This window comes from Methyloversatilis discipulorum (assembly GCF_000527135.1).
GTDB lineage: Bacteria > Pseudomonadota > Gammaproteobacteria > Burkholderiales > Rhodocyclaceae > Methyloversatilis > Methyloversatilis discipulorum.
Genome location: NZ_AZUP01000001.1, coordinates 1,582,848 through 1,637,738, shown reverse-complemented (window position 1 = coordinate 1,637,738; position 54,891 = coordinate 1,582,848). Strand labels below are relative to the sequence as shown.

Here is a 54,891-nt window from a genome sequence, read left to right as displayed (position 1 = left end):
GCCGGCGGGGTAGGGATCGATCCGTGTTTCGAAAAACTTCAGCAAGACGCTCTCCGCGCAGGGGCCCTCGGGCTGCGGCCCCGGACCTTACAGGACAAGTACGCGGTCCGGCAGTTCGTTCTTCTTTGTGCCAGCGCCCGGAAAGTGCGGCGCCAGCGTCGCGGTGATCGCCTGCACGCAGTGCAGCGCGCCGTCGTAGAACTCGCCGCGACGGAAGCGAGCTTCCAGTTCGGTGCACAAAGCCGCCCAGTGCGCGTCCGGCACGCGGGCGCGGACGCCGCGATCGACCACGATTTCGATGTCGTGGTCGGCCATCAGCAGATAGATGAGCACGCCGCTGTTGTGTTCGGTGTCCCACACGCGCAGCGCCGAGAACACCTCGATCGCACGTTCGCGCCCGCTCTGGCCGCGCAGCACGGCCAGCGGGTGCAGGGCGTTCTCGACGACGAAGCGCAGTTCGCCGGCGTGGCGTACTTCGCTTGCCTCGATCGCCAGCTCGATCGCCTCCAGCGTGCGCGCCGGCAAGGCGCGGCGCAGCGCCCAGGGCAGGGCGAACAGATGTCTGAAGAAACGTCCGATCATGTCACCACCGTCCCGAGGCGCCGCCGCCACCGAATCCACCACCACCGCCGCCAAAGCCGCCGCCGCCACCGTGGCCGAAGCCCCCGCCGCCACCGAATCCGCCGATGCCGCGACCGCCGCCGAACAGCGTGATAACCAGCGCGACGATGCCGGCGACGACGGCGATCGGCAGCAGCCCGACCACGATCCAGGCGATGAAGCCGACCACGCCGCCGGTCGCCAGCGCGCCCGGCAGCCGGCCCAGCATGGCGCGCAGCACGCCGCCGAGGCCGAGTGCGACGATGAAAAGCATGGGCGCGTACTGTTCGATGCCGCCTTCACCGCCTGCCGCGGCGCGCGACGGTTCGGGCAGCGGTTCGCCGTCGATGACGCCGATCATGCGATCCACGCCGGCGCGGATGCCGCCGGCGAAATCGCCCTGGCGGAAGTAGGGCACGATCACGTCGGACACGATGCGTTTGGCCGTGATGTCTGTCAGCGCTCCTTCCAGCCCGTAGCCGACCTCGATGCGCAGTGCGCGGTCGTCCTTGGCCACCAGCAGCAGGGCGCCGTCGTCGACGCCCTTGCGCCCCAGCTTCCAGGTTTCGGCCACGCGCAGCGCGTATTGCTCGACCGTCTCCGGCGCCGTGGTGGGCACCACCAGCACCGCAATCTGGCTGCCCTTGCGCTGTTCGAAGTCCTGCAGCGTGCGCTCCAGCGCGGCGATGTCGGCACCGCTCAGCGTCGCCGTCTGGTCGCTGACGCGGGCGACCGGCGGCACCGCGAGCTGCGCGAAGACGCTGGTCGCGACGAGGAACAGCGCGCCGAGGCCGGCGCGCAGGGCACGCATCCAGTTCATTTATTTACTGTGCCGGCTTGGGTGCGGCGCCGCCGAAATCGACCTTGGGCGCGCGCGAGATCTCGGCCTCGTTGTCGACCGTGAAGCCCGGCTTCACCTGATGGCCGAACATCATCGCGGTCAGGTTGCTCGGGAAGGAGCGCACCGTCACGTTGTATTCCTGCACTGCCTTGATGTAGCGGTTGCGGGCGACGGCGATGCGGTTCTCGGTGCCTTCGAGCTGCGCCTGCAGATCGCGGAAATTGGCGTCCGACTTCAGGTCCGGGTAGTTCTCGGTCACCACCAGCAGGCGCGACAGTGCGCCCGACAGCTCGCCCTGGGCGGCCTGGAATCGTTCGAAGGCCTGCGGATCGTTCAGCAGTTCCGGCGTCGCCTGGATGGCGCCGACGCGCGAGCGCGCTTCGGTCACGCGGGTGAGCACTTCCTTCTCCTGCTCGGCGAAACCCTTGACCGTATTGACCAGATTGGGAATCAGGTCGGCGCGGCGCTGGTACTGGTTCAGCACCTCGGCCCAGGCGGCCTTGACCTGTTCGTCACCCGACTGCAGCGTGTTGTAGCCGCAGCCGGACAGCAGCGTGACGGTGAGAAGAGCGAACAACGACATCCACAACTTGCGCATTTCCTGCCTCCAGTGACCGGTTAGACCCGGTCGAACATGGGGGCGGTCGCCCCCGGATGCAAGAAGGATACAGGCGGGATGTGACGCTGCGGCCGTCCGGCCGCAGCGAACGGATCAATCCACCGCGGTCAGCGCAGTCTGGCTGAAGCCGGCGTCTACATAGGTGACTTCGCCGGTCACGCCGCTGGCAAGGTCGGACAGCAGGAAGGCGGCGACGTTGCCCACTTCCTGGATGGTCACGTTGCGGCGCAGCGGCGCGTTCTTTTCGTTGTACGCCAGCAGCTTGCCGAAATTGCCGATGCCGGAGGCGGCCAGCGTCTTGATCGGGCCGGCCGACACCGCGTTGGCACGGATGCCCTGCGGGCCGAGGCTGGCGGCGAGGTAGCGCACCGACGCCTCCAGGCTGGCCTTGGCCAGACCCATCACGTTGTAGTTGGGCAGTGCGCGCACGGCACCGAGGTAGGACAGCGTCAGCACCGCGCCATTGCGGCCCTGCATCATCGGGCGCGCGGCCTTGGCCAGCGCCGGGAAGCTGTAGGCGCTCACCTCGTGTGCGATGCGGAAGGCTTCGCGCGACAGGCCGTCGAGGAAGTCGCCGTCCAGCGCTTCGCCGGGCGCGAAAGCGATGGAGTGCACCAGACCATCCAGCCCGTCCCACTTCTTCGCCAGTTCGTCGAACAGGCCGGTGATCTGTGCGTCGTCGCTGACGTCACAGGGCAGCACGATGTCGGAGCCGAATTCAGCGGCCATCTTGGCCACGCGGTCGACGAAGCGGTCGCTCACATAGGTGAAGGCCAGTTCCGCGCCTTCGCGGTGACAGGCCTGGGCGATGCCGTAGGCGATCGAACGGTTGGACAGCAGTCCGGTGATCAGAATTTTCTTGCCGGCGAGAAAGCCCATGTGCGTCTCCAGAATTCCGGCATCCGGCCGGTTGGGGGAGGGCGGATTATAGGGGAAGCCGGCCCGGTCGCCACGCAGCCGCATGGTCCTGCGCCGCGCGTGGCACCATCGAGCTTTGCACAGCCCCGCCACACCGTGTCCTCACCCTCCGACCCGCACGCCGGGCAAGCCGATGCAGACCGCTGGCAACTGTGGTTCGACGGCTGCGCGCTGCCCAATCCGGGCCGTCTCGGTCTGGGTGCGCTCATCGTCGCGCCCGACGGCCGGCGTATCGAGCTGTCGCAGCCGGGCAGCCGCCACGGCTGTAGCAACGAAGCCGAACTGGAGGCGCTGCGCCTGGCGCTCGACCTCGCCTACGCCGAAGGCGCCCGTCAAGTGCTGGTCACCGGCGACAGCGATTTCGTCGTGCGTCACCTGACGGGCGAGCAGCAGACCTCGGTTGACGCGCTGCGCATCCGGCTGCAGGACATCGACGCCGTGCTGGCGCGCTTCGACGCGGTCGAATTCAGATGGGTGCCGCGCCACCGCAACCGCGACGCCGACCGGCTGTCGCGCGCCGCGCTGGGCCTGCCGGACAAGCCGGCACCGGTGCCCGGTCGCGGGCGGCGGCGCCGAAGCGCGTCGCCCGCCTAGGCGGGGCTGTCCTGCGCGCCCAGCTGTGCGGTTACGTGATCGACGAAGGCGCGCAGCCGTGCCAGAGGGCGCAGATCCCGGTGATAGCCGATGAAGACCTCACGGCCCGGCGGCGCCTCACCGAGGTCGATGCGGCGCAGCGGTGACATCCGGTCGCCGAGCAGACAGGGCAGCACCGCCACACCGGCACCGGCAGCGCACTGCGTGGCCTGTGCTTCCCGGCTGTTGCTGGCGAAACCGACGCGGGCGCGGGGCAGCCGCTCACGCAGCCGTCGATGCCGATCTGCTGGCGCACAAGCCGGCGGCCTTGTCGATGGCGGACGCGGCGGCGCTGCCGCTGGTCTTCATCACGGCATGGGAGGGACTGGTCGACCGGGCCAGCGTGAAGGCGGGCGACACGGTGCTGATCCATGGCGGCGCGGGCGGCGTCGGCCATGTCGCGGTGCAGATCGCCGTCGCCCGCGGCGCGCGCGTCCATGCGACGGTATCGGCCGGCGACATGGCATCGACGGCGCGACTGGGTGCGACGCCGATCGACTATCGCCACAGTGCGGTCGCCGACTACGTCGCCGAGCACACCGCAGGCGAGGGCTTCGACATCGTGTACGACACGGTGGGCGGCGCGACGCTGGATGCCTCGTTCGCGGCGGTGCGCACCTATGGCGGGCATGTCGTCAGCTGTCTGGGCTGGGGCACGCACGCGCTGGCGCCGCTGTCCTTCCGCGCCGCCAGCTATTCGGGTGTGTTCACGCTGCTGCCGCTGCTGACCGGCAAGGGGCGCGCCAACCACGGCGCCATCCTCGCCGAAGCGGCGCGCATGGCCGAGGCCGGTGCGCTGCGCGTACGGCGTGACGACCGCCGTTTCACGCTCGACGACGTCGAAGCCGCGCATGCGCGGCTGCGCTCGGGCGAGGCGCGCGGCAGGATCGTGATCGAGATCGAGTGAGACGGCGCCCGCCGATCGCCGGCCGGGAACGGGCTTAGCCGATGAAGAACATCGCGATGCAGCAGCCCATCCCGAGCACCCACAGCAGAGAACGTAGGTTCGCGCGATCGGCCAGATAGGCGCCGATGTAGGCGAGACGCGCGGCGATGAAGGCCACCGCCAGCGCATCGATCGTGCCCTGCGCGGCCTGCATGCGCTCGGCGACCAGCACGCCGGCGATGAACAGGGGCAGCGCTTCGAAACTGTTCATCTGCGCCGCGTGCGCCCGCGCCGGCAGGCCCTGCAGATTGGCCAGCCACTGCCGCGGGTAGTGGTTGTCGAATCCGCCCTCGCGCCGCGGCTTGCCGAAGCCCTTCTGCTTGGCGATCCAGGCGCAGACGATGGGCAGCAGGCAGGCGATCAGGATGCAAAGTTCGGCGGTGGTCATGGTGGTTCGGTGATCCGTGTGCGGTGAGCCGGCCCGGGGGCGGCCGTGCGGGGCCTGCATTGTCGCGCAGTCATGCCGATGCCGCGATAGCGGGTGCCCGGCGCCCGCGGCGGCGTGGCTGTAGGCGGTTTCCGACAGCATGCACGGCCCGGGAACCTGCTTCGGGGTGGTCCGCTCTATGGAACGCTTCGTGCGCTCACGAAGTCGTGTCCGGTCTTCGACGCTGACGGTCGGACGTGCAGGGAGGATAGACAACAACACCGGCACCGCCGGATTCCAATCCATCTATCCACAGGAGCGTCAGTCCCATGATGAAGAAGCTTGCAGTCTCCGCCGCGCTCGCGGCACTCGCCGCAGCACCGCTGTCCGCATCCGCCAACACCCCGGTTTCGCCGATCGGCCCCACCGTCACCGTGCTGACCGCGACCCCCACGCTGGTCGGCGCTGGCGTCGGGGTCGCCGCACTGGGCACCGGCTCGCTCAGTTTCGACGCCTCGGGCAATGCGGTCGGTCTGTTCCCGATCACCGGCGGTTTCCTCGACCCGGATCTGTCCAATGCGCAGATCGAGCACGTCGGCAGCGGGCTGCGTCTGTCGCGCGGCGGCGTCGACGTCGATCTCGAAAACTTCCTGATCGACACCACGCTGGCGCAGGACACCATCTTCGGTCAGGTGACCGTGGGCAGCACGGTGCTGAACGACGTTCCGCTGTTCACGCTGAGCGGCCTCAACCTCTTCCTGTCCGACACCGCCGGTGCGGCGTTGAACAGCTTCCTCGGCATTCCCAACCTCGCCGGCGCCCAGCTCGGCTTCGCGCTGACCAGCCCGGTCGCCGCCGTGCCCGAGCCCGAGACCTACGCGATGATGATCGCCGGCCTCGGCGCCATCGCGGTGATGGCGCGTCGCCGCCGGCAGGCACTGAAGATCTGACGCACGCTTGCTCAGCGAAGGAAGGGCCGCGCAATGCGGCCCTTCCTTCGGGGCGCCTCCTTGCTGCGTCCTCTGGCGTTTCCGCCGCCTGCATGCGCGGCCCCGCCCATGAACCGCAATCCGGATGCCGGCACGGCGAATCGAAGGACTGTGCCGATCTCCCGATGCACACAGTTGTCGCCGCGCTGCGCGCCGCGTTCGTCCCGCACGACGTGAAGCGCCGCAGCGCAGTTCCGCCGTCCCGCGCGGATTTCACCTATACCCCGCCCAGCCCGCCGGCATACCGATAAGCCGATCGGCCTAGCCATCGCGCGCAATGGAGTCATTGCATAGTCATCCGTGCTTTTGAGAATCGTTTAGCGGCATAGCCGACGCCAACCGCATTCCCCAAAAACAGATTCCTGGAGCACTCATGTCAACGTTGAAACTCACCGTGTCGGCGCTGGTCTCGGCCGGCCTGCTGACGCTGGGCGGGCCCGCCCATGCGCTGTCCAGCTTCGGCCTCGCCGTCCTCCCCGATACCCAGTTCTACTCGCGCTACGCGACGCCTGCCGAAGGTAGCCAGTTCTCGAACCGCTACGGCAGCGAACCGTATATGGCGCAGACCCAGTGGCTAGCCCAGCATGCGCGCGCGCTGGGCATTCCGTTCATCGTGCACCTCGGCGACGTGGTCGACCAGCAGGACAAGCCGGCGCAGTGGGGCGTGGCCGACACCGCGATGAAGGTGCTGGAGCAGGCCGGCCTGCCGTATTCCATCCTCGCCGGCAACCACGACGTGACCAATGGCTGCGGCTACAACGGCAGCCAGAGCGACTGCACGGACGCGCAGCGCAACCTGGCGAACGAGCCCTATCTGCGCTGGTTCCCGACTACCCGCGCGCAGCAGAACGCCACCTTCGGCGGTCGCGATGCGAGCGGCTTCCACGAGTACCACGTGTTCGAAGCGCAGGGTCAGCGCTTCATGGTGCTGGCACTGTCGTGGCGCGTGTCCGACGCCGGTTTCGCCTGGGCACGCGAGGTGATCCGCGCCAACCCGACGCTGCCTGTCATCGTCACCACGCACGATGCGCTGGCGATCGAGAGCGACGGCAAGACCGCGAAGCAGACGCCCTACAGCGAACTGCTGTGGGAACGCCTGATCCGCGACAACGACCAGATCTTCATGGTGATCAACGGCCACAACCACGGCGCTGCGCGCACCACGCGGGTGAATGACTTCGGCAACAAGGTCGAGCAGTTCGTCGTCGATTACCAGATGGCCTATCAGGGCGGCAACGGCTACATGCGCGTGTACGAGTTCGACCTCGGCGCCAACCAGATCAAGGCGCTGTCCTTCTCGCCCTGGGTACCGCAGAAGCCGCAGAACACGCTGAACCAGTTCGACGTTGCGGTGCTGACCGACGAGAACAACGAGTTCTCGATTCCGATGAATTTCGCCGAGCGCTTCCGCCGCTTCAACCCGCAGTTCGCCGCCGGCCAGGACAACCGCGAGCAACCGCTGGTCGAGACCGTGCGCGAACTTATCCTCGCCGAGTACGACGACATCGAGCCGACCATTCCGGTCGAGCCCTTCGATGCCGACGACTTTGCGCGCGCCCCCAACACGCTGGCGCACTGGCGCTTCACCGGTACGCCGGGCTCGCCGGTCGCCGACGGTGGCCGGGTCGAAGACATGACGGGCCGCAATCCGCTGGTGCGCGTGCCGCTGGAACGCGGCGCGTTGCTGGAGGACGCGAAGTGGTCGGACGACCACCACGCTCTGTCGGCCGCGAAGGGCAGCGTGTGTTTCGACGCCAACACCAACCAGGGCGTGCGCCAGAGCTTCTTCCAGACGCTGCAGGGTGCGCCGCTGAACGACGACATGCTGCGCAAGGGCTACACCGTCGAAGCCATCGTCAAGTTCTCGAAGGACTGGACCGCCGCCAGCAACCAGTGGATGACGGTGATGTCCCGCTTCGGCACGCGTGGCGACCTGCAGGGCTTCCTCGGCGGCTGGAAGGGCTCGTCCACGCTGCAGTTCGCGGTGTCCAACCTGCGCGAATTCCAGTGGGAGCCGACCATCTTCACCGGTGGTGCCGCCTGGGTGAGCTGCGCTGGCGAGAACCAGACCTGCTCCTTCCCCGGTACCGCCCAGGTGCGCTACGGCGCCAACGGCCGCTTCAACACCCGCACCGCGACCGGCAGCATCCAGTGCAGCAACGCGGTGTTCGGCGACCCGATCCCGGGTACCGGCAAGTCGTGCGCCTACCTGACCGAGAACACCTACAACTCGAAAACCAACTGGTCCGGCGAAATCATGCTGGACACCTGGCAGCACGTCGCCATCGTCAATGACCCGGTCAGCCGCGACACGACGATGTACGTCGCCGGCGCGCCGGTGCTGCGCAACGTGCAGGCGGCCGACGGCGTCGCCGGTTTCGCCGGCACGCCCTGGCTGATCGGCGGTCACGCCACGGCCGGCGGCAGCGCCAACGGCTTCCTCGGCTGCATCAACGAAGTGCGCATCACCGAAGGCGCGCTGACGCCGGAACAGTGGCTCACCGCGCGCAAGACGCGCGTCAGCGGCAGCGGCGGCCGTCAGGCCATCAGCGGCACCGACGGCGACGACCTCATCGTCGGTAATGCGGCGGCCGACACGATCACCGGCAAGGGCGGCGCGGACACCTTCGTCTATCGCTCGCTGCGCGACGGCGTGGACACCATCACCGACTTCGTGCCGGGCGAGGACAAGCTGAATCTGCGTGGCGTGCTGACGTCGGTCGGCTACCGCGGTGCCGACGCGCTGGCCGACGGCCGGGTGCGCGTGATCGACAGCGCCGCCGGCGCAGTCGTGCAGGTCGACGCCGGCGCGGGCGCCTTCCGCAACCTGGTCGTATTGCGCGGCTTGAGCGCTGCCCAGGCCGCCGCCGCCGCCAACTTCGCCTACTGAGTGATCCGCGCACGTAACGCACTGCACTGAGCTGAAAGAGGGCGGGCCACCCGGTTGCCACCGCGGGCCCGCCCGACAAACCGACTGACCAAGGACTGAATCATGAAACTGAAAGCACTGATCCCCGCGCTCGCACTGTCATTTGCAGCGCCGTTTGCCTCCGCCGCCACCTTCAGCGACACCTTCGACAACGGCCTGTCAGGCTGGACGGCGCTGGGCGACGTCGCCCTCGTCAATGGCACGGTCGCACTGACCACCGCCAGCGCGACCTTCGAGGACGACATCGGTCTCGCGCTGAACCTGTCGGGCCACGATCCGCTGGCAGCCGGCATGCCCGACGGGCTCGAGCAGGGCCTGAGCCTGCCGCTGGGCGCGCTCGACGGCGACGCACTGTCGCAGGCCACTGAAGGTTCGGCACTGCTGCGTACCTTCAACGTGTCGGCCGGCGATCGCCTGAGCTTCGACTGGATGCTGTCGACCATGGATATCGCGGAAACCGGCTTCGGTCTGGACTACGCCTTCGTCGTGATCGGCGGCCAGCGCATCGATCTGGGCACCGCCGCCTCGGCCGCCCCGTCCGGCAACACGCCGTACGCCGCCCATACCGGCTGGTCGACCTTCGAATACGTGTTCACCGGCAGCGGTTCGGTCACGCTGGGCGTCGGCGTGGTCGATGTGCTCGACTACACAGCCAGCAGCCAGCTGCAGCTCGACAACTTCGCGATCGCCGCCGTGCCCGAACCTGAAACCTACGCGATGCTGATCGCTGGCCTCGGCCTGATCGGTGCTGCCGCCCGTCGTCGTACACGCGACTGATTCCGGGGCGGAGTCGCAGTGAAGAAGCCGGAGGGGCGTGAGCTCTTCCGGCTTTTTTTAGTCCGCGGGCGGAAGATGGTGACCGGACGAGAAGCGGCGTTCCTGGCTACGGCGTGTCGCCCGGATATCGCGCACGCACTTCGCTGGCGATGTGTCCGAGGGGCGTGGAATTCCAATCGCGGTGTCTTGACCAGGACCGCGCGACTGAATAATGACAGACGGCGGATCTCTCCGGCTTACGTGCCGCTCTGGCTGCCGTTTTCGACCGCCCGGTCTTCGGGAGGAACCGATGGTTCGGCGCCACCGAGCCGATACGATTCAAGGCGCTGCTTCAATGCAGCCGATAAGTAAGGAAACGAATACAGGCCGGCGGTATTCCACGACTCCGTGTTTGTGATATTCGTGTTTTGTTGCGCCCACTCCAGCAACTCGTCATGCGGAGCCAAATACCAAGCTCCTTGGTCGTGAAAGCAGATGTGCAGGTCCTTACCCATGTACTTCTTCGCTAAGGTGCATCGGCCTTTGAGCTGGACCTTCAAGAACTGCTGGCCGTCAATGTGCTGTGCAATAAAGTCTGCGCTCTGCCAGTCATCCGATAGCCGAATGGTTGTGAAGCCGTAGTCAGCCAGAACTCCGGACACCTTCTGGAAGTTGTACGCCTCCTGTTGCCGCGCATTGAGCTTGGCGTACTGAACGCGCTGAAATTTCATGATGCCGAACGTAAAAGTAAGGGGCGCGCCGAAGGCGCGTCCCGCTTGACTGCCGGGTTAGGGCGCACTTGGCCTCCCGATTTTGCTGGAAACCAACTGTACCAACTCAGATACCGTGTGCGTATTCTCTGCCTCCGGATCTGCGATCTTGATTTGAAAGTGCTCCTCAATTGCGAGCACGATTTCGACATTGGCCATTGAGTCAAAGTCCCAGAAGAAACTGAGGTTCTTTGAAAAATCGTCCTCTGCGCGAAGGCGGGACATATCAGCGGCAAGCTGTTCCTCAAGGATTTTGCGAATTCCTGAAACAACCTCTGGTGCGACGCCTTGGCCGAGAAAGTAACGATCATAGAACTCATCCGGAGTAAGCGACTCACGGCCGGCGAATGTCTCTTGGACTTTTTTCTCCTTCGCTTTGGATTCGCGCCGAACCGACCAAACGACAAAGGCCACTACGGCAATCCCAGCGAGAGCTGAAAGCGCGACTGTCATTGCGCCCTAACGTTGAGCTAAATGGCGCGCCGCTTGCGTCGCGTCCAAGCGACCGAAGGGAGCGGTTCTGAGCGCGATGTTAGAGACCATCGCGCCACTCAGGCTTGCCCAACCGATTTCCATTCGATTGCCTTGCGGTCGTTTCATCACCCCTCTTTCTCGCTGGATCAGTGCGGAAGGTATTGCAAGCTACGCAGCGCCAGCCTGTGATCTCGTTCTTGAGGGGAACAATGATTCTTTTGGCGCGACACGAGCCGCAATAGCGAAGCGACGTAATGCGGCTAACCCAGGTTCCCGTTGGTTCATCCCAACGGAGCCACGGGCGCTGAAGGAGTATGTATGCCAATAGCAGCAGAAGTAGCCATAGCAATAGCGCCACTGTATTCAGCAGCACAACTGGCTGCAGTTCTTTTATGTGGGGCGATAGGGTGTTTTGGAAGAATAGGACAATGGCTGACGGCGTCGTGGCTAATAGGTATGTTGCAACTGGTAGCCACCATGTTTTTAGAAATTCCGTGAGCGTTGTCATCGATGATCTCTAACGCCCAAGTTCAGGGGCGCACGCTTGGCATGGCCGAAGCGCGCAGCCGTGGAGGCGTCCCCTGCAACGCCCAGTTAGGCCGGTGTATGTGGCTGGACAGTGCTGCAGAGAAAGAAGCCTTGCTATGACTTTGATGCGCACTCATGACAGAGCTTCGGTAGGTACCAAACATAGCGCTTCTCGACTTCGTAGGCGGCTTGCTGTTCCGTGGCGGTGAAGACAAACGAACGCGTACACGCTCGGCATTGGCACCGAATCCCTTCGTACTCAGTTGCTTGCTCGTCATAGTGCCCGGTGGTTCGTTGGCTGCCAACCGACCATTTGGTTCGATCAATTGGGATCCTGGGATCAGATGCTGGCATGTGAGGCCTAACGTTGTAGTTGTGCGGACGCCGGAGAGGCGCAGCCGCGCAGGGAACCCAAAGCGCAGCTTTGGGCGGTCCGCTCGAACGCAGTGTTGGACGACACCGAGACCGTCAGCGAAGGCAGGTTGTGCATGACGAAGCCGTTGCCCCTCAAAGTTGATCTGAACTGAACCAGGCCAGCGGCGCTCGCGATGGCCCGCCGCCCTCGATGCCCCGAAACACTAGCACAAGGGCATGGCGCAACAAGGGGCGAACTCACGCGAGCGCGGAGTACGAAGAGACCACACTCGCTGACTGCCGCAGCCGCTAGCTCGGGCGCTGCACGCAGGTTCGGACCGCCCGCCAGAAACACCAAGAACCGGTGACGTTCAACGTTGAAGCTGAGCCGCGAGCGGCGGCTTGCCGACGCGAGTCGGCTCGAGCGACTGGTTAGAGCGCATCTTATGCACGCGCCAACCTAGCCTGACGTTCAAGCTGTTCTAGCCCCGCACCAATGGCAGATTCGAGTGACTCATAGATCGCCGGTCCCTCCCAGCCGCACCATTTGCCATCACGGCTCTCGTAGGTGCTCAGCCGAAAGAGCCCGTCCTGCGCTTGAACCACTCTGGACATTCGTCTCGAATTTTCAGAAATCTGGACCCATCGCTCAGGCCACTTCAGATTGGTCTCCAGGAGCACGGCCTCGCCAATTTCAATCCATGCCTCGTACTCTCGGGAGTCGACGCGTTCGTAGCCATAAGCACGCGGATCGACTTTACCTGCGCGTCGCTCGGCTAGGCTCGCACTCAGCTCCAGCAGCCACCGTATTGGATTCATGCGCTCTAACGTGGAGGTGACCGGCGCTGCGCGGCTTTATCGCGCAGCGTCCAGCGACCGAAGGGAGCGGGGTCGACCGCCGGGTTAGATTGCTTCGAGCTCAATGGAACTTCCCTCGGGAACTTGAGCTTTCTCGACGCCGCGCAAGAGAAACGCTTCTTTCTCAAGTGGCCGCGGATCACGCCGAAGGAGCCACTCTTTAAATGCCCGCACGGAGAGCTGGGAACCATCTGGACGAAAGACGGTGACACTAAGCGCTCTGCCAACGGGAAGGTCAGTCGTCTCGCCGATCGCGACCACTGTGCCTCGCCCAGTGATTTGGAAGTCTCTTCAACCTTGAAGCGCCTAGCGTTCATAGCAATCTAACGTAGAGCTAACCGGCGCTGCGCGGCTTTATCGCGCAGCGTCCAGCGACCGAAGGGAGCGAGGTTGAGCGCCATGTTAGGTTTTTCCCGCAAGGTGCGCCAAGCTTCGAAACTCGGCGATTTGGGTTTGATCTTGAAACCAAGCTTTGGGGAACATTTCAAAGAGAGCGTCGGAGTGATAAAGGAGAAACAGATTTTCATTCTCCTTGCACTTTGCATAGTTGCTCCACTGGCGCTTTGATTGTCCGCTGACACCCTTGGCTTCAAGAAACTCACTATCCCACGTATAGGTGAATGGGAAGGCGAGATCCTTTTGTTGTTGGTGAAGGCGGCGGACCTTCCACGGAAGATAGAGCAGCGACATGACGAGCTCGCCGATTAAGCCACCAACTCCAGCACAGCCAATAATGAAGCCTAGTTTCTGCTGGTAGAAGAAATACGTCGCAACGCCAGCAGCAACGGCAAATCCAGAGGCGGCGTAGTACCAACGTACTGACTTAGCCCGATGGAGCCGTTGGGCATTGAGGTAATCGGATGCTGATATGGTGCCGGAGATCATTCGAAAGCTAACGTTCGACATGAGCGGCAAACAACGGTGGGCGAAGCCCGCCGTTGTTTGTCCGCTCGATGGAGGGGTTAGCCGACAGCACCATGAACCTTTGCCAGAAGTTCGGCATACGCCTCCCTTGCTTCTTTGAGGGTTGCATCTCGATGTACCGCTCGGAAGGCCTTGATTGCTCCGACTTCACTTCTTTGGCGTACAGCCTGCAGCACCTCGACGGAGACCGACCTCCCGCTTTGCAGACCAAGATTGGGATGCTCTGGACTCCAAGAACCCCAATCAAGAGTGCGCGGAAAGCTACCCCACTTCTCCCGCTCGAAGTTGCACACGAAGCCTCGAATGGGATCAAGAAGAAGATGCCTACAGGTGCGGCACTTGGAGGGGATGTATGCCTTGCTCAGGTAGTACTGCGTTTCGACCAACACTGGATCGGTGGGCCCCTTAACCGGACAGGGCCCGTGATCAAGCGAAAGGTACCCCTGGACCTGCTCCATGGCACGCCTGCAACCGCCTTCAAACAGGTGGTCGCACTGCCTGCACTTTCTCGGCACGGCGCCGCTCATGAGGTGGCTGTATGGCTCGGGCTCGACCGAGCCCCGGAACGGTACAGCGGGGAAAGACGGTGCGGTACATGGCGGCTAACGACGCTGTAGAAAAACCCCATCTCGGGCCAAGCGGTTGTGACCGGCGCATGCCGGCTCGAAGTCGTTCATCATCTTCTCAGCCTTCCGATCTTCGCTTCATCGTTGTCCCCTGACGTCAGCCCCGGCCGCTGCCCGGCGCGCTCGAAATGGCGCCGGCCTCTCCCGCCAGCTTACCTAATTCGCGCATCCGTGGTGCCCGAGCTTCTCGATGTTGTGCACCAGGCAGTACAGCTTCCACTGCCCATCCACCTTCTCCCGCCCGCGCAGCGTGAAACGGGTGAGCCGTTTGTTGTGCCGCAGGTTGCCGAACACGGGTTCTACGGTGGCAAACCGTGCGGCAATCATCCGCTTGCCCTCCGTGGAATCGATGCGCCGCTTCATCCGCTCGGTGTGTGATTCGATGTGGCCTCGCTTGCCGCGGAAGAAGGCGACCTGTCGCACCTTCGTCGTTCCGGGCGTGCGCAGGCAGCGGGTGCGCTGCTCGCACGGCACGCAGTCGCGCGCGGCGCCGGTGTACTTGGTCGCGGCGTAGCCATTGATCGTGCACTCGCCCCCGTTGCGATAGAGGCGCTTGCCCGCCGGGCACAGGCAGTGGCTGCGGTCCGGCGCTTCGGTGAAGTCGGTGTTGGCGTAGCGGCGGGTCTTGCTGGCGGTGCGTGCTTCCTTCGCCTTCTCGCTCTTGTCCCACAGCGCGTCGGGTTTTGTCTTGTGCTTCGCCTGATCGGCGTATCTGGGGTCACGCTGGCGGTAGCCGTTGTCGCACACCCAGGCGGGGATGCCGCGCTTGTCCAGTTCGGCGAGGTTCTTCTCGGAGTGATAGCCCGCGTCGGCGCAGATCGCAGTGTCAGGTCCGCGCTGTGCGCTGCTTGCATCGATCACCGGCAGCAGCAGTTCCTGTTCGGACCCGGTGCCGTGCGCCTGCGCATCGACGACGATCTGGTGGGCGGCATCGACGGCGGCCACGCCGGTATAGCCCTGGATCACGCCCTTGGCGGTGGCCATCTTGGCTGAGTCGTTGTCGGTACGATTCGAGAGGCGAACCGCGCCCTTGGCGCCGCGTCGGTCGTCCGGATTGCGCGCGAGCCAGTCGCGGATCTTTGCCGCCTCGTGACTCAAGCGTTCGCGGGTGCGCTGTGCGCGGGCGGCCTCGTCGTCGCAGCCGGCCGCATCGCGCGCCTTCTGCTCACCGATCATGCGCTGCACGGCCGCTTCCATCTTCGCCGCCTCGCGCTCGAAATCGGCACGCGTGCCGCTCTTTGCCTTCGATGCGTTGGACGGCAGCTTCACACCATCGATGGCGAAGAGCTCGCGCCCGATCAGCCCTTCGCGGTCGCACACCAGCAGCACCTCGGTGAAGAGCGCTTGGGCCTCATTGCCGAGACGGCTGATGAAGTGCGCGACCGTGGTGAAGTGCGGCGCACTGTCGCCGGAGACGGCCATGAACAGCACGTTGTTGCGGCAGGCGGTGGCGATGGATCGGGAGCTGATCAGCCCGCGCGAATAGCCAAGCAGCACGATCTTGAGCAGCACCGCCGGATCGAAAGCCGGGGCACCGCCGGCGTCGTTGGCGTAGCGGGCACGCAAAGTCGAGAGATCAAGGTCGTTGTCGACCAGATGGCAGAGCGCGAACTCGAAGGTACCGGGCAGCACCTGCTGTGCGAAATCGACCGGGATGAGCTTCAGACCGTAGTCGGGCGTCTTGAATCGCGGCATCGCAAAGCTCCGGAGAGGCGATGCGGAATCATAACAACGGCATGTGAACGGATGAGGGTGGGGAGGGGTTTTTCTACAGCCTCAACGTTCGACATGAGCGGCAAACAACGGTGGGCGAAGCCCGCCGTTGTTTGTCCGCTCGATGGAGGGGTTAGCCAACAGCACCATGAACCTTTGCCAGAAGTTCGGCATACGCCTCCCTTGCTTCTTTGAGGGTTGCATCTCGATGTACCGCTCGGAAGGCCTTGATTGCTCCGACTTCACTTCTTTGGCGTACAGCCTGCAGCACCTCGACGGAGACCGACCTCCCGCTTTGCAGACCAAGATTGGGATGCTCTGGACTCCAAGAACCCCAATCAAGAGTGCGCGGAAAGCTACCCCACTTCTCCCGCTCGAAGTTGCACACGAAGCCTCGAATGGGATCAAGAAGAAGATGCCTACAGGTGCGGCACTTGGAGGGGATGTATGCCTTGCTCAGGTAGTACTGCGTTTCGACCAACACTGGATCGGTGGGCCCCTTAACCGGACAGGGCCCGTGATCAAGCGAAAGGTACCCCTGGACCTGCTCCATGGCACGCCTGCAACCGCCTTCAAACAGGTGGTCGCACTGCCTGCACTTTCTCGGCACGGCGCCGCTCATGAGGTGGCTGTATGGCTCGGGCTCGACCGAGCCAGGAACGGTACAGCGGGGAAAGACGGTGCGGTACATGGCGGCTAACTTTGTTTTCTGGCGCAGATTTGCGCCATAACTATGGACGGCGCCGGGTAAACAGACAGCCGTGACCGCTCTGAAACGCGCGTGGCAGCGTCATTATGGATGTTTTGACTGTTCATTCATACAGTATTAAACGGATGTGAAAAACCTCACCCCTTGATGCCGTCCGGTTCTTGATCACTTTACCGGAACATGCATCTGCCATCTACGCGGACTCCGGCTTCACGTAGCGGGGACCGACCGGGCTTGTCGCGCGAGTGACTAGCGAGGCCCGGTCGGTTCCCAACTCCGGCCGGATCAGAGGTAAATGCCGCCCGCCACCTCGATCCGCTGACCATTGATCCAGCGTCCTCCGTCCGACAGCAGGGCGGCGACGGCGGCGCCGATGTCGTCCGGCAGGCCGACGCGGCCGAGGGCCGTCTGGTCGGCGATGGCGCCGTTCACTTGCGGGGTGTCGCGCACCATGCCGCCGGCGAAATCGGTTTCGATGGCGCCCGGCGCCAACGTGTTGACCGTGATGCGGCGCTCGCCCAGTTCGCGCGCCATGAAGCGCGTCAGCACTTCGACGCCGCCCTTCATCGCGGCGTAGGCGGCGAAGCCCGGCATGCTGAAGCGGGCGAGGCCGGACGACACGTTGAGGATGCGGCCGCCGTCGGCGATCAGCGGCAGCAGCGCCTGGGTGAGGAAGAAGGGCGCTTTCAGGTGGATGCGAAACAGTTCGTCGAACTGCGCTTGGGTGGTGTCGGCGAAGGGGGCGTAGATGCCGATGCCGGCGTTGTTCACCAGATAGTCGAAGCGGTCGCGCTGCCATTGCTGGCCGAGTGCCGACTTCAGCGCGTCGGCAAAGCCGGCGAAGCCTGTGCTGTCGGCCACGTCGAGCTGCAGCACGACGGCGCGTGCGCCTTCGGCGATCACTTCGGCGGCAGCGGCTTCCGCCTCGTCGCGATAGCTGCGGTAGGTGATGACGACATCCACGCCCTGGCGGGCGAGGTGCAGCGCCATGTTGCGGCCGAGGCCACGGCTGCTGCCGGTGATGAGGGCGATCTTGCGGTCTGCGTTCGTGCTCATGGATATCTCCTGGTAGTGAGGTCTGAAGGTGTGCGACGGGTATGTCGCCAGCACGGAATGCAGTCTATTGATCGGGTTTGTGGAGATAAACGCAGCCAGTTTTGTTACTCTGTTCGGAATATTTGGACAATAAGGCCGCTCATGGACCAGATTGAAGCGATGCGCATCTATAGCCGGGTCGCTGAGCTGGGCAGCTTCACCGCCACCGCCGAGAACCTTGGCCTGCTCAAATCGACGGTGTCGAATGCGGTGCAGCAGCTGGAAAGCACGCTGGGTACGCGACTGTTTCATCGCACCACGCGCAAGGTGCAGCTGACGCAGGACGGCCAGGCCTATTACGAGCGCTGCCGCGATCTGATCGCCGACTTCGACGAACTGAACACGCTGTTCGCCGCGGGCGGACAGGCCGATCTTCGCGGCCGGCTGCGCGTCGATCTTCCGCTCGCCTTCGCGCGCGATCTGGTCATTCCGCGCCTGCCCGAGTTCCTGATGCGCCACCCGCAGCTTGAGATCGAGGTGAGCAGCACTGACCGGCGGGTCGATCTGGTGCGCGAGGGCTTCGACTGCGTGCTGCGCGTGGGCGCGGTCGGCGACCACAGCCTGATCGCGGTGCCGCTCGGGCGCTTCGAACAGTTCAACTGCGCCAGCCGGGCCTATCTTGAACAGCACGGCACGCCGCGCACGCTGGCCGACCTGGCGATGCACCGGCTGGTCCATTACGCGCAGACGCTGGGCGCGCGTCCTTCGGGCTTCGAATACGTATCGCCGGAAACCGGCGAACTGCTCAGCGTGCCGATGCAGGGTGTCATCACGGTCAACAACTCGGACGCCTACCGCGAAGCCTGTCGCGCCGGACTGGGCATCATCCAGGCGCCACGTGTCGGTCGCTATCTGGACGACGACACGCTGGTCGAAATCCTGCCCGACTATCGAGCGCCGTCCTTGCCGATCAGCCTGGTCTATGCAAACCGCCGCCACCTGCCGCTGCGGGTGAAGGCCTTCATCGAGTGGATGAAGACCGTGATGTCCGGGAGGATGTGAAGCCGGTCGCACGGATGCCTGCGATGACCGGTGACGGCTGCAATCGCGAGCAAGCTCGCTTGTATGTTCCACCCCGGCAGGCGTAGGAATAGCTTGTCGGGCGGAGGGACCGAGCTCGGATCTGACGGCAAGCACGTACAGACAGTGGGAGAGATGTCCCGCCCTCACCCCAAGCACCGATCAGGAATCCATCGGACCGTGTTACTACGGTACCGTCCATACCCTGCAAGCCAGTGCTGTGGTGAATCCCGACAAGCCTTTTGAACCTTAGTCGGGAGGGCCCCATCGTGACAAGTCAGAACGAGGCAGTGTGCTTTGGCATCGATATCTCCAAGCACTGGCTGGACATCGCCGAGCACCCCAGCGCGCGGGTGACGCGCATCGACAACACGGCTGCGGCCATCCGCGGCTGGTTACGCACGCTGCCGAAAGGCCACCAGCGCATCGCCTGCGAATCGACCGGCACCTATCACCGCACGCTCGTCGAGCTGCTCATCGGCGCCGGACATCAGGTGTTTCTGATCGACGGCTTCAAGCTGTCCCGATACCGCGACACCGTGGGCCTGCGCGCCAAGACCGATCGGCACGACGCACGCCTGATCGCCCGCTACCTCGCGCACGAGGGCACGGATCTGCGCCCGTTCTCGCTCCCGGCGCCCGCGGTCACCGCGCTGCGCAGCCTGCTGCGTCGGCGCGCAACCGTGGTGCGCAGCCTGGGTCGCATCCGTCAGAGCATGGAAGATCTGCCCGGCTTTGGTCGCGACGTGCGTGTGGCCCTCGCGCGGCTCACCGCCTTGATCAAACAGTTCGAGCAGCGCATCGCCTCGCTGATCAACGAAAGCGGATGGACGGAACCGTATCGGCGCATCCTGAAGATCGAAGGCGTCGGCGCGCTCACCGCCGCCGGCCTGTGCGCGGCCTTCCATCGCGCTCCCTTCAGCGGCGCGGACGCCTTCATCGCCTTCCTCGGCCTGGATGTCAGCGTGCGCGATTCGGGCAAGAAGACTGGGCGCCGTGCGCTGAGCAAGAAGGGCGACTCGGAGATGCGCCGCCTGCTCTACAACGCCGCCATGGCAGCCAGCCGATCCACGACCTGGCAGCCCTTCTACCAGCGCATGCTCCAGCGCGGATTCAGTCGCACCCAGGCGCTCGTTGCGCTGGCCCGAAAGCTCGCGCGCGTTGCCTTCTCACTGATGAAGAACGCCGCAGACTATGTCCCGAAACAGCACGAAAACGCTTGCGGACGAACATAGAATCTCCCACAGTGTTCGCTCCAGGCCTGAGCGGGGGCCCAGTGGAGGGCAGCCGTTGCTGCCGGCTCGGCCCGCGGACTTAACGCCGCGCGCTGCCCACCGCCGCTGTCGGGGTCAGAAGACCCCTCTCAAAGAATCCCGGTTCGGGCTCAGGTCACGGATCGGGTGCCCCACCCCTGTGGGAGCGGCCTTGGCCGCGACAGGGCCGTTGCTGTCCGCTGGCGTCGATTCAGGTCGCCGTCGGGGTCAGAAGACCCCTCCCACAGAGCCCCGCCCGAGCTCCGCTCGCGGATCGGGCGCACCACCCCCGTGGGAGCGGCCGTGGCCGCGACAGGGCCGTTGCTGGCCGCTGGCTTCGATTCAGGCCGCAGTCAGGGTCAGAAGACCCCTCCCACAGAATCCCGGTTCGGGCTCAGGTCGCGGATCGGGTGCCCCACCCCTGTGGGAGCGGCCTTGGCCGCGACAGGGCCGTTGCTGGCCGCTGGCGTCGATTCGGCTCGCTGTCGGGGTCAGAAGACCCCTCCCACAGAATCCCGGTTCGGGCTCAGGTCGCGGATCGGGTGCCCCTCCCCTGTGGGAGCGGTCTTCTGACCGCGACAGGGCCGTTGCTGTCCGCTGGCGTCGATTCAGGCCGCAGTCGGGGTCAGAAGACCCCTCCCACAGAGCCCTGGCCCGAGCTCCGCTCGCGGGTCGGGCGCGTCACCCTTGTGGGAGCGGCCTTGGCCGCGACGCTGCCTTTGAACGGCGCTGGCGTCCATTGCGGAGCGCCAGTGGATGCGCCTTCAGTACGCGGTCTCGACCGCCCGCAGGTCGAACACCAGCACTTCGGCGTCACGCCCTTCGCTCAGCGACACCGCGTCGGCGCCGCGCAGCTTGAGGCCGTCGCCTGCGCCCAGACGCACGCCGTTCACCGTGACCTCGCCGCGCGCCACGTGCACATAGGCGTGGCGGTCGCCGCGCAGCGGCAGCGTGGCCGCCTCGTCGCCATCGAACAGGCCGGCATAGACCCGTGCGTCCTGGCGGATGCGGATGCTGCCCTCGGCACCGTCCGGTGTGACGATGGGGCGCAGACGGCCGCGCTTTTCCTGCTCGGCGAAATGGATCTGCTGGTAACCCGGCGGCGTGCCGTGTTCGTCCGGCAGGATCCATATCTGCAGGAACTTCACCTGCTCGGTCTGCGAGCCATTGAATTCGCTGTGTGCGATGCCGCGGCCGGCGCTGATCATCTGCACGTCGCCCGGGCGGATCTGCGAACCGTTGCCCATGGTGTCCTTGTGCTCCAGCACGCCGTCGAGCACGTAGGAAAAGATTTCCATGTCGCGGTGCGGGTGCATGCCGAAGCCGGCGCCGGGGGCGACGGTGTCGTCGTTGATCACCAGCAGGTCGGAGAAGCCGCGCTGCTTCGGGTCGTCGTAGTGGGCGAACGAGAAGCTGTGGCGCGAACTGAGCCAGCCGTGTTCGGCGACGCCGCGCTGGTCGGCGGGACGGGTTTCGATGCTCGGGCGGGCGTTGAGGATGGGGGTGGTCATGGCGATCTCCTTCGTTGCGGGGTGCCGCATGGCGGCACCCCTGCGGTCATGGGCGGGTCGGTTTCAGGCCGTGCGGCGGGCGTCGAGCGACAGGGCACCGCCACCGAAGGCGACGATCTGCAGCAGGCCGCCTGCGATAGCCACGTTCTTGAAGAAGTGGATGAACTGGTTCTGGTCGGCCAGATTGAAGTGGAAGCCGAAGGCGGTCACCAGGCTGAAGACGGCGATCGCGGCGGCGACCCATCGGGTGCGGTAGCCGACGACCAGGGCCGCGGCCAGACCGATCTCGACGAACAGCGCCCCGGCGTAGGCCAGTTCCGGGAAGGGCAGGCCGACCGAGGCGATGTAGCCGATGGTGCCTTCGTGCTGCGTCAGCTTGCTGAAGCCGGCGAGCAGGAAGAGGGCGGCGAGCAGAACGCGGCCGGCTGCGGCGGCGATCTGGCTGGCGTCGGTGCTGCGGGCGGCCTGCTGAGTGGAGTAGGCCTGGATCGTCGAGGTGTTCATGGTCTGTCCTTTCGGGGTGTCTGGAGTTGTCTGCCGGTGCGCGTCCTGATGCCGCAACCGATGGCTGAACTGTACTGTCGCGATATGGCTTGATAAATCGGCTTCATATTGAAACACTGTCGCAATTGAGTTGACAGTGAGGCCTTGGTCACCGGATGAGCCAGCTCGAGGACATGCAGATTTTCGTCAGCACGGTGGATGCGCAGAGTTTTACCGCCGCCGCGGACCGGCTCGGGCTGTCGAAGCAGCTGATCAGCCGCCGCATCATGGCGCTCGAAGACCGACTGGGCGCCCGCCTGCTCGTGCGCACCACGCGCCGCCTCAGCATCACCGACACCGGGCGCGGCTTCTACGAGCGCGCGGTGAAAATCCTGCAGGACGTGGATGAGGCGGAGCAGCTGGTCGCCAATCAGAACGCGGCGCCGCGCGGCACGCTGCGGCTGTCGGCACCGATGTCCTTCGGCACGCTGCACCTGGGGTCGGCGATCGCCCGCTTCATGGCGACCTGGCCGGAAGTGACGGTCGAACTGGATCTGAGCGACCGCTTCGTCGATGTCGTGGGCGAGGGCTACGACATGGCGGTGCGCATCGGCCAGCTCGGCGATTCGTCGCTGATCGCCCGCGCCATCGCACCGACCCAACTCGTCTTCTGCGCCAGTCCCGGCTATCTCGAAGCGCACGGCCGGCCGCAGACGCCGGCCGAGCTGAAAGACCATCAATGCCTGTTGTACGGCCATTCGCGCAACGTCGAATGGCCCTTTCTCGACAAGGGCCGGCCGCAGGCGCTGCCGGTCAGCGGCCGGCTGCGTGCGAACAACGGCGAACTGGCGCGCGATGCGGCCATCGCCGGTCTGGGCGTCACGCTGCTGCCCACCTTCATCGTCGGCGAGGCGCTGCGCGCCGGCAGTCTGGTCAGCGTGCTCGATGAATACGCGCCGGCGCCGCTGACCATCTACGCGGTGTATCCGCAGCACCGTCAGCAGTCGCGCACGGTGAAGGTGTTCACCGAGTTCCTGCGCAACACCTTCGGCAAGACCAGCTTTTCCTGAACGGCTGCGGGTTTGCGGGCGGCACGCACGAAGGCTTTGAAATTTTCCTTGAAAAAAGCACGACCGTTCGTATTATTGTCCTATGGGCAAGGGAGAGCACACACGCACGGTCATACTCGAAGCGGCGCTGGCGCAGGCCAGCGAAAGCGGTTTCGAGTCGCTGACCATCGGTTCGCTGGCCGAACGCACCGGGCTGTCGAAGAGCGGCCTGTTCGCGCACTTCGGCTCGCGCGAGGAATTGCAGTGCGCGGCCATCGACATGGCGGCGCAGCTGTTTGCAGACACGGTCATGAAGCCGGCGTTTGCCGCGCCGCGCGGCGTGCCGCGGCTGTGGGCGATGTTCGAAGGCTGGCTGGAATGGACGCAGCGCGGCGGTCTGGCGCACGGCTGTCCGATCCACGCCGCTTCGGTCGAGTACGACGACCGGCCGGGGCCGATGCGCGACCGGCTGGTCGGGCACTACCGCCTGCTGCAGCAGGCGCTGGACAAGGCCGTGCGCATCGCCATCGACGCCGGCCATCTGCGCGCCGACCTCGACATTGAGCAGTTCATCTTCGACATGTTCGCCATCGTGCTCGGCTATTACCACGCCGCCCGCCTGATGGACGACGCACGCGCCGGCGAGCGCGCGCGCGCCGCCTTTGCCCGCCTGCTCGCCGATTTCGCCGTTCCGGGAGCATTGCCATGAGTTCGATCGCCCTCCATCCGCCGCTGCGTGCGCGCCGCACGTCCGGTGCTTCGCTGGCGCCGGTGCTGCGCCACTATTTCCGCCTCGCCAGTCGCGTGGCACCCGAACTGGCGCGTCGGCAGGCCGAGCGCCTGTTCACGACGCCGCCGCGGCCGCACAGTGCGGTATCGACCGCGTTGCCGGCGCGACGCGAAACGGTGAGCGTCGGTCGCCACGACATCGCCGTGTGGTCGGCCGGCCCGGCCGGTGCGCCGGCGGTACTGCTGGCGCACGGCTGGGGCGGGTGCGGTGCGCAGATGGGTACGCTGGCCGCGGCGCTGCTGGCGGCCGGGCGCCGCGTCGTGTGGTTCGACCAGCCGGGCCATGGCGACAGCCGCCGGGTCCGCGTCGGCCTGCCGGATTTCGTGCAGGCGCTGCACGCGCTGAACGCGACGCACGGGCCGTTCGATGCCGCGGTCGGGCATTCGCTTGGCGCCGCGGCCGTCGGCCTCGCGCTACGTGAGCGCGCCGGCTTCGGCCGTGCGGTGTTCATCGGGACGCCGGCGTCGATACGCGAACATGCGCAACGCTTTTCCGCGCGCATCGGCATTTCGCCGCGCGTGCGTGAGGCGATGCGTCGCCGCATCGAACATTTCTACGCCATGCGCTTCGAGGACATCGACCGCATCGACGCGCTGGGCACGGTGACCGTGCCGGCGCTGTTCGTGCACGACGTCGATGACGCGCTGGTGCCGTTCGAGCACGCGCTGCGCCTGTCCGCTGCGATGCCGCAGGCGCGGCTGTTGCGCACCTGGGGCCTGGGTCATCGGCGCCCGCTGCACGATCCGGCGACGGTCGCCGCAGTCACCGACTTCGTCTGCGGGCATGCGGAACTGCCGCAGGTGTTGCCGGCCCTGCCGGTGCCGGCGCCGCTGTATTGAGCCGTCTGCCGACGCCCGCGGCAGTACATGAGCGATCGGGTAGTCTCTTTTTGTGAATCAAAGTTGTATTATGTGAAACTCAGGCGCACGCCCGAGGCGTGACGCCCTCACATACGACAACAGGAGACCACCCATGTCCGAACGCATCGTCTTCCGCAGCGGTGAAGCACTGGTCGCCGGCGGCCCGCCGGGCACCGCGGCCGAGCCCGAAGTCATCATCGGCGAACTGGACGGCCCGGTCGGCACCGCGCTGGCCACGCTGACCGGTGACCAGGTCAAGGGCCACACTCGCGTGTTCGCCATCCTGAACACCGACATCCAGGTGCGTCCGTTGACGCTGATGGTGAGTAAGGTGACGGTCAAGGACGAGCGCTACACCAACATCTTGATGGGCACTGTGCAGGCCGCCATCGCCAATGGCGTGCTCGACGCCGTGCGCGCCGGCGACATTCCGAAGGAAAAGGCGAACGACCTCGGCATCATCGTGTCGGTGTGGCTGAATCCGATGGTGTCGACCGCCAAGGACCTCGACCACAAGATCCTGTTCGACATCCATCGCCAGGCCATGGCCAAGGCGATCAAGAAGGCGATGAACAACCAGCCGGACATCGACTGGCTGCTCGAGAACCAGGACAAGATCACCCACAAGTATTACCAGATGGGGCTGGACGGAAAGATCTGATCCGCCCCGGTCGCCACCTCAGGTGGCGACCGTCTTGTCCTTGAAGCGGCAGATGTCGACGATGCCGCACTGGCCGCACAGCGGCTTGCGCGCCGTACAGGTGTAGCGGCCGTGCAGGATGAGCCAGTGGTGGGCGTGCTGCATGAATTCGGCCGGCACCACCTTGAGCAGCGCGTGTTCGACCGCCAGCACGTCCTTGCCCGGCGCCAGGCCGATGCGGTTCGAAATGCGGAAGATGTGGGTGTCGACCGCCATGGTCGGCGCGCCGAACACGATGTTCAGCACCACGTTGGCGGTCTTGCGGCCGACGCCGGGCAGCGCTTCGAGCGCGGCGCGGTCGTTCGGCACTTCGCCGCCGTGCTTCTCCAGCAACTGGTGCGACAGCGCCACCACGTTCTTTGCCTTGGCGCGGAACAGGCCGATGGTCTTGATGTAGTCCTCGACGCCCTCGACACCGAGGCTGACCATGGCTTCCGGCGTCGGTGCCACCGGAAACAGCTTGCGCGTCGCTACGTTCACGCCCTTGTCGGTCGCCTGTGCCGACAGCACGACGGCGACCAGCAGCTGGAAAGGCGAGCCGTATTCGAGATCGCTTTTCGGCTGCGGGTTGGCCGCGCGCCAGCGCTCGAACATGGTCTGTATTTCGGCCCGCGTGAGCCGGCTGGCACGCCCCGCCATCAGGCCGAAGCGGCTTCGGCCGGCGTGTGCGGCACGGCGGCGCGCGCCTGCACACGCGCCACCCAGGCGTTGCGCGCCGCAATCAGCAGACCGAGGAAGATGAAGGCGCCGGGCGGCAGGATGGCCATCAGCAGGCCGCGGTACTCGTCGCCGAACACGCGGATCGCGTGGGCACCCGGAACGATCATGTCGATGCCGGAGAACAGCGTGCCGGCACCGATCAGTTCGCGTGCGCCGCCGAGCAGCGCCAGCACCCACAGCAGGCCCACGCCCATCGCCGCGCCGTCCCAGGCGGCGGCCAGCGGCGAATTTTTGGCGGCGAAAGCTTCGACCCGCGCCAGCACGATGCAGTTGGTGACGATGAGCGGAATGAAGATGCCCAGCACCAGGTAGAGGTCGTGCAGCCAGGCGTTGAAAGCCAGGTCAAGACAAGTGACCAGTGCGGCGATGATCAGGATGAACACCGGAATGCGGATTTCGTGCGGGATGAGCGTACGCAGCGCGGCCACCGCGCCACTGGCCAGCGCCATCACCAGCACCGTCGCCAGCGACAGGCTCACCGCATTGACCAGCGTGTTGCTGACCGCCAGCAGCGGGCACAGGCCGAGCAGCTGCACCAGCGCGGTGTTGTTCTCCCACAGGCCCTTGCGGCCGATGTCGCCGTAGACGGCGCGTTCTTCAGCGTTCATGCCGGTATCCCCGATGTGTTTGCCGCGCGGTGAAGGTGGCGGCGATGTCCGGCCGCTTGCGGCTTCGATGCAGGCTGGCATCGCGAGCAAGCTCGCTCCCACAAGGGCGGGCAGGCGCCGAAGGTGTGGGAGCGACCTGTGGCCGCGATGCGGCGCGCGTTCATTCGAACACCTTGTCCGCCGCGGCGCCGGCCGGCAGTGCGAACAGCGCGTCGCGTACCGGCGCGATGGCGGCGGCGGCGCGGCCGGCGGCGCGGACGACCGCGCGCGGCGAAATGGTGGCGCCGGTCATGTAGTCGAAATCGCCACCGTCCTTGCGCACCGTCCAGCTGGCCGCCTGCGCGGTGTCGCGGCCGGCGAACTGGCTGATCCACTTCGGCGACGCGCGGTCCTTGGCCGGGTCGATGTAGTCGCCCAGCCCCGGCGTTTCCTTGTGCGCGACCACGCGCACGCCGCCCAGCGTGCCGTCGGCGCGCACTGCCATCAGCAGCCGGATGGCGCCGCTGTAGCCGTCCGGCGCCTGCGCTTCGAACACCAGCGCGACCGGCTCGCTGCCGCGACGTGCGCGATGCAGCGTCACCGGGCCGTCGATGCCGAGCGCGGGCAGGGCGGACAGCTGCACGGTGTCTTCGAGCAGCGCGTTGTCGTAGTCGGCGCGCGGCAGCACCTGGCCGATCAGCTCCAGCCGGCGCGCTTCGACCGAGGCCTGTATCGGCGCTTCGGTGGCGTCGTGGGTGAGCGCCATCAACGCGGTGAAGGCGAGCGTGAACACGGCCAGCAGTGCGGCCGAGCGCATCGCGCTGCCGGCCGCGGTCGGTGCCGGCGGTTCCGGCGCCAGTTCGGCGGCGGCCAGCGCTTCGTCGACCACCGGCGTCTGCGCCTCGTCGCTCATGGCGCGCCTCCGTTCTTGTGGCCGAACACCGGCGGCTGCGTCTTCATGTCGATCAGCGGCACGCAGATGTTCATCAGCAGCACGGCGAAGGCGATGCCGTCCGGGTAGGCGCCGAAGGCGCGGATGAGCCAGGCGATCAGCGCGATGCCGGCGGCGAAGACGAGCTTGCCGCGCGGCGTGGTCGCGCCCGACACCGGATCGGTGGCGATGAAGAAGGCGCCCATCATCGCGCCGCCGGCCAGCAGGTGGAAGGCCGGGCCGGCGAACTGCGCGGGGTCTATCAACGAGGCGATGCCCGACACCAGCGACATCACCGCGACAAAGGCGACCGGTACGTGCCAGGTGATGATGCGCAGCGCCAGCAGCAGCAGGCCACCGGCGCCCCAGGCCAGCGCGACCCACTCCCAGCCGGCGCCGGCAATGTGGCCGAAGGCGGTCGAGCGCATCACGGCGGCGGCGTCACCGCCGGTCATCAGGCCGGTGCGCAGTGCATCCAGCGGCGTGGCACCGGTGACGCCGTCGAGCGCGCGCGCGCCGCCGAACACCCAGTCCATCTGCGTCGCGAAGTCGCCGACATTGAGGCCGGGCCATTGCGACATCAGCGCCGGGAAGCTGACGATCAGCAGCGCGTAGGCCAGCATGGCCGGGTTGAACGGGTTCTGGCCGAGGCCGCCGTACAGGTGCTTGCCGATGATGAGCGCGAAGGCGGTGCCGAGCACCGTGGTCCACCAGGGCAGCAGCGGCGGCAGGCAGACGGCGATCAGCCAGGCGGTGACCAGAGCGCTCATGTCGGTCAGCGCCGGTGCCACCGGGCGACCACGCAGCGCCAGCATCAGGGCTTCGCAGGCGAGTGCGGTGACGCTGGCCAGCGCGATCTGCACCAGCAGCGCGGCGCCGAACAGCCAGCTCTGCACCGCGATGGCCGGCAGCATGGCGACCAGCACTGTGGTCATGACGCGACGCACGCTGGTGTTCTGGCGAAGGTAGGGTGAGTTGTACATCGTGTTCCGTCGTGAGGGGGCGCGGCTGGCGCGCCCCGGTGTCATTCCGTCGGTTTGTCCGCGGTTGCGGTTGCGCGCGTCGTTTCGCCGTCTCCCGTGGCCACCATGTCGGCGGCCAGCTTGCGCCGCGCCTCGGCGGCCTCGACCTGGGCCTGCTGGGCCGGCGTCAGCGTGTCGGTGTTCTTTGCCGCGACCGCTTCCTTCTGTGCCTTGGCGCGCGCCATCGCCGCTTCGATCAGGGCTTTCTTCGGGTCTTCCGCGGGCGTGGCGGCGGTGTCGCCCTCAGCCGGCGGCTTGTCGGTGGCGGCAGGCTTCGCGGCCGGCTTGGCTGCGCTGCGCGCCGCCAGCTTGGCCGCCTTCTCTTCCTTCTCGCGCTCGGCGCGCCAGTTGCGGAACTCGAAGCGTTCGCGCGCCGAATCGGCGGCGTCCTTGTCGCGCTCGCGCGCCCAGATTTCGCTCTTCGCGTAGCGGTAGTAGTCGACCAGCGGAATGTGTGACGGGCACACATAGGCGCAGCAGCCGCACTCGATGCAGTCGAACAGGTGATATTCCTGCGCGCGGCCGAAGTTGCGTGCGCGCGAGTGCCAGTACAGCTCGAACGGCTGCAGGTCGGCCGGGCAGGCGCGCGCGCACTCGCCGCAGCGGATGCAGGGCAGTTCCGGCTCGGGCGGCGGGAACAGCGCCGGCGAAGAGGCGAGCAGGCAGTTCGTCGCCTTCACGACCGGTGCATCGACGCCGGGCAGCGGAATGCCCATCATCGGGCCGCCCATGATGAGCTTGTCGGTGTCCGGCTTCAGGCCGGCGTGTTCGAACACGAAGCCGATCGGTGTGCCGATGGCGACGTCGAAATTGCGTGGGCGATCGACATTGCCGGCGACGGTGACGATGCGGCGGGTCAGCGGTTCGCCGTGTTCGAGTGCGTTCCAGACGGCGAGCGCGGTCGCCACGTTGAAGCACTGCACGCCGTAGTCGGTCGAGCGGCTGCCGTGCGGTACCTCGATGCCGGTCAGCACGCGGATCAGCTGCTTGGCGCCGCCGGCCGGGTAACGCGTCGGCACCACGACGACGTCGAGCGAGGCGTGAGCGAGCGCCGCAGCGGCGGCCTTCAGCGCGGCGGCGGCTTCAGGCTTGTTGTCCTCGACGCCGACCAGCACCTGCTTTGCCGCCAGCATCTTCTGCATCACCAGCGCGCCGCGCAGGATGTCCTCCGCCTCGCTGCGCATCAGCATGTCGTCGCAGGTGATGAAGGGCTCGCACTCGGCGCCGTTCAGCACCAGCGTGTCGGTGCCGCCAGCCTTGCCTGGCGCCAGTTTCAGGTGGCTGGGGAAGACCGCACCGCCAAGACCGACCACGCCGGCGTCGCGCAGGTAGTCGCGCACTTCGCCCGGTGATGCCGCGTGCCAGTCGAAGGGCTCGCGCTCGATGCGCTGGTCCTGACCGTCCGGTTCGATCACCACCGCCATCGACGACAGGCCCGAGGCGTGCGGCATCAGCCGCGGTTCGATCGCCACCACGTGGCCCGAGGTCGGCGCGTGCACCGCGCTCGACACATTGCCGTCGGCCGCGCCGATGCGCTGGCCGTGCAGCACCCGGTCACCCACCTTGACCAGCGGGCGCGGCGTACCGCCGATGTGCTGGTGCAGCGGAATGATCAGCTGCGGCGGCAGCGGCAGGCGGGCGATCGGTTCGCGCGTCGACGCGCCCTTGTTCGGGTCCGGCTTGACGCCGCCATTGAACGAAAACAGTTTGCGCAGCATCAGGCCGCTTCCTTCGCTGCAGTCTCGGTCGCCACCGGTTTCAGGTCGAACACCGGGTAACGCCACTTCCAGGTTTCCACCGTTTCGGCCACCGGCACCATGTCGATGCAGTCGGCCGGGCAGGGCGGTACGCACAGCTCGCAGCCGGTACAGAGGTCGGTAACGATGGTGTGCATCTGCTTGGCGGCGCCGACGATGGCATCGACCGGACAGGCCTGTATGCACAGCGTGCAGCCGATGCAGGTGGCTTCGTCGATCACCGCCACCGCCTTCGGCTTCTCGACGCCGTGCTCGGCATTCAGCGGCTTGTATTCGCGGCCCAGCAGGTCGGCCAGCTTGCGCACGCCCTCGTCGCCGCCGGGCGGGCACTGGTTGATGTCCGCCTCGCCGCCGGCGATTGCGGTGGCGTAGGGCTTGCAGCCGGGGTAGCCGCACTGGCCGCACTGCGTCTGCGGCAGTATCGCGTCGATCTTGTCGACCAGCGGGTCGCCCTGGGTCTTGAACAGCACCGACGCGGCGCCGAGTGCGGCGCCCAGCGCGAGCGCCAGACCGGTCATCACGAGCAGTGCGGAAATCATGAGTCGAGCCCGGCGAAGCCCATGAAGGCCAGGCTCATCAGGCCGGCAGTGATCATGGCGATGGCGTTGCCGCGGAAGGGCACCGGGATGTCGGCGCCGTCCAGCCGCTCGCGGATGCTGGCGAACAGCACCAGCGCCAGCACGAAACCGGCCGCCGAGCCGAAGCCGAACAGCAGCGACTGCAGCAGGTTGTGGCGCGCCGCCTGGTTCAGCAGCGGCACGCCGAGCACGGCGCAATTGGTGGTGATCAGCGGCAGGTAGATGCCCAGCACCTGGTGCAGCAGCGGGCTGGTCTTCTGGATCACCAGTTCGGTCAGCTGCACGATGGCGGCGATGACGACGATGAAACTCAGCGTCGACAGATAGCCCAGGCCGAAGGGCTTGAGCAGGAAGGTGTCGATCAGATAGCTGGAACCACAGGCCAGCGTCAGCACGAACATGGTCGCCAGGCCCATGCCGATCGCGGTTTCGAGCTTTTTCGACACGCCCATGAAAGGGCACAGGCCGAGGATGCGCACGAACACCACGTTGTTGACCAGCGCGGTGCCAAGCAGGATGAACAGGTAACTCGTCATGACGGGGCGAAAGGTCGCCGGAGGTTTTCCGCAGGCCGCGGCGCAGGATGCACCGCGTAGCCGGCGGATTATCCGGCACTGCAGCGCAGCACTCAAGCTGCCGCAGGCGTCGGCCGGCGGTTATGTGGACAGAACCGCCGGCTGGAGCGGGCGTCCGGCGCTTTTCAGGCCAGCGCCGGTGCGACGCCGATGCGGTCCGGCAATTGCTCCACCGGCAGCGGTCTGCTCAGCAGGTAGCCCTGGAAGGCGTCGCAGCCGTGCGCGGACAGAAAGGCCATCTGCGCCTCGGTTTCGACGCCTTCGGCCACTACGGTCAGGCCGAGGTTGTCGGCCAGCGACAGGATGGTGCGAACGATGGCGGCCGAGTGCGGGTCGCTCAGTACTTCGTCGACGAAGCTCTTGTCGATCTTGAGCTGGTCCAGCGGCAGCTTTTTCAGGTAGGCGAGCGAGGAATAGCCGGTGCCGAAATCGTCCAGTGCGAAGCGCACGCCGCGCTGCTGCAGCGCGCGCATGGTGGCCAGCGTCATGTCGAGGTCGCGGTGCAGCATGCTCTCGGTCAGTTCGAGCCGCAGCCGGCGCGGATCGGCGCCGCTGTCGGCCAGTGCCTGCTCGACCCGTCCGACGAAGCCGGATTCGTGGAACTGCCGCTCGCTCACGTTCACCGCGATCGTCCACTGTGCGCGCAGCGGGTCGTCGGCCCAGGCGCGCAGCTGGGTGCAGGCGGTATCGAGCACCCACTGGCCGATCGGCAGGATGTGGTTGCTCTGTTCGGCCAGCGGAATGAAGGCGGCCGGCGACACCATGCCGCGCACCGGGTGCTGCCAGCGCACCAGCGCCTCGACGCCGGTGATGCGCCGCTCGGCGTCGGTCACCGGCTGATAGTGCAGGCGCAGTTCGCCGCGCTCGAGCGCGCCACGCAGGTCGCGCAGCATGAGCGCGCGGGCGGTGGTGTTCTCCTGCAGCGCCGGGTCGAAGAAGCTGAGCCGGTTGCGACCGCTTTCCTTCGCCTTGTACAGCGCCATGTCGGCCTGCTTCAGCAGTTCGTCGGCGCGGTCTTCGGCGCAGTCGAACAGCACGGCGCCGATGCTGGCGGTGGAACTGACCATCTGTCCGCCGAGGTCGCATTCGGCCGCCAGCGCTTCACGCAGCTTCTCGCCGATCTCGCCGACGCGCAGCGAGGCGGTCTCCAGATCGCTGCCGATATTGCCGAGGATGACGACGAACTCGTCGCCGCCGAGTCTCGCCACCGTATCGCTGTCGCGTACGCAGGCCTGCAGTCGCGCAGACATCTGCCGCAGCAGCGCGTCGCCCTGGGCATGGCCCAGCGTGTCGTTGATTTCCTTGAAGTTGTCGAGGTCCATCAGCAGCAGTGCGCCGTGCTGCCCCTCGCGTGCGGCGCTGGCGATGGCCTGGTCGAGCCGGTCATTCATCAGGCGACGGTTGGGCAGACCGGTCAGTTCGTCGTGGAAGGCCAGCCGCTGCGCCTCCTGCTCGGCCTTCTTGCGCGTCGTGATGTCGGCGCGTATCGCGATGTAGCGCTGCGGCACGCCGTCGGCGTCGACCAGCGGCACGATGGTGGTGTGCACCCAATACAGCGAGCTGTCCTTCGCACGGTTGCAGATGTCGCCATGCCAGACCAGCCCGCTTGAAATGGTCTTCCACATGTCGGCGAAGAAGCCCGGCGCATGCGTGCCTGAATTGATGACGCGGTGGCTGCGCCCCACCAGCTCTTCGCGCGCGTACTGCGAGATTTCGCAGAACTTGTCGTTCACCCGCGTGATGACGCCGCGCGCATCGGTTTCCGCGACGATGGCGTGTGCGTCCAGCGCCGCCTTCAGCTCACCGACCTCGCGCAGCGAGTCGAGCACGCGGCGCTGTGCACGCTCGCGCTCGGTAGTGTCGTTGAGGATCAGCACCACGCTGTCGATGCCGCCGTCGGCGCTGTGCTCCGGCACCAAGGTCGATGACAGGTGGACGGCGTTGCCGTCGTTTCCGGTGAAATGGCAGTCGAACTCCACGCGCTGCCCCTGCAGCGCCTCGGCCAGCCGCGGCCGCATCTGTCCGGCCAGTTGCGGCGGCATCACGTCGTCCACCGTGCGACCGACAATGTCGCGAGCGGCGCGGCCCAGGTGCAATTCGTGCATCGGGTTCACATAGCGGAAACGCAGGTCGCGGTCGATGCGCGCGATGTCGGCCGGCACATTGGACAGTATCGTGTCGAGTTCGCGTTCGCGATCGCGCAGCGCATGTTCGGAACGCTGCAGCAACTGGTAGGGCTCGCGCAGGCCGACGACGAAGGTGGCGCGATAGACGAAGGCGTAGGCGGCGATCTTGTACAGATGGCCGAACATGTTCATGAAGTCCGACGCCGTCGTGTAGTTGGTGAACGCCAGTTCGCCGATGCCCATGACGAAACAGGCGCAGGCGAGGTAGCGGGTGCGCGGGTCGGGCGCCATGCGGTTCTGCCAGAACAGCCAGCCGGCCACCGCCAGATTGCCGGCGCACAGCGCGTACTCGAAGCCGGCCTTGAACGCGGTGACGCCGACGCCGGGCACGAAAGTCACCGGAAAGAGGTCGAGGAACCAGGTGCCGGCCGCGAACAGCGCACAAGTGGCGAGCAGGCCGAGTCCCAGCCAGCCGCTGCGTGAGCCCGGCAGGGCGATGCGCGCCGCCACCAGCGCGACGGTCAGCAACTCGAACGAGCGGCCGGCCAGCCAGAAGAAGATGGCTTTCGCCGTGCTGCTCTCGGTCAGCAGCGCCGGCATGCCGGCGTAGGTCAGCGCATGGATCAGGTCGCAGCCGGCGACCACCGAGAAACCGAAGATGAGCGTGTTGGACGCGTAGTCGCCCGCCTGGTCGAAGCGGTGCCAGGACATGATGACCACCAGTGCCGACACCACGACGGAGAAAGTCTCCAGCAGCAGGTGGAAGGCCAGCATCTCGCCATGTCGGCCCTCGAACAGCGGGATCGGTGGCAGCAGGGCCGCGAACACCATCAGCAGCAGGGCGACCAGACAGACGGTCGCCGGCGAGCGCAGGCCGGCGGCAGCGTCGACGGATTCGGCGTTTTGTGTGGGCATGTCGATGACCGGGCCGGCTTCGCGTGGGTCCAGGGTAAACGGCCCCCGGAAGCAGGGCCTTGAGCACGGAACGCACGCTATTGCTTATGTTGCAGCCGGTCAAGCTGCCCGGCCACCCCGGCAGATCATGCTGTCGGGGTGGCGGTCGAACCAGGAGGGAAGGTCAGAAATCGACCGTGGCGCTGAGCATGGCGGTGCGCGGCGCGCCCTGGACCAGATAGCTGGAGCCGGGGTAGCCGCCGGCAGCCGCCCAGTAGGCGCGGTCGCTCACATTGTCGACGCGGGCGCGGAAGGTGACGTCCTTGCCGGCGACCCGCGTGATGTAGCGCGCGCCGAGGTCGAAACGGGTCCAGCTCGGGATGGACGCCGTGTTGGTGGCATCGAAATACTGTGACGCGGTGTAGATGGTGCGTGCGTCCAGACTCAGGCCGCGCAGCAGCGGCACATCCCACTCGACTCCGAAAGTGTACTGGGCGGACGGCACGCCGATTGCGCGGTTGCCGTCGTTGGTGCCACCGGCGGTACGCTCCAGTTCGGCGTCGATCCAGGTGGCGCCGCCGAGCAGGCGCAGGCCCGGCAGCGGTTCGCCATACAGCGTCAGCTCGATGCCGGTGTTCTGCTGCTCGCCGCTGGCGCGGAACACGTTGTCGGCGCCGACGAAAGCACTCGGCAATTCGATCGAGAACACCGCCAGACCGGCGCCGAAGCGCTTGTCCTCGTACTTCACGCCGGCTTCAGTCTGCTTCGACACGAAGGGCGACAGGCGCTCGTTGGCATTGACCGCGGTGTTCGGCGCGGTGCCGCCACGGGTCAGTGCCTCGGCGTAGTTTGCATACAGCGACATTTCCTGCGTCAGCTTGTATACCGCACCGACCGCCGGCGTGAGCTTGGTCTTGTCGTAGGAGGTGCCGAACACCGCATAGTCGTTGTAGGGCACGTCGATGATCTTCTGCAGCCGTGCGCCGAGCGTGAGCAGCAGACGGTCGTTGGCAAAGGCCATGGTGTCGGCGAGCGCCAGACTGAAGCTGCGGGTCTTCTGCTGCGTCTGCGGCGAGTTCAGCTCGGGATTGGGGGCACCGCCCGGTCGCGCAACCGGTTGCGGGTCGTACAGGTTGTCGACGAAGGCGGCGCCGAACTCGTTTTCGTTCTTCTCGGTGCGCCAGTGGCCGGCCATCGACGCCGTCAGGCGGTGCTGGACCGCTCCGGTCGTCACCTGGGTACGGATACCGGCCTCGCCGGTCACCACAACCTCGTCGCGATAGTTGTCGAAGCGACTCGAATTGATCGTGCCGTTCGAGTCGAGGAAGTGGAAGGGCAGCGAGTTGCGTTCCTTGCCACGGCGCGCGCCGACGGCCACCCAGGTGGTGGTGACGTCGCTCAGGTCGAACTCGGCCCGCACCGTACCGAAAACGGTCTGGTCGCCGGAGTAGATCCACGGCTGCGAGTAGTTCGACGATGCACTCGGCGGCCGCGGGACGAACGTGAGGCCGCCGCCGCGCAAGAGGCTCGGACGGCCCTCGATCAGGTTCTGGTCCTGCATGCCGACGTCGGCCGACAGCCGGAAGTCGCGGCCGCGGTAATCCGCGCCCAGCGAGAACATTTCGAAGTCCTTGCGTTCGTTGTCGATGCCAGTGCCGCCGACGCGGCGGGCTGCATTCACACGCAGGCCCAGTTCCTTGTTTTCGCCGAAGCGGCGCGCCACGTCGGCCGCAAGGTAGTCCTGACCGCCGGTCTGCAGACCGTAGGTCAGGCGTGTCAGGTCTTCGTTCGGCGCGCGCTTGGGCACCAGATTGATCGAGCCGCCGATACCGCTGCCCGCGGTACCGCCCGGGGCGGCGCCGTTCACGAAAGTATTGGCGCCGCGCAGCACCTCGACGCGTTCGAGGAACTCGGTTGCCACGTACTGCCGCGGCAGCACGCCGTACAGGCCGTTGTAGGCCATGTCGTCTGAAAACAGCGGGAAACCGCGGATGACGTAAAGCTCCTGGAAGTTGCCGAAGCCGCGCGAAATGCGCACGGTCGGGTCATTGCGCAGTACCTCGGCGACGCCCGAGGCTTGCTGGTCCTCGATCAGCTGGTTCGTGTAGGCAGTGGTGCTGAAGGGGGTGTCCAGCGTGCTCTGGTTGCCGAGAATGCCGATACGCGCACCCTTCGCCACCTGTCCGCCGGCGAAGGCGGGCGGCAGGCCGGCGGCCGACGCGTCGGCGCTGGCTTCGACCACCACCGGCGCCAGCGTGATCGGCGCCGACGGATCTTCGGTCTGCTGGGCGTGAGCGACGGTGCTGGCGAGCGCCGCCATGATGGCGAGCGCGAGGGGAGGGCGCGGGAAAGCAGGGGCGTTTTTCATTGCGGCGGAGGGCACGGGGTGCTGAGGTAGAATCGGGAGCAACGAATCGTATTACGAATCGTTCTTGTTTTTGTGTTTTTTGCGACTTTTTGCACACCGTCGCGGCGTACTGTCGTATCCCTGCTACCCCGAGTCCGGCCCCGTCCATCGATGAAATCCGTTACGCCCGACACCGCCACGGCTTCCTGTACGTCCGCCGCACGCCCCCGCGCCACCTCGCTGCAGCGCTGGGTGTGGGTGCACAAATGGTCCAGTCTGGTGTGCACGCTGTTCATGCTGCTGCTGTGTCTGACCGGTCTGCCGCTGGTTTTCTATCACGAGATCGACCACGCACTCGGCAAGCACATCGAGGCGCCGGAAATGGCTGCCGGCACCGCGCATCTGCCGGTCGACCGCATCGTCGAATCGGCGCGCCGCCACCACCCGGACCTGGTACCGCTCTACCTGTTCAAGGAAGAGGACGAGCCGGACATGTGGGTGGTCAAGATGGACACCCGGCCGGACACCGACGAGACGCAGGCGAAGTTCTCGGTGGTCGATGCGCGCACCGGCGAAATCCTCGGCGAGCCGCGCTTCGACGAGGGTTTCATGCACCTGATGTACCGCCTGCACGTCGACCTGTTCGCCGGTCTGGCGGGCCGGCTGTTCCTCGGCTTCATGGGCCTGCTGCTGGTGGTCGCGCTGGTCAGTGGCGTCGTGCTGTACGCCCCCTTCATGCGCAAGCTCGACTTCGGCGAGGTACGTCGCGGCCGCTCGACGAAACTGTGGTGGCTGGACATGCACAATATGCTGGGCATCGTCACCGTCACCTGGGCGCTGGTCGTGGGCGGCACCGGCGTCATCAACACCTGGGCCGACCTCATCCTGAAGGCGTGGCAGGCGGAACAGGTTGCCGCGCTGAAGACTGCGGGCGGTGCCGCAGCCGGCAGCGGTGGCAGTGTGGCGCCGCTGCAGTCGCTGGTCGATGCCGCACTCGCCGCCGAGCCGGGCATGGCCGTCGCCACGGTCGCCTTTCCCGGCACGCTGCTGTCCGCGCCCTCGCATTACGCCGTCTTCCTGCACGGCGACACGCCGCTGACCGCGAAGCTGCTGAAGGCGGTGCTGGTCGATCCGGTCAGCGCAGCGGTGATCGAAACGAAGCCGCGCCCCTGGTACGCCACCGCGCTGCTGGTGTCGCAGCCACTGCACTTCGGCGACTACGGCGGCCTGCCGCTGAAAATCCTGTGGGCGCTGCTCGACCTCGTCACCGTCGTCGTGTTGTGGAGCGGGCTCGTGCTGTGGTGGCGCAAGCACAGACACGCGGCCGCGGCGCCCGTCAGCGTCACTCCTGCAGTGAGCACCGCCCAGGGTGGCACATGAAAGGCGCCAGATCGAATACCGTCATTTTCCGCTGGCCGCTGCTGATCGCCGTACTGACCGCCATCGGACTGCTGTCGGCGCTGGTTGGCGACGACGGCTGGGACGCCCTGTCGTGGGCGCTGCTGGCGGTGCCGGTGGGGCTGTGCGGGTATTTCAGTCTCGCCAGACGATGAGCTGACGGCGTCCCGCTCGTCAACACAGCGCTCTGTCAGGGCGAGGCCTTGCGTCTCGCTGCATGCACCAGATTGACCACGGCAATCAGCAGGAATCCCAGCGCCGGCAGGCACCACACGAAGGCCGCATCGGTATGCACGGTCTGCGTTGCCGCGTCGTAGTGGCGGCCAAGTTCGTTGAACTCGATCATGAGATAGCGCGCGTACCAGAGCCAGAAGAACGGCAGCGACGCCGCGAGCGGCAGAATGACCCCGGGGGACAGAATCCGTCGTGATCGTGGTCGGCTCTTGGATGTCATGGTGAGATCGATGGGCGTCATCGGTTGCCGATCGCCCGCGGGTATTCGGCCTGGTCCGGGCTCTCGCGTCGCGGCTTGTTAGTGGCTAACACCCGCGGCAAGGGTGCTAGGACTTCAGCAGCCCACCCAGCATGCCCATCGCCGCCTGCAGCGCATCCCCTTCGGGCGCCTTGCCGTCGGGTGACAGTTTGTCGATCAGCTGTGGCAGCAATCCGGCGAGGCCGGACGACACTTCTTGCGAGGACATGCCCACCTGCTGCGCCACACCGCCGATCTGGTCGGCGCCGAACACGGCCTTGATCTGCTCGCCGGAGATCGGCAGGTTGGGGCCGGAGCCCAGCCAGGAGGCGATCACCTCGCCCAGGCCGCCCTGCTGGAACTTGGCGATCAGGCCCTGCAGGCCGCCGATCTGCGGGCTGTTGATCAGGCTCATCGCGGCCTGGATCAGTGCGGCGTTGCCGCCAGCGCCGGATTGCCCGCCGAGTGCGCCGGCAACCTGCCCGGCGATCGAGTCGAAAAGTCCCATGTCGGTCTCCTGAGGTGAATGAAGGGGCAGGTTACGCCAGCCGCGTGACGAGTGGGTGGCAAGTGGGTGGCGAGGCTTTCAGTCTATGCACGGTCGCGTGTGCAAACGGGTGTTCAGCGCATCCACTGTTTCCGCCCAGTCGGCATCCTGCACCACGGCGTCGCGCAGGAAGGCGGCCTGGGCCGGGTTCCAGAAACGGGCTTCGTGCAGCGGCACGCCGTTGTCGAGATGGCCGCAGGTGGCGATGAAACGCTCGATCGACTGCGCGTCGTTCGGCAGGCCGAGCTGGGCGAAAAGGGTTTCCATCGAGTGCGGGGTGATGTCCATGACGATCTCCTTGCTGGGTGGGTATATCCGGTCCGAATGCCTGACGCGCGCGAAGTTCATTGCTTGTCCGGCGCGCGGTCGCCCAGCATGGCCTCAGGCCGCACCCACTGGTCGAACTGTTCGCCGCTCACGTCGCCGGAGGCGAGCGCTGCTTCACGCAGCGTGAGGCCTTCGCGGTGGGCGCGGGCGGCGATCTTCGCCGCGCGGTCGTAGCCGATGTGCGGTACCAGCGCGGTCACCAGCATCAGCGACTGCTGCATCAGCGCGGCGATGCGCTCGCGCCGCGCTTCGATGCCGGCGACGCAGTGGGTGTCGAAGCTGCGCATGCCGTCGGCCAGCAGGCGGATGCTCTGCAGCACGGCGCCAGCGATCAGCGGTTTGTAGACGTTCAGTTCGAAGTTGCCCGAGGCGCCGCCCAGCGTGACCGCGACGTCGTTGCCGATGACCTGAGCGCACAGCATGGTGAGCGCTTCGCACTGGGTCGGGTTCACCTTGCCCGGCATGATGGAACTGCCGGGCTCGTTCTCCGGCAGCGCCAGTTCGCCGAGGCCGCAGCGCGGGCCTGAGGCGAGCCCGCGGATGTCGTTGGCGATCTTGCTCAGCGCTACGGCCAGCGTCTTCAGCGCGCCGTGCAGTGCCACCAGCGGCTCGTGCCCGGCCAGCGCGGCAAACGGGTTGTCGGCGCGCACGAAGGGCAGGCCGGTGCCGTCGGCCAGCTTGTTCGCCACCCGCGCACCGAATTCCGGATGGGTGTTCAGGCCGGTGCCGACCGCGGTGCCGCCGATCGCCAGTGCGTGCACGGCGGGCAGCGCCGCGACGATGGCCGAGCGGGCCAGCGCGAGCTGGGCGGCGTAGCCGGAAAACTCCTGCCCCAGCGTCAGCGGCGTGGCGTCTTGCAGATGCGTGCGGCCGATCTTGACGATGTCGGCGAAGGCGACCGCCTTGTCGGCCAGTTGCGCGTGCAGCGCGTCGAGTGCCGGCATCAGCGCGCGCCGGACCGCGTAGGCCGCGGCCACGTGCATTGCCGTCGGGAACACGTCGTTCGACGACTGGCCCATGTTCACATCGTCGTTCGGGTGCAGCGTGCGTGCCTCGCCGCAGTCGCCGCCCATCAGCTGCGAGCCGCGGTTGGCCAGCACTTCGTTCATATTCATATTGGTCTGCGTGCCGGAGCCGGTCTGCCACAGCGACAGCGGAAACTCGTCGTCATGCTGGCCGGCGAGCACCTCGTCGGCGGCGGCGACGATGGCGGTCATGCGCTCGGCCGGCAGCTTGCCCAGCCGGCCATTGGCCAGAGCCGCGGCGCGCTTGACCGCGGCCAGCGCGTGTATCAGTTCGCGCGGCATGCGCTCGGTCGATATCGCGAAGTGCTGCAGAGAGCGCTGCGTCTGCGCGCCCCACAGGCGGTCCGCCGGCACCTCGATCGGGCCGAAGGAATCGTGTTCGGTGCGGGTGGCTGCGGGCGGCTGCGTGGCGGTGTCCATGGCGGTCTCTCTTCGAAGCCAGTTTTAAGGATAGGACATGACGACGCCACGGCCCGGCCGGCGGGTGTGGTGAGGACGGCGCTGCGGTACACTCCGGGCCGGCTTCCGCCGTGTTCCGTACTTCATCCCTCTCCGTGTCCGACATTCCCGCCACCTTCGCACCCGACGGCCCGCTGGCCCGCGCCATCCCCGGTTTTACGCCGCGCACGCAGCAGACCGAAATGGCCGAGCGCGTGGCGCAGGCCATCGCCGACCGCAGCGTGCTGGTGGTCGAGGCGGGCACCGGTACCGGCAAGACCTACGCCTACCTGGTGCCTGCGCTGCTGTCGGGCGCCAAGGTGATCGTGTCGACCGGCACCAAGACGCTGCAGGACCAGCTCTTCGGCCGCGACCTGCCGACCGTGCGCGGCGCGCTTGGCGTGCCGGTCAGCATTGCGCTGCTGAAGGGCCGCGCCAACTACCTGTGCCACTACCACCTGGAGCGTTCGCTGCAGGAGGGCCGTTTCGGCTCGCGAGAAGACGCCTCTCACCTGCAGGCGATCGCTCGTTGGGCCAAGGTGACCAGCACCGGCGACAAGGCGCAGTGCAGCGAGGTGCCCGAAGAATCCGGCGCCTGGTCGCATGCGACCTCGACCCGCGACAACTGCCTCGGCCAGGACTGCCCGAATGCGAAGGAGTGCTTCGTCACCGCCGCGCGCCGCGAGGCGATGGAAGCTGACGTCGTGGTGGTGAACCACCACCTCTTCTTCGCCGACCTGATGCTGCGCGACGAGGGCGTGGCCGAACTGCTGCCGGCCTGCAATGCCGTCGTGTTCGACGAGGCGCACCAGCTCGCCGAGACCGCCAGCCTGTTCTTCGGCGAATCGGTATCGACCTCGCAAATGCTCGAACTGGCGCGCGACACCCGCGCCGAGGCGCTGGTCGGCGCCAAGGATTTCAAGCAGCTGCCTGAATCGGCCGAGCGTCTGGTGAAGGCGGTGCGCGACCTGCGGCTGGTGTTCCGCGAGGAGAACGTGCGCCTGTCGGCGGCGCAGATCGACGAGCGCCCGGCTTTCGCGCCGGCGCTGGCCACGGTGCTGGAGGCGCTGAACGAACTGGCCGGACTGCTGGAAACGCAGGCGGCGCGCAGCGAGGGCCTGGAAAAGTGCTGGCAGCGTGCGCTCGACCTGATCGCCCGCGTCGAGCGCTGGCAGGCCGGCGAGCGACCCGGAGAAGCGGCGGACCGCGTGCGCTGGGCCGAGGTCTATACGCAGGCGCTGGCGCTGAATGCCACGCCGTTGTCGGTGGCCGACATCTTCCGCCGGCAGATGGAAGACAACCCGCGCGCCTGGATATTCACGTCGGCCACGCTGTCGGTCGGCAACGATTTCGGCCACTACTGCGGCGAACTGGGGCTGCACAACGCCGAAACCGCGCAGTGGGGCAGCCCCTTCGCCTACGAACAGCAGGCGCTGCTGTACGCGCCGGAGAACATGCCCGAGCCGTCGGCGCCGACCTATGCCGAGGCGGTGGCGCGCGCCGCCTGGCCGCTGATCAAGGCCTGCCGCGGCGGCGTGTTCGTGCTGTGCACCTCACTGCGGGCGATGAAGCGCATCCACGAACTGATCGAGGACAAGCTGTCAGCCTACGATCCGGATCGCCCGCTGCTGATGCAGGGCCAGGCCACGCGCAGCGAACTGCTGGACCGCCATCGCGCCGCCGGCAACGCCGTACTGGTGGCCAGCCAGAGCTTCTGGGAAGGCGTGGACGTGCGCGGTGACGCGCTGCAACTGGTCATCATCGACAAGCTGCCCTTCGCACCGCCGGACGACCCGGTGCTGTCGGCGCGCATCGAGCACCTGAAGAAGCAGGGGCGCAACGCCTTTTCCGAGTACCAGCTGCCGCACGCGGTGATCAGCATGAAACAGGGCGCCGGCCGTCTCATCCGTGACGAGCGCGACCACGGCGTACTGATGGTGTGCGACCCGCGGCTGGTCGAAAAGCACTACGGCAAGGTGATCTGGCGCAGCCTGCCGCCGATGCGTCGCACCCGCAGCGCCGACGTGGCTGTGCAGTTTCTCGAAAGTCTGGCCGGCTGAGCGCGGCGTACAGACGCATGCTCTGGCCGCGATGCGGCGGTGGCGGGATGCACAGGCCTTGATCGTCTGCGGGGGCGCAGCTGGGGGGGCGGGCGGCGAGCATCGCTCGCTGCCCGCAAAGCCGGTCGGTGATACAGGGCCGACCGTCGGAGGCGCCGACCAGACCCCGGGGGCCGGCGGGCGGGCGACACCTGCGGTGATCAGGCCGCGACCTTGCGGCACTCCTTGGCGCAGGCGACGCACGCTTCGGCGCACTGGCGGCATTCGGCATGCATCTTTTCGTGCTTGCGGCATTCCTTCTCGCAGTCTTCGCATACCGCCAGCGCAAGCGATGCAAGCTTTGGCAGGTGGCGCGAATCGGCGGCGGCCAGCTTGAGCAGGGCATCGCAGGTGGCGAGCATTTCGGTCACGGTGATCGCGCAGGCGGCCATGTCCTTGTCGCCGGTGGCCAGCACGCGGTGACATTCGGCCAGACAGATCTGCCCGGCCTGCAGGCATTCGCTCGTGCTGGCGATCAGGGCTGCGCGCTTGTGCGGGCCAGCGGGCTTGCCGGCGCCGTGGTCGTGATGATGGTGCGCGTGGTCGTCGGCCGCTGCGCTCTGGGCAAGTAGTGCGGCGCCCAGTGCGATGCCAGCGCCCAGCATGTCTCTGCGATCCATTTCGGTCTCCTCTGAACGGTGCGCCGGGATTGTTCCACATCATCCTCGCGCGTGCGGCCCGTGCCACACTGTCGCGCTGAAGATCATCTCCTGCCGGATTTCATTTTCCGTGACGATCATAGAACTTCTGATGGCCCTGACCGCGCTTGCGCTGGCGGCGCTGGTTCGTCCCTGGCGCATGCTGGCCGGGCCTCTGGGCGCGCCATGGGCGGCATCCCTGGTCGTGCTCACCTTGCTGTGGGTACTGCCGCAGATGCTGCCTAACGGCATTTCCATCCAGCTTTCCGGCGCCTGTCTGCTGGTACTGATGTTCGGCTGGCCGCTGGCGGTGATCGAGCTGGTGCTGGTCGCGCTGGCGGTGTGGATGTTCGGCCACCGGGGGTACGAGGCGGTGCTGTCGCAACTGGTCTGGATAGGCCTGATGCCCGCGACCTTTGCGCTGGCCCTCGGCGAACTGCTGCGGCGCGCGTTGCCGGCCAACCCCTTCATCTACGTGCTGGGGCGCGCCTTCATCGGCAGCGCCCTGAGCATCTTCACGGCCGGCGTGTTCTACGAACTGCTGCACCGGCTGCTTGGCGGGGTGGCGGTCGAACACGCGCTGGTGGCGCGCTGGCTCATGGCCTGGGGCGACGCCTTCCTGACCGGCATGCTGGCAGCCGTGTTCGTCGCCTTCGTGCCGGAATGGCTGGCCACCTGGTCCGACCGCCGCTACCTCGGTATGCCGCCGCCTTCGCCCTGAACCGGACTCAGGCGCTGCGCCCGCGCGGTGCGTCCGGCTCTGGTTTCGCGAATGCGCGCTCGGCGCGCAGGGCTTCGGCCAGCGCCCGCTGACCGTCGCGTTGCGCCGCCTCGATCAGCGTCAGATCGATGATGTCGCGCTGCGCGTGACTGCCGCCAAAGCGGTGCGACACGTGGCGGATCGGCCGCAGCAGGCGCACGGTGCTGGCGTAGTCGCCCTCGCCGAAGGCCGCGATGGCGCGCGTGGCGGCGCGGCCGACCTCGGCGATGAAGCCGGCGTTGTCGCCTTCGCCGGCCAGCGCCATTTCCTGCGCGTCGATCAGACTGCGCATCTGCGCGGTGCGGCCGGTGGCGGCAAACGCCATCATCGCGTGCATGTCGCTGAAGGCGTAGAGGCTGCGCGCGGCCATCGGTGCCCAGCGATCGGCCACCGCCTGCCAGCGCTCGCCGACATCGATGCCGCGCAGGTGCAGCCGCCACAGCAATGCCGACATGTCGATGAAGTCGAATACGAGGCCCGGTGCGCGGCCGAACACGGCGTCGTCGAACAGCGCGAGCACTTCGTCGATTTCGTCTACGCCGAGATGGAACAGCGCCAGATGCCAGTGGTTGTGCACGGCGAGGAAGCTGTCCTGCGCCCAGGCCTGCGGTGTGGCGCGCATCCAGGCGATGCCGTCACGGCGACGACCCTGCATTTCCATCACGTGGGCGACCGCGTGCTGCGCCCAGCCGTCACGCGGCTCGATTTCGACCGCCTGCCGGCCGTAGCGCTCTGCGCGCAAGTAGTCGCCGGTCTCTTCCAGTCCGAAAGCCAGCATGCCGGCCACCGCGTGCCAGGCGGGCATGTCCATGCTCCAGGCCGGCAGCGCACGGGCAATGCGGTCGCGCAGCATGCGCGAATCGCCGAGCAGGAAGTCGCACTGCTGGCCGGCCTGCAGCGCCAGCACGTCGAGCGGATGATCGATCGCGATGTCTTCGAGCACGCGCGCTGCGGCGCGCCAGCGGCCAGCAGTCATCAGCGCGACCGCACGCAGGTGCCGGCTTTCGCGTTCGTTTGCCGGCAGCTTCGCCGCCGTGGCGTGGGCGGCGGCTGCAACCGGAATGCCGGCCGGCTCGGTGCCGAGCAGGTGCAGGTAGGCACGCAGCACGTGGCCCATCACCATGTCCGGCGCCTCGGTCAGCGCGCGGTCGATGGTGGCGACCGGGTCGCCGATGAAACAGCGCAGTTCGTGCTCGGCTTGTTCCAGCAGTTCGATGCTGCGGGCTGTGGCACCGGTGAGCGCGAGGCCGGCGGGGTTGTTCAGGGACATCGTTTCACTCCTGTGGTGGTTGAACACAGGCGTATCTACGTACCCCGCTGCGGACTGGAGACAGGCGGGGCGTGACCGGCGTCACGCCGGGCCTTCATTGTTGATAGGCCAGTTCGAGGTCGGTGTCGAGTTCGATCACGCAGTCGAGCACGCGGCTGGTGAGCGCTTCGTCGTCGTCGGTCCACATCGAATCGGGTTCGTCGTCGCGGGTGGACAGCGGTGCGATGTCGAAGTCGACGAACTGGTCGCCGATCTTCAGCACCGTCATGCCGGAAGCGTGGTCGGCCAGGGTCCAGTCGTCCGGCACCTGCAGCTCGGCGGTCACGCGTACGGTCAGTGTCTTCATGTGAATCTCCGGTTGATGAGGCGGCACTTTAGCGCGCATGGGCGACAGTGGGGCGATTCCTTGCGCTGGCACGCCTCGGCTCGGTGTCGGCTAGCATGCGCGATTGTCCGAAACCGCACTCCGTCATGTCCGTCAATCTGATCGAACTCGAAAGCGGCGACTCACCGGTCGCCACCGTCATCGTGCTGCACGGCCTGGGCGCCGACGGCAACGACTTCGTGCCGGTGTGCCGCCGGCTGGATCTCGACGCGGTCGGGCCGGTGCGCTTCGTGTTGCCCGACGCACCGGAACGGCCGGTCACGCGCAACGGCGGCTACATCATGCGCGCCTGGTTCGATCTCTATGCGCCGGGCGCCGGGCAGGAAGCCGAAGCCGACGTACGCGCGTCGCAGGCCCTGGTCGATGCGCTGATCGCACGCGAGGTCGAGCGCGGCGTGCCGGCGTCGCGCATTGTGCTGATGGGGTTTTCGCAGGGCTGCGCGATGGCGCTGTTCGCCGGACTGCGGCACGCCGAGCGGCTGGCCGGCATCGTCGGGCTTTCCGGCTATCTGCCGCTGGCGGCCGCGACCGCCGATGAGCGCAGCGAAGCGAACGCCGACGTGCCGGTCTTCCTGGCGCACGGCACGCAGGACGGCGTGGTCACGATAGACCGCGCGCTGTCCACGCGCGAGGTGCTCGACGCGCTGGCAGTGCCGTACGAGTGGCACGCCTACGACATCGACCACGAAGTGAGCATCGAGGAAATCCGCGACATCAACCGCTGGCTGCTGCGCGTGCTGGCCTGACAGCCTCGTCAATGCGCGACGGGCCGCCGCCGCGAGGCCGCGGGCTCAGTCCACCCAGCCTATGCGCCCCTGTCCGGCGTCGTTGAGCCGGGCGATGAACGTGGCTGCGTCGGGCTCCGGCAGGCTGATGGTCATCGCGACCACCGAGTCGTGGGTGACGTCGACCAGCGTGGCGCGAGCGGCGTCGATTTCGCGCCGCACCGTGCCTTCGAGCGCATAGGGCAGGGTGCAGCGGAGCACGCGCAGCTTGGTCAATGGCACCTTGACCGCACCGGTCAGCGCCGACGCGACCGCGTCGGTGTAGGCACGCACCAGACCGCCGGCGCCGAGGTTGATGCCGCCGTAGTAGCGCACGACGGTCGCCAGCACACCCTCCAGATCCTGATGGCGCAGCACTTCCAGCATCGGCCGGCCGGCCGTTCCGCTGGGCTCGCCGTCATCAACCGCCGCCGACTGACCGCCGGCCAGCAGCGCCCAGCACACGTGGGTCGCCCCCGGGTGCTGACGCCACAGTTCGAGCACGCGCGCCTGCGCCGACGCGCGGTCGCGCATCGGTTCGACACAGCCGATGAAGCGGCTTTTCTTGATCGTGAGGTCGCTGTGGACAGCGCTGGCGAGGGTGTTCGGCATGGGGCGGCAAGCTTACCGCAAGCACCTGCGAGCAGCCCGGTGTGGCGGCCAGGTGTCGAGTGGCAGCGCTGTCGGCCGCGCGTTGCGTCAGTGCCGTCGTTCGCCCAGCTTCGCGCGCTTCGGGTCGCCTCGGTTCATGCCGTGGCTCCATGGAAAGGTCAAGTCCGCAGCACATATATGCATATCGGCTTCTGTATGTCGGGACTAGGCACCGGGCGCTCCGTCGATCATCGAGCGGTGCGCGCCTGGATGACATTCCTCGTTGCGTGCATGTTCATGACGTCAGCCTGAGCCACGTGGCGGCAAGGGCCCCTCGCACAAGGGAAGCGCGCCCGATCCGATGCAGCGTCGATCGAAGGCTGCGGCCAAGGCCACTCTCGCTATCGCGGCTGTACGGCGCGAATACCCTTGAGTATGCTCCGCGCGTGGCCAACGCGCCGATGGCGCTGATCGGGAGGAGGGCGGAATGCGCGGCATGCTCGTATTGATGGCGATCTGCAGTGCGCTGAGTGGCGCGGTGCAGGCTCAGACCGACTGGCTGTCCGGCATGCCGACGGTCAAGCAGGTGGAGTCGGCGGTGCAGGGGCGCAGCGAGCGCGACACTGCGGCGCAGACCAGCGCCGTGCTGCAGATCATGGACGGCGTGGTGCAGAGCCTGTCGCCCAAGCCTTTCGACGCGAACCGCCTGCCACAGGACGTGAAAGCTCGCCTCGATGAGTACCGCGCCGCGCGGGAACGCATCGATGCGCGCGAGATGGCGAAGTCTTCCGGCAGCAGCTGCGAGGGCGATCACTGCGAGAAATACCTCTATCCGCGCTGCCAGCAGAAATACGTGTTCTCGCCCGAGTTCTACCGCGTGGTCATGGATCGCCACTTCGCACCCGAGTGGCAGCGCGGCTGGGTGCCGAAGGTGCATGGCACGCTGTGGCAGCGGGCGCTGAAACTGCCTGCGGGTACCTCGTTGCCGGCAGGCTTCGCTGACGGCCCGCCGTGTTCGGGGCGTGTGGCCGGCGCCGACTACAGCGAGCCGGGCGTACTGGATTACGCCACCGCCGGCGCCGACATCGGCCTCGACCTCGCTGCCAGTCTGCTGGTGGGCGACGTGCGCACCTACCGCAAGCCACGCGAGCTGTTCGACGACGTGATGCCCGGGCTGCTGCTGGCCGCCGGCGCTGCGGTGGTGCTGATCGTGCTGGCGCTTCGGCAGACCCTGCGCGACGTGTCGCTCGACCGCGGCAACGCACGCAAGCTCGTGTCGTCGGTGCCCTACGAGCTGGATCTGTTCGCCGGCGACATCCAGGGTTACAGCCGCGGCATCGAAACCATCACCACGGTCAGTGGTGGCCAGAACAACACGCCGGTCACCAGTTCGTCGCGCAGCGTGCTGCATGAGCGTTTCTTTCTGGTCGGCCCGGTCGGCGGCGAAGTGGAGGTGAAACTGACCGACGCCGATTCGGGCGCGCGCGACGGCCACCGGATGACCGCCGCGTGGATACAGAAGCCGGGTAAGACCGGCGGACCGTGGCTCTTCATGCGCAACCATACGATGCGCACGACGATGTGGTTTCGCGAAAACGCGAAAAAGCCTTACGGACTGCGCAGCTGGCCGGTGTGGGCGCTGGCCGCGCTGTTCGTCGGCACTTGCATCTGGATCGGCATGCGGGCCGACGCACTGCGCGTGGTCAAGGACGGCTGGGACGTGACCGGCCATCTGCTCGTATGGTTCGGTTTGCCGGCGCTGCTGGTGGTCGCCTCGCTCTTCATGTGGATCTACGCGGTGCGCAGCCGCCGGCTTGCGCGCTTCCGCCGCGAGGTGGACGAACGACTGATCCCCGAACTCGATCGCGCTGCCGGCGTCTGAGCTGCCGCAGTCGCCCGCCCATTTTGCTTACTGGATCTTTCCGATGTCTGCCGATGCCCGCCGCTTTCTTTTCTTCGCCGCCCTGACCGGCGCACTTGCCGTGATGCTCGGCGCCTTCGGTGCGCACGCGCTGAAGGCGCGGCTGGACGAAAACATGCTGGCGGTGTGGCAGACCGCGGTGCAGTACCACTTCTGGCACGCGCTGGCGCTCGGGCTGGTCGGCCTGCTGGCCATACATCTGCGTGATTCAGGGGCGCTGCGCGTTGCCGGCTGGTTGATGCTGCTGGGCATCGTCGTGTTCAGCGGCAGTCTTTACGCGATGGCGTTAAGCGGGGTGCGCGCCCTCGGCATGGTGACGCCTCTGGGCGGCCTCGCCTTCATCGCCGGCTGGGTGGCGCTGGCAATCGCCGTCAGGCGCTGAGACGGCGGGGGCGCCACCTCCCGTCCGGCCGAGAGACGACCGCTTCCGGAAGGGCAGCGCGGTGCGCTCAGTGCAGTTCGGGCCGGTGCACCGCGCAGAAGCGCTCGACCGCTGCCTTGGTGCGCGCCCGCTGCTCCATGTCGAGGCGCTGCGAGGCCTGCTTCTCGGCGTCCTGCAGGATGCGCAGCATCAGGTCGGCGCCGCCGTGGCTCTGCAGCATGGCGCCGGCCAGCGTGGCGGCCAGCATGGTCGGCAGGCCGGTGTAGTCGGCGAGCACGTCGACTTCCAGTTCGCTCAGATTGCTGTGATCGAGACAGTCGCGCAGTGACAACATGACATTCGCGTGAAAGGTGTGGGGCCCGGCCACTATACCGCCCCGGACGACGGTCGCTGTTAGAATTTTGCGTTGCAATGTGACGACGGCCGCCGGATGCGGGGCCGCCCACATCCGTTCCATCAGCCACAGGTTTCCTTCCATGCTAGACGCCCAACTGCTGCGCAGCCAGCTCGCTTACGTTCAGGAACGACTCGCCCTGCGTGGCTACACGCTCGACGTCGCCCGCTTCCAGTCGCTGGAGGAAGAGCGCAAACGCATCCAGACCGACACCCAGGACCTGCAGGCAAAGCGCAACGCCGCATCGAAGCAGATCGGCCAGCTCAAGGCCAAGGGCGAGGACACGTCGGCCGTGATGGCCGAGGTGGCCGGGCTGGGCGACGCGCTGAAGGCAGGCGAAGAACGCCTCGCCGCGCTGCTGGCCGACATCCAGGGCTTCGTCGCCTCGCTGCCCAATCTGCCGCACGAGTCGGTGCCGGTCGGCAAGTCCGAGGCGGACAACGTCGAGGTGCTGCGTTGGGGCACGCCGCGCAGCTTCGATTTCGAGGTGAAGGACCACGTGGACGTCGGCACCGCGCTCGGCGGCCTCGACTTTGAAACCGCGACCAAGATCAGCGGCGCGCGTTTCACGCTGCTGCGCGCCGGCATCGCCCGCATGCACCGCGCGCTCGCTCAGTTCATGCTCGATACGCACACCACCGAGCACGGTTACACCGAGCTGTACGCGCCCTATATGGTCAACGCCGACAGCATGTTCGGAACCGGTCAGCTGCCGAAGTTCGAGGAAGACCTGTTCGCCGTGCCGCGCGGCGACGGCGGCAAGTTCTACCTGATCCCGACCGCCGAAGTGCCGGTCACCAATATCGTGCGCGATACGGTGCAGCCGGCTGCCGCGCTGCCACTGAAATTCGTCTGCCACACGCCGTGCTTCCGCTCGGAAGCCGGCTCCTACGGCCGCGACACGCGCGGCATGATCCGCCAGCACCAGTTCGACAAGGTGGAACTGGTGCAGATCGTGACGCCGGACCGCTCGTGGGACGCGCTGGAAGAACTGACCGGTCACGCCGAAACCATCCTGCGCCGGCTCGAACTGCCTTACCGCAAGGTGGCGCTGTGCACTGGCGACATGGGTTTCGGCGCCGCCAAGACCTACGACCTCGAAGTGTGGCTGCCGGCGCAGAACACCTACCGCGAAATCTCGTCCTGCTCCAACTTCGAAACCTTCCAGGCCCGCCGCATGCAGGCGCGCTTCAAGAACGAACAGGGCAAGAACGAAATCCTGCACACGCTGAACGGCTCCGGCCTCGCGGTCGGTCGCACGCTGGTGGCCATCCTGGAGAACTACCAGCAGGCCGACGGTTCGGTCGTCGTGCCGGAGGCGCTGCGCCCGTGGATGGGCGGCGTCGAGCGCCTCGGCGCCTGACACGCAAAAATCGCGCCGACGCTTTCCGCCGGCGCGAGCGCTGTGCTACACTGCGCGCCGCTTCGCGACCACGAAGTTCGCAGTAACCCGGAGAGGTGGCAGAGTGGTCGAATGTACCTGACTCGAAATCAGGCGTAGGCGCAAGTCTACCGTGGGTTCGAATCCCACCCTCTCCGCCAGACACCACACAAAAAAGCGCCTCTCAGGGCGCTTTTTTGTTGCCCTCGACAAACGTCACCGGCCGTCTGTGTTGCCGGCGCAGTCCCCGGGGCGTGTCACTCAGTGCACGACGGCCGAAAGCAGTTCTTCCTTGCGCTGCTTCATCTGTTCGGCCAGCTCCGAGAGGTCGAGGTCGGTGTCCTTCACCTTCGGGAACATTTCGTTCTGCTCTTCCTTCACGTGATGCTTCACGTACTCGGAGAGCACTTTCACCTTTGCGTCGAACATTTCGCCGTCCGGCTCGACATCCTTGATCTGCGCGATCAGGTCTTTCAATGACGCGTGCTCCACCGTCGCCTCGGGTACCAGCTCCTTGTCCTTCAGTGCAGCTTTTACAGCCGGATAGAAGATTTCCTCTTCGATCTGCGCGTGCACTTCGAGCTCCGTACAGATTTCCTGCACGAGTTTCTTCTTCTGCGTGCTCGTGCGCGCGGCTTCGTACTGCTCGAACAGTTCGCTGACGTGCTTGTGGTCGGCGCGAAGAAGGGTCAGCGCCTCCTGCGATTTGCGCGGGGATGAGTTTGACGAATCAGCCTTCATGTCGGGAATCTCCGGTCAGTGAATGGGATGTGCGCGAGGCGCCCGGGCGGCGCCTGCCGGCATTTGCTAGCAAAGCGGGTGCCTTGAAGGCAGCCGGCGGTTCACATCCGCTTGACCGGAGTGCGGGTCTGCCTAGTTCGCGTCGTTGCACGGCCCGGGCGCGTATTCGACCCGGTTGCGGCCGCCGCTCTTGGCGCGGTAGAGCGCTTCGTCGGCCCTGCGCAGCAGGGCCGAGAAATCGAGGCAGTCGGGCATCAGTTCGCCGATGCCTATGCTCAAGGTGTAGTGCGCCGGCTGACCGTCGAGTTCGGGCGGGTTGTCGGCGACGCGCTCCATCAGGCGCTCGGCGAAGGCGCGCGCGCCGTCCAGTGAGGTATGCGGCAGCAGTACGGCGAATTCCTCGCCGCCGAGGCGACCTGCGCTGTCCGAGTCGCGCAGCAGGCTGGACAGGACGATGGCGAAACTGCACAGCACGGCGTCGCCGCCGGCGTGCCCGAAATGGTCGTTGATGCGCTTGAAGTGGTCGAGGTCGGTCATGAGCACGGTGAGCGGGGTTTCGTAGCGGCGGGCGCGCACGAATTCCTCCTCGGCGACTTCGAAGAAATGGCGGCGGTTGGCGAGGCCGGTCAGTGCGTCGGTGTTGGCCAGGATGCGTACCGCCTCTTCGGCCAGTTTGATGCGTGTGATGTTCTCGTGGCTGAGCAGCACGCGTTCGCGCGCCGGGTCCATCGGCGTCACCTTGAGACTGAACCACTGCCGCTCGTGCGGCGCGTGGCAGGCGTACTCCATCTGGAACAGCGCCGACCGGCCGAGCATGACCGACAGGATGCCCTCGCAGGCGGCTTCTGCATGCGGTGCCTCGTCGCGGTCGCAGCGGGCGAGGGCGTCGAGGTAGTTCACGCCGGTGAAGGTCATGTTGCCGGTGTAGCCGCCGCGCTCGGCAAAGGCGCGCCAGCTGGCATTCGTCTCGACGATGACGCCGCGCTTGTCGAGCACGGCGACGTGCGCGGTGATGGCGTTCAGCGCTGCCGTCTTGAGCTGACGGTCGGCATCGCGCTCGGCTTCGAGCCGGCTGCGGTCGGTGATGTCGACGAACATGACGACGATCTGGCGCAGCCGATGCCGGGTGTCGAATTCGGGGTAGGCGTGGACCAGCGCCCACAGCGTCTCCGCGTCGTCGTGACGGACGCCGACCACGACGTCGTTCATCTCCTTGCCCGAGGCGAGCACACGGCGGACCAGATCGCGTTCCGGTGCCAGTGCCTCGCCGCTCTGGTCGACGAAGCGGCAGCCCAGCTGGGCGATCGTGCGGCCGGCGAGCAGTGCCGAGTCCATGCGCAGGATGCGGCAGGCTTCCGGATTGCCATAAAGGATGCGGGCGTCCGGCGCACAGACCAGCACGGCGGCGTGCAGGTTGTGCATCAGCAGGCGATGGCGCAGTTCGCTGTCGGCCAGCGCGGTCTGCGCCAGACGGCGGTCGTGGACGTCCTCGATCACCGCGATGAAGTGCGACGGCGCGCCCATGTCGTCGACCTGCAGCGAAACGGTCAGGCGCGCCCAGGTGGCCGCGCCATTCTTGTGCAGCAGGCGCTTCTCGATCGAGTAGGTGGTCTGTTCGCCGTTGCGCACGCAGCGCAGCGGGTGGACGTCCAGCGAAATGTCTTCCGGGTGGGTGATGGCCTCCATCGTCAGCGCGCGCAGTTCGCTGGCGCGAAAGCCGAGGGTGTCGCACAGCTTGGGATTGACCCGCAGGAAGCGGCCTTCGAGGTCCATCAGCGCGATGCCGACGGCGGCCTGGTCGAAAGTGCCGCGGAAACGCTGCTCGCTCTCGCGCAATGCGTGTTCGGCGAGCTTGCGGCCCGACATGTCGCGCACGATGCCGAGCACGCAGCGCTGGCCGTCGAATACGACGCGGCTTGCGTTCAGTTCGATCGGCAGTTCGCGCCGGCCGCCCTTGAGGCGGAAGCGCAGTTCGTAGCGCCCGGGCGGTTCCTCGCCTTCGCCGATCCGTTGCCGGAAGCGCTGCACCCACAATTCGAGGAAATCCGGCGCCACCACTGCGTCGAATCCCAGCCCGACAAAGTCGTCGTGCTCGTAACCCAGCATGCGTGGCAGCGCGGCGTTGGCGAAGATGAAGCGGTAGTCGCGGGCGATGAACACGCCGTCGGACATGCGGTCGAGCAGGGTGCGGAATACCGCACCGTCGGCACCGGTACCCTGACCGATGACGGTTTCCGTGCCCGTAATGTTCAGCCCCGGATTGCTGTCCACGCCGTCCGCACCTCCATCCGCAGCATGCGGCGCCTCCGGGCGCCGACCTGCCGGCCGCCTATGGTGCGCTTGCCACGCGCGCCATGACAAGCGGTCGGTTTCGCTCAGGCGGGCTTGCTCTGCGCCAGCTCCTGCAGCGCATACGCATATGCCTCGGGGAAGTCGATCAGGGCCGGCGACGAGCCGGTCTGTATCGAGCGGTAGAGACCGAACTGCGTCTTGTACTTCAGGCTGC

At 66.6% G+C, this 54,891-nt stretch carries 55 protein-coding genes and 1 tRNA gene (2 of these 56 running past the window's edge); 20 read left to right on the top strand and 36 right to left on the bottom strand.

Annotated features, from left to right (window positions below):
• The 5 genes from METFAM1_RS0107505 to fabI form a co-directional block, all read right to left on the bottom strand.
• Positions 1–45 carry the 5' end (the start) of an ABC transporter ATP-binding protein gene (locus METFAM1_RS0107505; protein ID WP_019918993.1) on the bottom strand. 1,842 nt of this gene lie to the left of the window's left edge, so the window shows 45 of its 1,887 coding nt (coding positions 1–45); it begins with the start codon at positions 43–45; the stop codon falls past the left edge of the window.
• A 42-nt stretch (positions 46–87) separates the two neighbouring features.
• Complete coding sequence (locus METFAM1_RS0107500) at positions 88–582, bottom strand: TPM domain-containing protein (RefSeq protein ID WP_024300552.1); 495 nt, start codon at positions 580–582, stop codon at positions 88–90.
• A gap of 1 nt (position 583) precedes the next feature.
• On the bottom strand, positions 584–1,420 hold the full coding sequence (locus METFAM1_RS0107495; RefSeq protein ID WP_019918991.1) for a TPM domain-containing protein: 837 nt from the start codon (positions 1,418–1,420) through the stop codon (positions 584–586).
• Positions 1,421–1,424: 4 nt separating this feature from the next.
• A complete protein-coding gene (locus tag METFAM1_RS0107490) occupies positions 1,425–2,039 on the bottom strand; it encodes a LemA family protein (protein WP_019918990.1) in 615 nt (204 codons plus the stop codon).
• A 114-nt stretch (positions 2,040–2,153) separates the two neighbouring features.
• Positions 2,154–2,939 carry an enoyl-ACP reductase FabI gene (gene fabI, locus METFAM1_RS0107485; RefSeq protein WP_019918989.1) on the bottom strand — a complete coding sequence of 262 codons (786 nt, stop codon included), beginning with the start codon at positions 2,937–2,939 and terminating at the stop codon, positions 2,154–2,156.
• A gap of 135 nt (positions 2,940–3,074) precedes the next feature.
• Here fabI and METFAM1_RS0107480 point away from each other — a divergent pair, with 135 nt between their 5' ends.
• Positions 3,075–3,572 carry a ribonuclease HI family protein gene (locus tag METFAM1_RS0107480; RefSeq protein WP_019918988.1) on the top strand — a complete coding sequence of 166 codons (498 nt, stop codon included), beginning with the start codon at positions 3,075–3,077 and terminating at the stop codon, positions 3,570–3,572.
• Here the strand turns inward: METFAM1_RS0107480 and METFAM1_RS0107475 are convergent.
• A complete protein-coding gene (locus tag METFAM1_RS0107475) occupies positions 3,569–3,829 on the bottom strand; it encodes a LysR substrate-binding domain-containing protein (protein WP_232419865.1) in 261 nt (86 codons plus the stop codon). The two genes, METFAM1_RS0107480 and METFAM1_RS0107475, sit on opposite strands and share 4 nt — an antisense overlap.
• A 56-nt stretch (positions 3,830–3,885) precedes the next feature.
• Between METFAM1_RS0107475 and METFAM1_RS0107470 the strand changes: the two genes are divergently transcribed.
• Positions 3,886–4,518, top strand: coding sequence for a zinc-binding dehydrogenase (locus tag METFAM1_RS0107470; protein ID WP_019918986.1), 633 nt, complete (start codon positions 3,886–3,888; stop codon positions 4,516–4,518).
• A gap of 34 nt (positions 4,519–4,552) precedes the next feature.
• Here the strand turns inward: METFAM1_RS0107470 and METFAM1_RS0107465 are convergent, their stop codons facing one another.
• Positions 4,553–4,945, bottom strand: coding sequence for an MAPEG family protein (locus METFAM1_RS0107465; protein ID WP_019918985.1), 393 nt, complete (start codon positions 4,943–4,945; stop codon positions 4,553–4,555).
• 308 nt (positions 4,946–5,253) lie between these two features.
• On the opposite strand from METFAM1_RS0107465, the gene METFAM1_RS0107460 reads away from it, so the two are divergent.
• The 3 genes from METFAM1_RS0107460 to METFAM1_RS0107450 all read left to right on the top strand — a co-directional run bounded on the left by METFAM1_RS0107460 (position 5,254) and on the right by METFAM1_RS0107450 (position 9,619).
• Complete coding sequence (locus tag METFAM1_RS0107460) at positions 5,254–5,874, top strand: PEP-CTERM sorting domain-containing protein (RefSeq protein WP_019918984.1); 621 nt, start codon at positions 5,254–5,256, stop codon at positions 5,872–5,874.
• A 412-nt stretch (positions 5,875–6,286) separates the two neighbouring features.
• Complete coding sequence (locus tag METFAM1_RS0107455; protein ID WP_024300550.1) at positions 6,287–8,803, top strand: LamG-like jellyroll fold domain-containing protein; 2,517 nt, start codon at positions 6,287–6,289, stop codon at positions 8,801–8,803.
• A gap of 102 nt (positions 8,804–8,905) precedes the next feature.
• Positions 8,906–9,619, top strand: coding sequence for a PEPxxWA-CTERM sorting domain-containing protein (locus METFAM1_RS0107450; protein ID WP_019918982.1), 714 nt, complete (start codon positions 8,906–8,908; stop codon positions 9,617–9,619).
• 236 nt (positions 9,620–9,855) lie between these two features.
• On the opposite strand, the gene METFAM1_RS20345 is transcribed toward METFAM1_RS0107450, so the two are convergent.
• The 6 genes from METFAM1_RS20345 to METFAM1_RS0107425 form a co-directional block, all read right to left on the bottom strand.
• Complete coding sequence (locus METFAM1_RS20345; protein ID WP_019918981.1) at positions 9,856–10,329, bottom strand: hypothetical protein; 474 nt, start codon at positions 10,327–10,329, stop codon at positions 9,856–9,858.
• Between the two features lie 57 nt (positions 10,330–10,386).
• A complete protein-coding gene (locus METFAM1_RS20570) occupies positions 10,387–10,821 on the bottom strand; it encodes an acyl carrier protein (protein WP_019918980.1) in 435 nt (144 codons plus the stop codon).
• A 663-nt stretch (positions 10,822–11,484) separates the two neighbouring features.
• Positions 11,485–11,724 (bottom strand): zinc-ribbon domain containing protein, encoded by a 240-nt coding sequence (locus METFAM1_RS21395; protein ID WP_408630415.1) that lies wholly within the window; start codon positions 11,722–11,724, stop codon positions 11,485–11,487.
• Positions 11,725–12,984: 1,260 nt separating this feature from the next.
• Positions 12,985–13,467, bottom strand: a complete 483-nt coding sequence (locus METFAM1_RS0107435) for a YcxB family protein (RefSeq protein WP_019918979.1) — start codon at positions 13,465–13,467, stop codon at positions 12,985–12,987.
• An 821-nt stretch (positions 13,468–14,288) separates the two neighbouring features.
• The gene (locus METFAM1_RS0107430) at positions 14,289–15,827 is read right to left on the bottom strand and encodes a transposase (RefSeq protein ID WP_019918978.1); all 1,539 of its coding nucleotides are present in this window, start codon (positions 15,825–15,827) and stop codon (positions 14,289–14,291) included.
• Between the two features lie 1,012 nt (positions 15,828–16,839).
• Positions 16,840–17,610, bottom strand: coding sequence for an SDR family NAD(P)-dependent oxidoreductase (locus METFAM1_RS0107425; protein ID WP_019918977.1), 771 nt, complete (start codon positions 17,608–17,610; stop codon positions 16,840–16,842).
• Positions 17,611–17,751: 141 nt separating this feature from the next.
• Here METFAM1_RS0107425 and METFAM1_RS0107420 point away from each other — a divergent pair, with 141 nt between their 5' ends.
• Positions 17,752–18,651 carry a LysR family transcriptional regulator gene (locus METFAM1_RS0107420; protein ID WP_019918976.1) on the top strand — a complete coding sequence of 300 codons (900 nt, stop codon included), beginning with the start codon at positions 17,752–17,754 and terminating at the stop codon, positions 18,649–18,651.
• Between the two features lie 308 nt (positions 18,652–18,959).
• Entirely contained in the window at positions 18,960–19,904 is a 945-nt protein-coding gene (locus METFAM1_RS0107415) for an IS110 family RNA-guided transposase (RefSeq protein WP_019918975.1), read from the top strand.
• 782 nt (positions 19,905–20,686) lie between these two features.
• Here the strand turns inward: METFAM1_RS0107415 and METFAM1_RS0107410 are convergent.
• Positions 20,687–21,433: a pirin family protein gene (locus METFAM1_RS0107410; RefSeq protein ID WP_019918974.1), complete on the bottom strand. Its 747-nt coding sequence runs from the start codon at positions 21,431–21,433 to the stop codon at positions 20,687–20,689.
• A 63-nt stretch (positions 21,434–21,496) separates the two neighbouring features.
• The gene (locus METFAM1_RS0107405; RefSeq protein ID WP_019918973.1) at positions 21,497–21,937 is read right to left on the bottom strand and encodes a DoxX family protein; all 441 of its coding nucleotides are present in this window, start codon (positions 21,935–21,937) and stop codon (positions 21,497–21,499) included.
• A gap of 155 nt (positions 21,938–22,092) precedes the next feature.
• Between METFAM1_RS0107405 and METFAM1_RS0107400 the strand changes: the two genes are divergently transcribed.
• The 4 genes from METFAM1_RS0107400 to fae all read left to right on the top strand — a co-directional run bounded on the left by METFAM1_RS0107400 (position 22,093) and on the right by fae (position 25,276).
• A complete protein-coding gene (locus tag METFAM1_RS0107400) occupies positions 22,093–22,986 on the top strand; it encodes a LysR family transcriptional regulator (RefSeq protein WP_019918972.1) in 894 nt (297 codons plus the stop codon).
• Between the two features lie 82 nt (positions 22,987–23,068).
• Positions 23,069–23,674 (top strand): TetR/AcrR family transcriptional regulator, encoded by a 606-nt coding sequence (locus METFAM1_RS0107395; protein WP_019918971.1) that lies wholly within the window; start codon positions 23,069–23,071, stop codon positions 23,672–23,674.
• The gene (locus METFAM1_RS0107390) at positions 23,671–24,594 is read left to right on the top strand and encodes an alpha/beta fold hydrolase (protein ID WP_019918970.1); all 924 of its coding nucleotides are present in this window, start codon (positions 23,671–23,673) and stop codon (positions 24,592–24,594) included. The genes METFAM1_RS0107395 and METFAM1_RS0107390 overlap by 4 nt, the downstream gene beginning before the upstream one ends.
• A gap of 133 nt (positions 24,595–24,727) precedes the next feature.
• On the top strand, positions 24,728–25,276 hold the full coding sequence (gene fae, locus METFAM1_RS0107385) for a formaldehyde-activating enzyme (protein ID WP_018229895.1): 549 nt from the start codon (positions 24,728–24,730) through the stop codon (positions 25,274–25,276).
• 18 nt (positions 25,277–25,294) lie between these two features.
• Here the strand turns inward: fae and nth are convergent, their stop codons facing one another.
• The 9 genes from nth to METFAM1_RS0107340 form a co-directional block, all read right to left on the bottom strand.
• On the bottom strand, positions 25,295–25,954 hold the full coding sequence (nth, locus tag METFAM1_RS0107380; RefSeq protein ID WP_019918969.1) for an endonuclease III: 660 nt from the start codon (positions 25,952–25,954) through the stop codon (positions 25,295–25,297).
• Complete coding sequence (gene rsxE / locus METFAM1_RS0107375) at positions 25,954–26,643, bottom strand: electron transport complex subunit RsxE (RefSeq protein WP_019918968.1); 690 nt, start codon at positions 26,641–26,643, stop codon at positions 25,954–25,956. The genes nth and rsxE overlap by 1 nt, the downstream gene beginning before the upstream one ends.
• A gap of 160 nt (positions 26,644–26,803) precedes the next feature.
• Positions 26,804–27,535: an electron transport complex subunit RsxG gene (gene rsxG, locus METFAM1_RS0107370; protein WP_019918967.1), complete on the bottom strand. Its 732-nt coding sequence runs from the start codon at positions 27,533–27,535 to the stop codon at positions 26,804–26,806.
• Positions 27,532–28,536 carry an RnfABCDGE type electron transport complex subunit D gene (locus tag METFAM1_RS0107365; protein WP_024300548.1) on the bottom strand — a complete coding sequence of 335 codons (1,005 nt, stop codon included), beginning with the start codon at positions 28,534–28,536 and terminating at the stop codon, positions 27,532–27,534. The genes rsxG and METFAM1_RS0107365 overlap by 4 nt, the downstream gene beginning before the upstream one ends.
• Before the next feature lie 41 nt (positions 28,537–28,577).
• Positions 28,578–30,293, bottom strand: a complete 1,716-nt coding sequence (gene rsxC / locus METFAM1_RS0107360) for an electron transport complex subunit RsxC (protein WP_019918965.1) — start codon at positions 30,291–30,293, stop codon at positions 28,578–28,580.
• Positions 30,293–30,871: an electron transport complex subunit RsxB gene (gene rsxB, locus METFAM1_RS0107355; protein WP_019918964.1), complete on the bottom strand. Its 579-nt coding sequence runs from the start codon at positions 30,869–30,871 to the stop codon at positions 30,293–30,295. The genes rsxC and rsxB overlap by 1 nt, the downstream gene beginning before the upstream one ends.
• On the bottom strand, positions 30,868–31,446 hold the full coding sequence (gene rsxA / locus METFAM1_RS0107350; RefSeq protein ID WP_019918963.1) for an electron transport complex subunit RsxA: 579 nt from the start codon (positions 31,444–31,446) through the stop codon (positions 30,868–30,870). The genes rsxB and rsxA overlap by 4 nt, the downstream gene beginning before the upstream one ends.
• 164 nt (positions 31,447–31,610) lie before the next feature.
• Complete coding sequence (locus METFAM1_RS20130; RefSeq protein ID WP_019918962.1) at positions 31,611–34,526, bottom strand: bifunctional diguanylate cyclase/phosphodiesterase; 2,916 nt, start codon at positions 34,524–34,526, stop codon at positions 31,611–31,613.
• Between the two features lie 163 nt (positions 34,527–34,689).
• Complete coding sequence (locus METFAM1_RS0107340; protein ID WP_232419678.1) at positions 34,690–36,873, bottom strand: TonB-dependent receptor; 2,184 nt, start codon at positions 36,871–36,873, stop codon at positions 34,690–34,692.
• 150 nt (positions 36,874–37,023) lie between these two features.
• Here METFAM1_RS0107340 and METFAM1_RS0107335 point away from each other — a divergent pair, with 150 nt between their 5' ends.
• Positions 37,024–38,232, top strand: a complete 1,209-nt coding sequence (locus tag METFAM1_RS0107335) for a PepSY-associated TM helix domain-containing protein (RefSeq protein WP_019918960.1) — start codon at positions 37,024–37,026, stop codon at positions 38,230–38,232.
• The gene (locus METFAM1_RS21005; protein ID WP_019918959.1) at positions 38,229–38,405 is read left to right on the top strand and encodes a hypothetical protein; all 177 of its coding nucleotides are present in this window, start codon (positions 38,229–38,231) and stop codon (positions 38,403–38,405) included. Before METFAM1_RS0107335 ends, METFAM1_RS21005 begins: the two co-directional genes overlap by 4 nt.
• Before the next feature lie 35 nt (positions 38,406–38,440).
• Here METFAM1_RS21005 and METFAM1_RS0107325 read toward each other — a convergent pair whose 3' ends face one another.
• From METFAM1_RS0107325 to fumC, 4 genes are all read right to left on the bottom strand, one after another.
• Positions 38,441–38,725 (bottom strand): hypothetical protein, encoded by a 285-nt coding sequence (locus METFAM1_RS0107325; RefSeq protein ID WP_019918958.1) that lies wholly within the window; start codon positions 38,723–38,725, stop codon positions 38,441–38,443.
• 85 nt (positions 38,726–38,810) lie between these two features.
• Positions 38,811–39,260: a YidB family protein gene (locus METFAM1_RS0107320; protein WP_408630423.1), complete on the bottom strand. Its 450-nt coding sequence runs from the start codon at positions 39,258–39,260 to the stop codon at positions 38,811–38,813.
• A 48-nt stretch (positions 39,261–39,308) separates the two neighbouring features.
• A complete protein-coding gene (locus METFAM1_RS0107315) occupies positions 39,309–39,557 on the bottom strand; it encodes a DUF2789 domain-containing protein (RefSeq protein ID WP_019918956.1) in 249 nt (82 codons plus the stop codon).
• 56 nt (positions 39,558–39,613) lie between these two features.
• Positions 39,614–41,041, bottom strand: coding sequence for a class II fumarate hydratase (gene fumC / locus METFAM1_RS0107310; protein WP_019918955.1), 1,428 nt, complete (start codon positions 41,039–41,041; stop codon positions 39,614–39,616).
• Positions 41,042–41,175: 134 nt separating this feature from the next.
• Between fumC and METFAM1_RS0107305 the strand changes: the two genes are divergently transcribed.
• Complete coding sequence (locus METFAM1_RS0107305) at positions 41,176–43,119, top strand: DNA repair helicase YoaA (protein WP_019918954.1); 1,944 nt, start codon at positions 41,176–41,178, stop codon at positions 43,117–43,119.
• Positions 43,120–43,319: 200 nt separating this feature from the next.
• Here METFAM1_RS0107305 and METFAM1_RS0107300 read toward each other — a convergent pair whose 3' ends face one another.
• Positions 43,320–43,778: a four-helix bundle copper-binding protein gene (locus METFAM1_RS0107300; protein WP_019918953.1), complete on the bottom strand. Its 459-nt coding sequence runs from the start codon at positions 43,776–43,778 to the stop codon at positions 43,320–43,322.
• Between the two features lie 109 nt (positions 43,779–43,887).
• Here METFAM1_RS0107300 and METFAM1_RS0107295 point away from each other — a divergent pair, with 109 nt between their 5' ends.
• A complete protein-coding gene (locus METFAM1_RS0107295; protein ID WP_024300547.1) occupies positions 43,888–44,517 on the top strand; it encodes a hypothetical protein in 630 nt (209 codons plus the stop codon).
• Between the two features lie 7 nt (positions 44,518–44,524).
• On the opposite strand, the gene METFAM1_RS0107290 is transcribed toward METFAM1_RS0107295, so the two are convergent.
• Together METFAM1_RS0107290 and METFAM1_RS0107285 are read right to left on the bottom strand one after the other, a co-directional pair.
• A complete protein-coding gene (locus METFAM1_RS0107290) occupies positions 44,525–45,826 on the bottom strand; it encodes a tetratricopeptide repeat protein (protein ID WP_019918951.1) in 1,302 nt (433 codons plus the stop codon).
• Between the two features lie 94 nt (positions 45,827–45,920).
• Positions 45,921–46,172: a hypothetical protein gene (locus tag METFAM1_RS0107285; protein WP_019918950.1), complete on the bottom strand. Its 252-nt coding sequence runs from the start codon at positions 46,170–46,172 to the stop codon at positions 45,921–45,923.
• A 125-nt stretch (positions 46,173–46,297) separates the two neighbouring features.
• Between METFAM1_RS0107285 and METFAM1_RS0107280 the strand changes: the two genes are divergently transcribed.
• Positions 46,298–46,957 carry an alpha/beta hydrolase gene (locus tag METFAM1_RS0107280; protein ID WP_019918949.1) on the top strand — a complete coding sequence of 220 codons (660 nt, stop codon included), beginning with the start codon at positions 46,298–46,300 and terminating at the stop codon, positions 46,955–46,957.
• 45 nt (positions 46,958–47,002) lie between these two features.
• Here the strand turns inward: METFAM1_RS0107280 and METFAM1_RS0107275 are convergent, their stop codons facing one another.
• Entirely contained in the window at positions 47,003–47,587 is a 585-nt protein-coding gene (locus METFAM1_RS0107275; RefSeq protein ID WP_019918948.1) for an IMPACT family protein, read from the bottom strand.
• A gap of 466 nt (positions 47,588–48,053) precedes the next feature.
• On the opposite strand from METFAM1_RS0107275, the gene METFAM1_RS0107270 reads away from it, so the two are divergent.
• Together METFAM1_RS0107270 and METFAM1_RS0107265 are read left to right on the top strand one after the other, a co-directional pair.
• A complete protein-coding gene (locus METFAM1_RS0107270; protein ID WP_019918947.1) occupies positions 48,054–49,448 on the top strand; it encodes a hypothetical protein in 1,395 nt (464 codons plus the stop codon).
• 43 nt (positions 49,449–49,491) lie between these two features.
• Positions 49,492–49,869 (top strand): DUF423 domain-containing protein, encoded by a 378-nt coding sequence (locus tag METFAM1_RS0107265; protein WP_019918946.1) that lies wholly within the window; start codon positions 49,492–49,494, stop codon positions 49,867–49,869.
• Between the two features lie 67 nt (positions 49,870–49,936).
• Here METFAM1_RS0107265 and METFAM1_RS0107260 read toward each other — a convergent pair whose 3' ends face one another.
• A complete protein-coding gene (locus METFAM1_RS0107260) occupies positions 49,937–50,203 on the bottom strand; it encodes a hypothetical protein (protein ID WP_019918945.1) in 267 nt (88 codons plus the stop codon).
• Positions 50,204–50,345: 142 nt separating this feature from the next.
• Here METFAM1_RS0107260 and serS point away from each other — a divergent pair, with 142 nt between their 5' ends.
• Positions 50,346–51,626: a serine--tRNA ligase gene (gene serS / locus METFAM1_RS0107255; protein ID WP_019918944.1), complete on the top strand. Its 1,281-nt coding sequence runs from the start codon at positions 50,346–50,348 to the stop codon at positions 51,624–51,626.
• A gap of 89 nt (positions 51,627–51,715) precedes the next feature.
• Positions 51,716–51,805 (top strand) — tRNA-Ser (locus METFAM1_RS0107250).
• Positions 51,806–51,905: 100 nt separating this feature from the next.
• Here the strand turns inward: METFAM1_RS0107250 and METFAM1_RS0107245 are convergent.
• The 3 genes from METFAM1_RS0107245 to METFAM1_RS0107235 all read right to left on the bottom strand — a co-directional run.
• Positions 51,906–52,385: a hemerythrin domain-containing protein gene (locus METFAM1_RS0107245; RefSeq protein ID WP_019918943.1), complete on the bottom strand. Its 480-nt coding sequence runs from the start codon at positions 52,383–52,385 to the stop codon at positions 51,906–51,908.
• A 132-nt stretch (positions 52,386–52,517) separates the two neighbouring features.
• Positions 52,518–54,656: a PAS domain S-box protein gene (locus tag METFAM1_RS0107240; RefSeq protein WP_019918942.1), complete on the bottom strand. Its 2,139-nt coding sequence runs from the start codon at positions 54,654–54,656 to the stop codon at positions 52,518–52,520.
• A gap of 104 nt (positions 54,657–54,760) precedes the next feature.
• Positions 54,761–54,891, bottom strand: the end of a protein-coding gene (locus METFAM1_RS0107235) for an NAD(P)-dependent methylenetetrahydromethanopterin dehydrogenase (protein WP_024300546.1). Its footprint extends 778 nt past the window's final position; the window shows 131 of its 909 coding nt (coding positions 779–909); its start codon lies off the right edge, out of view; it ends in the stop codon at positions 54,761–54,763.

What these genes read in the sequence shown, in the direction of transcription:
- METFAM1_RS0107500 (WP_024300552.1), bottom strand. Translation starts at nt 582, where the DNA reads ATGATCGGACGTTTCTTCAGACATCTGTTCGCCCTGCCCTGGGCGCTG.
- METFAM1_RS0107495 (WP_019918991.1), bottom strand. Translation starts at nt 1,420, where the DNA reads ATGAACTGGATGCGTGCCCTGCGCGCCGGCCTCGGCGCGCTGTTCCTC.
- METFAM1_RS0107490 (WP_019918990.1), bottom strand. Translation starts at nt 2,039, where the DNA reads ATGCGCAAGTTGTGGATGTCGTTGTTCGCTCTTCTCACCGTCACGCTG.
- fabI (WP_019918989.1), bottom strand. Translation starts at nt 2,939, where the DNA reads ATGGGCTTTCTCGCCGGCAAGAAAATTCTGATCACCGGACTGCTGTCC.
- METFAM1_RS0107470 (WP_019918986.1), top strand. Translation starts at nt 3,886, where the DNA reads ATGGCGGACGCGGCGGCGCTGCCGCTGGTCTTCATCACGGCATGGGAG.
- METFAM1_RS0107465 (WP_019918985.1), bottom strand. Translation starts at nt 4,945, where the DNA reads ATGACCACCGCCGAACTTTGCATCCTGATCGCCTGCCTGCTGCCCATC.
- METFAM1_RS0107460 (WP_019918984.1), top strand. Translation starts at nt 5,254, where the DNA reads ATGATGAAGAAGCTTGCAGTCTCCGCCGCGCTCGCGGCACTCGCCGCA.
- METFAM1_RS0107455 (WP_024300550.1), top strand. Translation starts at nt 6,287, where the DNA reads ATGTCAACGTTGAAACTCACCGTGTCGGCGCTGGTCTCGGCCGGCCTG.
- METFAM1_RS0107450 (WP_019918982.1), top strand. Translation starts at nt 8,906, where the DNA reads ATGAAACTGAAAGCACTGATCCCCGCGCTCGCACTGTCATTTGCAGCG.
- METFAM1_RS20345 (WP_019918981.1), bottom strand. Translation starts at nt 10,329, where the DNA reads ATGAAATTTCAGCGCGTTCAGTACGCCAAGCTCAATGCGCGGCAACAG.
- METFAM1_RS20570 (WP_019918980.1), bottom strand. Translation starts at nt 10,821, where the DNA reads ATGACAGTCGCGCTTTCAGCTCTCGCTGGGATTGCCGTAGTGGCCTTT.
- METFAM1_RS21395 (WP_408630415.1), bottom strand. Translation starts at nt 11,724, where the DNA reads ATGCCAGCATCTGATCCCAGGATCCCAATTGATCGAACCAAATGGTCG.
- METFAM1_RS0107435 (WP_019918979.1), bottom strand. Translation starts at nt 13,467, where the DNA reads ATGATCTCCGGCACCATATCAGCATCCGATTACCTCAATGCCCAACGG.
- METFAM1_RS0107430 (WP_019918978.1), bottom strand. Translation starts at nt 15,827, where the DNA reads ATGCCGCGATTCAAGACGCCCGACTACGGTCTGAAGCTCATCCCGGTC.
- METFAM1_RS0107425 (WP_019918977.1), bottom strand. Translation starts at nt 17,610, where the DNA reads ATGAGCACGAACGCAGACCGCAAGATCGCCCTCATCACCGGCAGCAGC.
- METFAM1_RS0107420 (WP_019918976.1), top strand. Translation starts at nt 17,752, where the DNA reads ATGGACCAGATTGAAGCGATGCGCATCTATAGCCGGGTCGCTGAGCTG.
- METFAM1_RS0107410 (WP_019918974.1), bottom strand. Translation starts at nt 21,433, where the DNA reads ATGACCACCCCCATCCTCAACGCCCGCCCGAGCATCGAAACCCGTCCC.
- METFAM1_RS0107405 (WP_019918973.1), bottom strand. Translation starts at nt 21,937, where the DNA reads ATGAACACCTCGACGATCCAGGCCTACTCCACTCAGCAGGCCGCCCGC.
- METFAM1_RS0107400 (WP_019918972.1), top strand. Translation starts at nt 22,093, where the DNA reads ATGAGCCAGCTCGAGGACATGCAGATTTTCGTCAGCACGGTGGATGCG.
- METFAM1_RS0107395 (WP_019918971.1), top strand. Translation starts at nt 23,069, where the DNA reads ATGGGCAAGGGAGAGCACACACGCACGGTCATACTCGAAGCGGCGCTG.
- METFAM1_RS0107390 (WP_019918970.1), top strand. Translation starts at nt 23,671, where the DNA reads ATGAGTTCGATCGCCCTCCATCCGCCGCTGCGTGCGCGCCGCACGTCC.
- fae (WP_018229895.1), top strand. Translation starts at nt 24,728, where the DNA reads ATGTCCGAACGCATCGTCTTCCGCAGCGGTGAAGCACTGGTCGCCGGC.
- nth (WP_019918969.1), bottom strand. Translation starts at nt 25,954, where the DNA reads ATGGCGGGGCGTGCCAGCCGGCTCACGCGGGCCGAAATACAGACCATG.
- rsxE (WP_019918968.1), bottom strand. Translation starts at nt 26,643, where the DNA reads ATGAACGCTGAAGAACGCGCCGTCTACGGCGACATCGGCCGCAAGGGC.
- rsxG (WP_019918967.1), bottom strand. Translation starts at nt 27,535, where the DNA reads ATGAGCGACGAGGCGCAGACGCCGGTGGTCGACGAAGCGCTGGCCGCC.
- METFAM1_RS0107365 (WP_024300548.1), bottom strand. Translation starts at nt 28,536, where the DNA reads ATGTACAACTCACCCTACCTTCGCCAGAACACCAGCGTGCGTCGCGTC.
- rsxC (WP_019918965.1), bottom strand. Translation starts at nt 30,293, where the DNA reads ATGCTGCGCAAACTGTTTTCGTTCAATGGCGGCGTCAAGCCGGACCCG.
- rsxB (WP_019918964.1), bottom strand. Translation starts at nt 30,871, where the DNA reads ATGATTTCCGCACTGCTCGTGATGACCGGTCTGGCGCTCGCGCTGGGC.
- rsxA (WP_019918963.1), bottom strand. Translation starts at nt 31,446, where the DNA reads ATGACGAGTTACCTGTTCATCCTGCTTGGCACCGCGCTGGTCAACAAC.
- METFAM1_RS20130 (WP_019918962.1), bottom strand. Translation starts at nt 34,526, where the DNA reads ATGCCCACACAAAACGCCGAATCCGTCGACGCTGCCGCCGGCCTGCGC.
- METFAM1_RS0107340 (WP_232419678.1), bottom strand. Translation starts at nt 36,873, where the DNA reads ATGAAAAACGCCCCTGCTTTCCCGCGCCCTCCCCTCGCGCTCGCCATC.
- METFAM1_RS0107335 (WP_019918960.1), top strand. Translation starts at nt 37,024, where the DNA reads ATGAAATCCGTTACGCCCGACACCGCCACGGCTTCCTGTACGTCCGCC.
- METFAM1_RS21005 (WP_019918959.1), top strand. Translation starts at nt 38,229, where the DNA reads ATGAAAGGCGCCAGATCGAATACCGTCATTTTCCGCTGGCCGCTGCTG.
- METFAM1_RS0107325 (WP_019918958.1), bottom strand. Translation starts at nt 38,725, where the DNA reads ATGACGCCCATCGATCTCACCATGACATCCAAGAGCCGACCACGATCA.
- METFAM1_RS0107315 (WP_019918956.1), bottom strand. Translation starts at nt 39,557, where the DNA reads ATGGACATCACCCCGCACTCGATGGAAACCCTTTTCGCCCAGCTCGGC.
- fumC (WP_019918955.1), bottom strand. Translation starts at nt 41,041, where the DNA reads ATGGACACCGCCACGCAGCCGCCCGCAGCCACCCGCACCGAACACGAT.
- METFAM1_RS0107300 (WP_019918953.1), bottom strand. Translation starts at nt 43,778, where the DNA reads ATGGATCGCAGAGACATGCTGGGCGCTGGCATCGCACTGGGCGCCGCA.
- METFAM1_RS0107290 (WP_019918951.1), bottom strand. Translation starts at nt 45,826, where the DNA reads ATGTCCCTGAACAACCCCGCCGGCCTCGCGCTCACCGGTGCCACAGCC.
- METFAM1_RS0107285 (WP_019918950.1), bottom strand. Translation starts at nt 46,172, where the DNA reads ATGAAGACACTGACCGTACGCGTGACCGCCGAGCTGCAGGTGCCGGAC.
- METFAM1_RS0107280 (WP_019918949.1), top strand. Translation starts at nt 46,298, where the DNA reads ATGTCCGTCAATCTGATCGAACTCGAAAGCGGCGACTCACCGGTCGCC.
- METFAM1_RS0107275 (WP_019918948.1), bottom strand. Translation starts at nt 47,587, where the DNA reads ATGCCGAACACCCTCGCCAGCGCTGTCCACAGCGACCTCACGATCAAG.
- METFAM1_RS0107270 (WP_019918947.1), top strand. Translation starts at nt 48,054, where the DNA reads ATGCGCGGCATGCTCGTATTGATGGCGATCTGCAGTGCGCTGAGTGGC.
- METFAM1_RS0107265 (WP_019918946.1), top strand. Translation starts at nt 49,492, where the DNA reads ATGTCTGCCGATGCCCGCCGCTTTCTTTTCTTCGCCGCCCTGACCGGC.
- METFAM1_RS0107260 (WP_019918945.1), bottom strand. Translation starts at nt 50,203, where the DNA reads ATGTTGTCACTGCGCGACTGTCTCGATCACAGCAATCTGAGCGAACTG.
- serS (WP_019918944.1), top strand. Translation starts at nt 50,346, where the DNA reads ATGCTAGACGCCCAACTGCTGCGCAGCCAGCTCGCTTACGTTCAGGAA.
- METFAM1_RS0107245 (WP_019918943.1), bottom strand. Translation starts at nt 52,385, where the DNA reads ATGAAGGCTGATTCGTCAAACTCATCCCCGCGCAAATCGCAGGAGGCG.